The 50,833-nt window shown below is 60.4% G+C and carries 39 protein-coding genes and 1 tRNA gene (1 of these 40 running past the window's edge); 21 read left to right on the top strand and 19 right to left on the bottom strand.

Annotation, left to right across the window (positions count from 1 at the left end):
- The first annotated feature begins 757 nt into the window (after positions 1–757).
- From AC1RTQ_RS12470 to AC1RTQ_RS12445, 6 genes are all read left to right on the top strand, one after another.
- Positions 758–2,317: a class I SAM-dependent DNA methyltransferase gene (locus AC1RTQ_RS12470; protein ID WP_492876113.1), complete on the top strand. Its 1,560-nt coding sequence runs from the start codon at positions 758–760 to the stop codon at positions 2,315–2,317.
- Positions 2,307–3,635, top strand: a complete 1,329-nt coding sequence (locus tag AC1RTQ_RS12465) for a restriction endonuclease subunit S (RefSeq protein WP_492876111.1) — start codon at positions 2,307–2,309, stop codon at positions 3,633–3,635. Before AC1RTQ_RS12470 ends, AC1RTQ_RS12465 begins: the two co-directional genes overlap by 11 nt.
- A 286-nt stretch (positions 3,636–3,921) precedes the next feature.
- Positions 3,922–4,980, top strand: coding sequence for a Fic family protein (locus AC1RTQ_RS12460; RefSeq protein ID WP_492876109.1), 1,059 nt, complete (start codon positions 3,922–3,924; stop codon positions 4,978–4,980).
- A gap of 32 nt (positions 4,981–5,012) precedes the next feature.
- Complete coding sequence (locus AC1RTQ_RS12455) at positions 5,013–8,384, top strand: DUF8426 domain-containing protein (RefSeq protein ID WP_492876107.1); 3,372 nt, start codon at positions 5,013–5,015, stop codon at positions 8,382–8,384.
- Positions 8,381–9,682, top strand: a complete 1,302-nt coding sequence (locus AC1RTQ_RS12450; protein WP_492876105.1) for an McrC family protein — start codon at positions 8,381–8,383, stop codon at positions 9,680–9,682. Before AC1RTQ_RS12455 ends, AC1RTQ_RS12450 begins: the two co-directional genes overlap by 4 nt.
- 18 nt (positions 9,683–9,700) lie before the next feature.
- A complete protein-coding gene (locus tag AC1RTQ_RS12445; protein WP_492876103.1) occupies positions 9,701–12,913 on the top strand; it encodes a type I restriction endonuclease subunit R in 3,213 nt (1,070 codons plus the stop codon).
- Between the two features lie 1,298 nt (positions 12,914–14,211).
- On the opposite strand, the gene AC1RTQ_RS12440 is transcribed toward AC1RTQ_RS12445, so the two are convergent.
- The 5 genes from AC1RTQ_RS12440 to prfB all read right to left on the bottom strand — a co-directional run bounded on the left by AC1RTQ_RS12440 (position 14,212) and on the right by prfB (position 20,205).
- Positions 14,212–14,287 (bottom strand) — tRNA-Thr (locus tag AC1RTQ_RS12440).
- Positions 14,288–14,300: 13 nt separating this feature from the next.
- Positions 14,301–15,323 (bottom strand): class 1 fructose-bisphosphatase, encoded by a 1,023-nt coding sequence (locus AC1RTQ_RS12435; RefSeq protein ID WP_003061245.1) that lies wholly within the window; start codon positions 15,321–15,323, stop codon positions 14,301–14,303.
- Positions 15,324–15,384: 61 nt separating this feature from the next.
- The gene (locus AC1RTQ_RS12430; protein ID WP_492876100.1) at positions 15,385–16,368 is read right to left on the bottom strand and encodes a hypothetical protein; all 984 of its coding nucleotides are present in this window, start codon (positions 16,366–16,368) and stop codon (positions 15,385–15,387) included.
- Positions 16,369–16,379: 11 nt separating this feature from the next.
- Positions 16,380–19,082: an aminopeptidase N gene (gene pepN / locus AC1RTQ_RS12425; protein WP_492876098.1), complete on the bottom strand. Its 2,703-nt coding sequence runs from the start codon at positions 19,080–19,082 to the stop codon at positions 16,380–16,382.
- Between the two features lie 18 nt (positions 19,083–19,100).
- Positions 19,101–20,205 (bottom strand): peptide chain release factor 2 gene (prfB, locus tag AC1RTQ_RS12420; protein WP_100086375.1). Its coding sequence is split into 2 segments (ribosomal slippage): positions 19,101–20,123 and positions 20,125–20,205, totalling 1,104 coding nucleotides; the frame shifts between segments, so codons are not numbered across the junction.
- A gap of 297 nt (positions 20,206–20,502) precedes the next feature.
- On the opposite strand from prfB, the gene AC1RTQ_RS12415 reads away from it, so the two are divergent.
- Entirely contained in the window at positions 20,503–22,281 is a 1,779-nt protein-coding gene (locus AC1RTQ_RS12415; RefSeq protein ID WP_492876095.1) for a methyl-accepting chemotaxis protein, read from the top strand.
- Between the two features lie 268 nt (positions 22,282–22,549).
- On the opposite strand, the gene AC1RTQ_RS12410 is transcribed toward AC1RTQ_RS12415, so the two are convergent.
- From AC1RTQ_RS12410 to AC1RTQ_RS12380, 7 genes are all read right to left on the bottom strand, one after another.
- Positions 22,550–23,824: an acyl-CoA dehydrogenase family protein gene (locus AC1RTQ_RS12410; RefSeq protein WP_302090123.1), complete on the bottom strand. Its 1,275-nt coding sequence runs from the start codon at positions 23,822–23,824 to the stop codon at positions 22,550–22,552.
- A 52-nt stretch (positions 23,825–23,876) separates the two neighbouring features.
- The gene (locus tag AC1RTQ_RS12405) at positions 23,877–24,962 is read right to left on the bottom strand and encodes a phosphotransferase (RefSeq protein ID WP_492876092.1); all 1,086 of its coding nucleotides are present in this window, start codon (positions 24,960–24,962) and stop codon (positions 23,877–23,879) included.
- A 256-nt stretch (positions 24,963–25,218) separates the two neighbouring features.
- Positions 25,219–25,938, bottom strand: a complete 720-nt coding sequence (locus AC1RTQ_RS12400) for a Crp/Fnr family transcriptional regulator (RefSeq protein ID WP_034349335.1) — start codon at positions 25,936–25,938, stop codon at positions 25,219–25,221.
- Between the two features lie 345 nt (positions 25,939–26,283).
- On the bottom strand, positions 26,284–27,225 hold the full coding sequence (gene thiE / locus AC1RTQ_RS12395) for a thiamine phosphate synthase (RefSeq protein WP_492876090.1): 942 nt from the start codon (positions 27,223–27,225) through the stop codon (positions 26,284–26,286).
- A gap of 10 nt (positions 27,226–27,235) precedes the next feature.
- Entirely contained in the window at positions 27,236–28,039 is an 804-nt protein-coding gene (locus tag AC1RTQ_RS12390) for a thiazole synthase (RefSeq protein ID WP_492876089.1), read from the bottom strand.
- Between the two features lie 159 nt (positions 28,040–28,198).
- Entirely contained in the window at positions 28,199–28,396 is a 198-nt protein-coding gene (gene thiS, locus AC1RTQ_RS12385; protein WP_182283326.1) for a sulfur carrier protein ThiS, read from the bottom strand.
- 119 nt (positions 28,397–28,515) lie between these two features.
- Entirely contained in the window at positions 28,516–29,622 is a 1,107-nt protein-coding gene (locus tag AC1RTQ_RS12380; RefSeq protein ID WP_492876086.1) for an FAD-dependent oxidoreductase, read from the bottom strand.
- Between the two features lie 290 nt (positions 29,623–29,912).
- Here AC1RTQ_RS12380 and thiD point away from each other — a divergent pair, with 290 nt between their 5' ends.
- The gene (gene thiD / locus AC1RTQ_RS12375) at positions 29,913–30,785 is read left to right on the top strand and encodes a bifunctional hydroxymethylpyrimidine kinase/phosphomethylpyrimidine kinase (protein WP_034365936.1); all 873 of its coding nucleotides are present in this window, start codon (positions 29,913–29,915) and stop codon (positions 30,783–30,785) included.
- Between the two features lie 68 nt (positions 30,786–30,853).
- Here thiD and AC1RTQ_RS12370 read toward each other — a convergent pair whose 3' ends face one another.
- A complete protein-coding gene (locus AC1RTQ_RS12370) occupies positions 30,854–31,342 on the bottom strand; it encodes an SH3 domain-containing protein (RefSeq protein WP_304349262.1) in 489 nt (162 codons plus the stop codon).
- Between the two features lie 123 nt (positions 31,343–31,465).
- On the opposite strand from AC1RTQ_RS12370, the gene AC1RTQ_RS12365 reads away from it, so the two are divergent.
- Complete coding sequence (locus AC1RTQ_RS12365; RefSeq protein WP_492876081.1) at positions 31,466–32,233, top strand: ankyrin repeat domain-containing protein; 768 nt, start codon at positions 31,466–31,468, stop codon at positions 32,231–32,233.
- Positions 32,234–32,295: 62 nt separating this feature from the next.
- On the opposite strand, the gene AC1RTQ_RS12360 is transcribed toward AC1RTQ_RS12365, so the two are convergent.
- On the bottom strand, positions 32,296–33,588 hold the full coding sequence (locus AC1RTQ_RS12360) for a purine-cytosine permease family protein (protein ID WP_492876079.1): 1,293 nt from the start codon (positions 33,586–33,588) through the stop codon (positions 32,296–32,298).
- A 428-nt stretch (positions 33,589–34,016) separates the two neighbouring features.
- On the opposite strand from AC1RTQ_RS12360, the gene AC1RTQ_RS12355 reads away from it, so the two are divergent.
- The 3 genes from AC1RTQ_RS12355 to AC1RTQ_RS12345 are packed head-to-tail and all read left to right on the top strand — an operon-like array spanning position 34,017 to position 36,412.
- The gene (locus tag AC1RTQ_RS12355) at positions 34,017–34,913 is read left to right on the top strand and encodes a hypothetical protein (protein ID WP_492876077.1); all 897 of its coding nucleotides are present in this window, start codon (positions 34,017–34,019) and stop codon (positions 34,911–34,913) included.
- Between the two features lie 39 nt (positions 34,914–34,952).
- A complete protein-coding gene (locus AC1RTQ_RS12350; RefSeq protein WP_492876075.1) occupies positions 34,953–35,540 on the top strand; it encodes a sigma-70 family RNA polymerase sigma factor in 588 nt (195 codons plus the stop codon).
- A complete protein-coding gene (locus AC1RTQ_RS12345; protein WP_492876073.1) occupies positions 35,537–36,412 on the top strand; it encodes a hypothetical protein in 876 nt (291 codons plus the stop codon). Before AC1RTQ_RS12350 ends, AC1RTQ_RS12345 begins: the two co-directional genes overlap by 4 nt.
- Before the next feature lie 75 nt (positions 36,413–36,487).
- Here the strand turns inward: AC1RTQ_RS12345 and AC1RTQ_RS12340 are convergent, their stop codons facing one another.
- From AC1RTQ_RS12340 to AC1RTQ_RS12320, 5 genes are all read right to left on the bottom strand, one after another.
- On the bottom strand, positions 36,488–37,279 hold the full coding sequence (locus AC1RTQ_RS12340; RefSeq protein WP_409817003.1) for a peptidylprolyl isomerase: 792 nt from the start codon (positions 37,277–37,279) through the stop codon (positions 36,488–36,490).
- Between the two features lie 87 nt (positions 37,280–37,366).
- Entirely contained in the window at positions 37,367–37,633 is a 267-nt protein-coding gene (locus AC1RTQ_RS12335; RefSeq protein ID WP_302090134.1) for a BolA family protein, read from the bottom strand.
- On the bottom strand, positions 37,630–38,199 hold the full coding sequence (locus AC1RTQ_RS12330) for a septation protein A (RefSeq protein ID WP_302090135.1): 570 nt from the start codon (positions 38,197–38,199) through the stop codon (positions 37,630–37,632). The genes AC1RTQ_RS12335 and AC1RTQ_RS12330 overlap by 4 nt, the downstream gene beginning before the upstream one ends.
- Before the next feature lie 214 nt (positions 38,200–38,413).
- Positions 38,414–38,830, bottom strand: a complete 417-nt coding sequence (gene msrB / locus AC1RTQ_RS12325) for a peptide-methionine (R)-S-oxide reductase MsrB (protein ID WP_280008463.1) — start codon at positions 38,828–38,830, stop codon at positions 38,414–38,416.
- Positions 38,827–40,362, bottom strand: coding sequence for a protein adenylyltransferase SelO (locus tag AC1RTQ_RS12320; protein WP_492876070.1), 1,536 nt, complete (start codon positions 40,360–40,362; stop codon positions 38,827–38,829). Before AC1RTQ_RS12320 ends, msrB begins: the two co-directional genes overlap by 4 nt.
- Positions 40,363–40,566: 204 nt before the next feature.
- On the opposite strand from AC1RTQ_RS12320, the gene AC1RTQ_RS12315 reads away from it, so the two are divergent.
- The 9 genes from AC1RTQ_RS12315 to AC1RTQ_RS12275 form a co-directional block, all read left to right on the top strand.
- Positions 40,567–42,210, top strand: coding sequence for a 3-(methylthio)propionyl-CoA ligase (locus AC1RTQ_RS12315; protein WP_492876068.1), 1,644 nt, complete (start codon positions 40,567–40,569; stop codon positions 42,208–42,210).
- Between the two features lie 337 nt (positions 42,211–42,547).
- Positions 42,548–43,570, top strand: a complete 1,023-nt coding sequence (locus AC1RTQ_RS12310; protein ID WP_492876066.1) for a DUF4123 domain-containing protein — start codon at positions 42,548–42,550, stop codon at positions 43,568–43,570.
- A gap of 187 nt (positions 43,571–43,757) precedes the next feature.
- Positions 43,758–44,993, top strand: a complete 1,236-nt coding sequence (locus tag AC1RTQ_RS12305; RefSeq protein WP_304349255.1) for a branched-chain amino acid ABC transporter substrate-binding protein — start codon at positions 43,758–43,760, stop codon at positions 44,991–44,993.
- Positions 44,994–45,221: 228 nt separating this feature from the next.
- A complete protein-coding gene (locus AC1RTQ_RS12300) occupies positions 45,222–46,457 on the top strand; it encodes a branched-chain amino acid ABC transporter substrate-binding protein (protein ID WP_304349254.1) in 1,236 nt (411 codons plus the stop codon).
- A 112-nt stretch (positions 46,458–46,569) separates the two neighbouring features.
- Positions 46,570–47,523: a branched-chain amino acid ABC transporter permease gene (locus tag AC1RTQ_RS12295; protein ID WP_304349253.1), complete on the top strand. Its 954-nt coding sequence runs from the start codon at positions 46,570–46,572 to the stop codon at positions 47,521–47,523.
- Between the two features lie 3 nt (positions 47,524–47,526).
- A complete protein-coding gene (locus AC1RTQ_RS12290) occupies positions 47,527–48,867 on the top strand; it encodes a branched-chain amino acid ABC transporter permease (protein WP_492876062.1) in 1,341 nt (446 codons plus the stop codon).
- 3 nt (positions 48,868–48,870) lie between these two features.
- Positions 48,871–49,689, top strand: a complete 819-nt coding sequence (locus AC1RTQ_RS12285; protein ID WP_302090143.1) for an ABC transporter ATP-binding protein — start codon at positions 48,871–48,873, stop codon at positions 49,687–49,689.
- A 166-nt stretch (positions 49,690–49,855) separates the two neighbouring features.
- The gene (locus AC1RTQ_RS12280; RefSeq protein WP_302090144.1) at positions 49,856–50,551 is read left to right on the top strand and encodes an ABC transporter ATP-binding protein; all 696 of its coding nucleotides are present in this window, start codon (positions 49,856–49,858) and stop codon (positions 50,549–50,551) included.
- A gap of 244 nt (positions 50,552–50,795) precedes the next feature.
- Positions 50,796–50,833, top strand: the 5' portion of a protein-coding gene (locus AC1RTQ_RS12275; protein WP_492876058.1) for a 3-hydroxyacyl-CoA dehydrogenase NAD-binding domain-containing protein. 2,062 nt of this gene lie beyond the right edge of the window; 38 of the gene's 2,100 nt are visible here — the first part of the coding sequence; it begins with the start codon at positions 50,796–50,798; the stop codon falls past the right edge of the window.

Below are 50,833 nucleotides of genomic sequence, written 5' to 3'. Positions count from 1 at the left end.
GACGACGGCAGAATCACCCCGCCCATCAGGGCTAACTTAGCGACTGGACGGTGTCCGGAACTACGGGGGCAAGATCAGAGGCTTGTGACAGCGGTGTCCTAGTCCGTCTCGCGGAGCTATCGAACAATGTTCGTTCGCCTTATAGGAAGAGCTGTCATTTTCAGAGTAGCCCATGTCTTCATATGGAAGTGATGCGAATGATGAAGGCCCTGGAGCTTTTTCCAACTGCTAAGGCTTCCTTACGCAAAAAATGCGATGCTTAGTCCGGGAGGCGGACAGCAGTGGGCAACCATAGGGCCGTGAGACGAACGAGGGCGGCATTGTTCTAGCCCGCCTAACGGAGCTATGGAGCAGAATTTCGTATAGGTGCTAGACCGCCTGCCGGAGACCTTCTAGAGAAACCATCTGCTGGATTGTTGCATTGCATTGATGCCCAATTCACTGTGGTAGCAGGCTGAACAATTGCGGTAGTTGCAGCGGTGCAAGCGCGTCGCTAGTTTGCCATTCGGAGCTGCTGTTGACTTATCAGCACGCGTACCGGGCAACTGATGCGAGGTGTGTAGGGGCTATGAGGCAAAGTTGCAGCAGTCGTTTGAAGGCTGCAGGCCTTATCAGCAGAACAGGGGCTAACAGGATGGCTTAAAAGGCCAGAAACCTAAGCTGGGCGCGCATTTCAAGGCTATTGAGCCTTTGTTGCCTGCTAATAAATGATAAGGTCTGAAGAAGTTGAAAACGCTTCTGTTTGCTATTCACACACATGCTCGACGACATCAAAAAAACACTCTGGGCCGCAGCCGACAAGCTGCGCGCCAACATGGATGCGGCGGAATACAAGCACTTGGTGCTGGGCCTTATCTTTATCAAATACATCTCTGACAGCTTCACCGGCCACACCGCGTTGCTGGCCCAGCGTCTGCGTGACCCGCAAGATGAGCTGTTTTATGGCGATGCCGCCGATGAAGACATTGCCTCGGAGCTGGAAGACCGCGACTACTACACGGCAGACAACGTGTTCTGGGTGCCTGAAGGTGCCCGCTGGGAAGACCTGCGCGCTGCCGCCAAGCAGCCCGACATTGGCAAACGCATTGACGATGCCTTGGCGCTGATTGAAACCGAGAACCCCAAGCTCAAAGGCATTTTGGATAAGCGCTACGCCCGCGCCCAGTTGCCTGATGGCAAGCTGGGTGAGTTGGTCGATTTGGTGTCCACCATTGGCTTTGGCGACACGCCAGACCAAGCGCGTGACGTGCTGGGGCAGGTGTACGAATACTTCCTTGGCCAGTTCGCCAGTGCAGAAGGCAAAAAGGGCGGCCAGTTCTACACGCCTGCATCTATCGTGAAAACGCTGGTGGCTGTGTTGGCCCCGCACGAAGGCAAGGTGTACGACCCCTGTTGCGGCTCAGGTGGCATGTTTGTGCAGTCCGAGAAGTTCATTGCCAGCCACGGCGGCCGCATAGGCGATGTGTCCATCTATGGACAAGAATCCAACCCTACCACCTGGCGCTTGGCTGCCATGAACTTGGCGATTCGCGGCATTGACTTCAACCTGGGCAAAGAGCCGGGCGACACCTTTGTTCGCAACCAGCACCCCGACCTGCGTGCCGACTACATCCTAGCCAACCCGCCCTTCAATATCAGTGACTGGTGGCACGGCAGCTTAGAGGGCGACCCGCGCTGGCTCTATGGCACGCCGCCACAAGGCAATGCCAACTACGCTTGGCTACAACACATGCTGCACCACCTGCACCCCACAGGCCGCGCTGGCATTGTGCTGGCCAATGGCTCCATGTCATCCAGTCAAAACAGCGAAGGCGAGATTCGCGCTGCCATGGTGCAGGCCGATGTGGTGGAGGTCATGGTGGCGCTGCCCGGCCAGTTGTTCTTTAACACCCAAATTCCCGCCTGTCTGTGGTTCCTCACCAAGGCAAAGCCCGCGCAACGCAAGGGCGAGGTGCTGTTTATTGACGCCCGTAAGCTGGCCAGCATGATTAGCCGCGTGCAGGCTGAGTTGACCGACGAGGTGATAGAGCGCGTTGCCAGCACCGTGGCCGCATGGCGTGGTGAGGCGGAGGACGGCGCTGCCTATGAAGACATTGCTGGTTACTGCCGCAGCGTGCCGCTGGCCGAAATTGCCCAGCACGGCCATGTGCTCACCCCCGGCCGCTATGTGGGCGCGGAAGAGGTGAAAGACGACGACGAAGCCTTTGCCGAGAAAATGCAGCAGTTAACCCAGCAACTGGGTGAGCAAATGAAAAAGGGCGCGGAGCTGGATGCGGTGATTCGCCAGAAGCTGGGGGGGCTGGGGTATGAGTTCTGAGTGGACTACGTCCAGCCTGCTTGACCATTATGAGGTGCGGTCGGGGCTATCCAAGCCGGCAAAGGACTTCGGTTCAGGCTACCCTTTTTTGACATTCAAGGATGTCTTTTACAACTACTTCACCCCGGAGTCCTTGGGCGATTTTGTTCAGTCCACACAAAAGGAAAGAGAGGGATGCTCCGTCTTGCGTGGCGATGTCTTCCTAACAAGAACCAGCGAAACAATGCACGAACTCGGGATGAGTTGTGTCGCACTGCGGGACTACGAAAACGCCACATTCAATGGATTTTGTAAACGTCTCAGGCCCAAGCCTGAAAGCGAATTATTGCCGGAGTATGTAGGCTACTACCTGCGCAGTCCTAAATTCAGACAGGCAATGCTGGCTATGTCGACAATGTCTACAAGAGCCAGTCTCAATAATGAAATGATTGGAAGGTTGGAAATTTCCTTCCCTTCTCGAAAATCGCAGATCCAGATTTCTGAGGTCTTGAAGTCACTTGACGACCGCATCACCCTCCTGCGCGAAACTAATGCCACGCTGGAGGCCATGGCCCAAGCCTTGTTCAAGTCGTGGTTTGTGGACTTTGACCCCGTCCACGCCAAACAACAAGGCCGCGTGCCCGAAGGCATGGATGCCGCCACGGCTGCGCTGTTTCCGGATAGCTTTGAGAAATCGGAGTTGGGGATGGTACCGAAGGGGTGGGCTTGGAAAACGCTTGCGGAATGCACTTCCTATTTAAGCCGAGGAATATCACCAAAATACGTTGAGGAAGGTGGTATTCCAGTTCTTAACCAAAAATGTATTCGTGACTTTTCCCTTGATTTTTCAAAATCTAGAAGGCATGACCCTGCGTTGCGAAAAATAGAAGGCCGGGAATTGAAAAAAGGTGATGTACTAGTTAATTCAACAGGCGTTGGCACATTGGGCCGTGTTGCACAAGTACTGCTGCTAAATGAGCAAACTATTGTTGACTCTCACGTTACTGTTGTTCGTGCTGCACAAAACATTAATACCGAATACCTAGGTTGCTTTATGCAATGGAAGCAACCAATCATCGAAGATATGGGCGAGGGCTCCACTGGTCAGACCGAGTTGAGTCGCCAGAAGCTGGGCCAGTTGAGTATCTTGCAGCCTGATGACAAATCGTTGTTTGTATTCGAGGCGGTGGTTGCACCGATGAAAGAAAGAGTTTCTGTCAATGAGACATTAATCCATAGACTAGCGACCCTTCGCGACACCTTGCTCCCCCGCCTCATCTCCGGTCAACTGCGCCTGCCAGAAGCACAAGCTTTGGTTGAGGAAGCCACGGCTGCATGAAAGTGATAGCTGCTTGCGCTTGGCTTTCCTTGCTTTGTGGTACATATCCACCTGAAGCCAAGAAACCACGGGCGCAAGCAGCTATGAAATTTGATGAATTCGTCGTGCATGATTGACGCATACAGCCTGCGCAGCACACGGGCTCAGGTGTATAGCAAATGGCGCATAGCTATGCACGTTGTGGCGCTGCAGTGCCAATTTGTGCAGTAAATGCACTTTTCTATACACGTGGGCGGCGATGTGTATAAAAATTGGCGTTTTCTATACATGTGTCGTTCCCCTGCTTATGGAATCCCTTTCCGCATTGCGTGCCGAGCGCTTTGATACGGCCCCCATCCTCAAGAAGCTGGCCAGCGCTAGCCGTCAACTGGCGGAGCTGAAAGGCATTGCTGCGTCCATTCCCAATCAAGGCATTCTCATCAACACCTTGGGCTTGCAGGAAGCCAAGGACAGCTCGGAAATTGAGAACATCGTGACCACACACGATGAGCTGTTCAAAGACGATTTGTCGCCCGAGAGCCAGATGTCTGCCGCCAGCAAAGAGGTGCTGAGCTACCGGCAGGCGCTGTACACGGGCTTCAGGCTGGTCAAGGACACGGGCTTGCTGACGGCCAACCACCTGATTGAGATGCAGCGTGAGTTGGAGCGTAACCATGCGGGTTTTCGCAAGCTGCCGGGTACGGCCTTGAAGGATGGGGCAGGGCGCACGGTTTACACGCCGCCGCAAGAACCTGATGCCATCGTGGCGCTGATGCGTGACCTGGAGCAGGCCATCAACGACCCGGATGCGGTGGCGGTAGACCCGCTTATCAAGATGGCGCTGATTCACCACCAGTTTGAGAGCATCCACCCCTTCTATGACGGCAATGGCCGCACAGGGCGCATTTTGAATGTGCTGTATCTGGTCAAGGAAGGGCTGCTGGATATTCCTGTGCTGTACCTGAGTCGCCATATTGTGAAGACCAAGGCCGATTACTACCGCCTGCTGCAAGCCGTGCGCGACGATGGCGCTTGGGAGGACTGGGTGCTGTACATGCTGGAGGCGGTAGAGCAGACGGCCAAGCAGACGGTGAAGACGGTGATTGCCATTCGGGATGCCTTGCTGGATTACAAGCATCGCATTCGTGAGCAGCACAAATTCTACAGCCAAGACCTCATTAACAGTTTGTTCATGCACCCGTACACCAAGATTGAGTTCATGCAGAACGACTTACAGGTGTCGCGGCTGACGGCCACCAAGTATCTGGATTTGCTGGCAGAGACGGGCTTTTTGGAGAAGCAGAAGATTGGCCGCAGCAATTACTACATCAACCATGCGTTGACTGGAATTTTGACAACACCTTAATAGGTAAAAAGAAGAAGCTGAGGGAGACAGAGTTGGTCACTACAAATGAGAATTTCGCGAAATTAGAGCAGTTGCTTCAGTCGATGGGAGCTAAGGCGACTGCGATGCCGCAAGCGAATGCTGACTATCAGCGGTTTATCGAAAAGTTTCCTGCAGAGCTGCTCACAGCTTTGTCGCTGGACCAGTATTGCGTGGGCAAGCAAAGTCGAGATTCGTTTTGCTGGTGGTTGGAGCGTGGGTTGGAGGGTGTGCTAGGCCGCTATATGCCGGGTACATCGCGTGGACATATTCTGTATTTTCTAAAAGATGGCTCGCTCTACAAGCACCGTCATTTGCAGGAGCTGAGCGATGCGGATGCTTTGCAATACGTGCTGCGTGTTCATGCGGCGCTGGCGCTGGCCAACCCTGAAGAGGGTTTGAGCTGGGTTGATGACGATGCACAGATTTATCAGCGCGCAGGCGTACAGCCTCGCGTAACGATGGGTGATGGGCGCAAGCTGCGCATGCTGGCGGCCTTTCATCCAGATGCGGTTTTGCCTATTAGCTCATCAGACCATGTGGCGCATTTTTTGAAGGTGCTTGGTTGCCAGCCTGCTGATATTCCGGCTGCCAATCATCCCGTTGCGCGCATGCTGTTGCTGCGCCGCTATTACGAGCAGGCAGCCCAGACCTGCCAGGGGCTGACGCCGCAGGGGTTTGTGCATGGGCTGTATGCGGATGGCTTGGGTTTGGCTCCCTTACGTGATGTGGATGATGTGCTGCGGCACTTTGGTGCGTTGCCTGGTTTGGCTGAAGGTCTGCGGGAGCATGGGCAGCTGGATGCTTTCTGCCAACTGGCCATGGCCTTGCATGAGGCAGGCTTGGACTGGTGGTTGACGCAGGCGCAGCTGATTCATGCGGGCCGCACTGATGACCCCAAGGTCTGGCAGACCGTTGTGGCGCTGGAGCTGGAGTTGCGTGGCGATGGCTTGTGGGTGCGCTTGGACGATGCTGGTTGGCAAAAGCTGGATGCCGATATAGCAGCAAAGGCGATTGACGCAGCGCAGGTGGGTGACAGGATTCCCGCGCTGGTGGGGCGCTCGGCCTGCTGGCCCGACGACTACGATGGCTCTGATACTTCGTTGACCGTGCTGTTGACGGGAGGTGCGGTGCGCAATGGCTATATCAAAGTGCCCAAGCTGCAGGCATTGTTTCCTGCTACCTGCATTGCGCCGGATGAAAAAACACCAGCGGCGCAGCAGTTCTCACTGGCCTTGCCCAATGGAGAGACCATATCTACAGCGGTTCTGGCTAACCGTGGCCGGATTCAGGCGCGTTTTGGCGCTTTGTTTGCACAGTCTGGATTGAAGGAGGGCGATAGGGCATTTATCACCAAGGAAGGTGAGAACGCATACCGGCTGTCGTTCAGCGAAACCAGGCCCGCGTCCCCTTCGGTACAGCCTTCCGTTATTCCTTCGCCACAGTCAGAGCCAAAGAAAGAGTCCATGAATTCCGTGCCTCTCAATCAAATTTTGTTTGGCCCACCGGGCACAGGTAAAACGTACAGCACAGTGACTAAGGCCCTGGAAATTTTGGACCCGCAGTTGCTGGCGCAGGTGAACACTGACGCGGCGCTTGATTGGGCTGAAAAGCGGGCGCGACTCAAACAACGATTTGATGCTTTGCATGGAGCTGGTCGTATTCAGTTCACTACCTTTCACCAGAGCTTCAGCTATGAGGACTTTGTGGAAGGCATTCGCGCAGTGAGTGATGATGAGACCAAGCAGCTGAGCTACCCGGTGGTGGATGGCGTATTCAAGTCACTTTGCGAGGTGGCTGCAGTGACCACCATCCAGCCCGTGGCAACGCCTATTGAGCTGGGACAGCGACAAGTGTGGAAGATGTCCTTGGGCAACACACTAGGGGACGATGCCGGTATTTATGAGGAGTGCGTGCAGGGGGGCTATATCTTGCTTGGCTACGGTGGCGATATTGACTTCAGTGGTATCAAGAATAAGCAGGATGTACTGACTAAATATCAGCAAGTGGATGCTAGCGTTGCTGATGGTGACTACTCGGTCACGAGTGTGGCCACTTTTATCTTGAAGATGAAGGTAGGGGACTTGGTGGTCGTGAGCGATGGCAACTATAAATTCCGCGCCATTGGTGAAATAACCAGCGATTACGAGTATGCAGGCTTACATGAGGTACATGACGATGGCTATGCACAGCGCCGTCAGGTGCGTTGGTTGCGCCAATACAGCCCGTCTTTGCCTTGCAGTGAGCTGTTAGAGAAATCATTTAGCCAAATGACGCTGTATGCACTGAAAGCTCCTAATTTGGTGCGCGCTAAGCTGCAGCGACTGCTTGGTACTGAGCCTGCAGTAGCTGATGCTTTCCCGTTCTACGTTGGGCAGACTATTGGGACAGGCTACAAGGTGCTTCGCATCAGCGATGACTTGGTAGTGCTGAGTAAGCCTCGTGATACGGAAAAAGTGTTGGAGTTGCCTCGACGCCCGATTGAAGCGCTGATTGCTTATGTTCGCCAAGGCAAGCTGACGGTGGAAGACATTCGCCAAAAACGAGTGTTTGACATCGTGCCTGATGCACCCCTGGAAAAATTTTTGGTGAACGGCTATGAGAATGTGTTGGCGGCCATGGCTCAGTGGGCATTGCAGCCAGCGCCAGTGCCAGCAGCATCTCAATCCACGGATGCGCGAGTCTTGGTGATTGACGAAATCAACCGAGGTAATGTGTCACGCATTTTCGGGGAGCTGATTACTTTGCTAGAGCCTTCCAAGCGCGCAGGGGCTTCGGAGGCGCTGTCGGTGACTTTGCCTTATTCCAAGTCCAAGTTTTCCGTACCAAACAATGTGTACATCATCGGCACGATGAACACCACCGACCGTTCTTTGGCTGGGTTGGATGTGGCCTTGCGTCGGCGCTTTGTATTCGAAGAGTTGATGCCGGACCCCGAGGCTTTACAGGGCATTGAGGTGGAAGATTCTGAGGTGAGCGTAGACATTGCCGCGTTGCTGCAGGTGATGAATGAACGCATTGAGGCATTGCTGGACAGAGAGCATCAACTGGGGCACGCCTATTTCATGCCGTTGCGTGAGAGCAATACGCTTGAAAAGCTGGCGCAGATTTTCAAAAATCAAATTCTGCCGCTGCTGCAGGAATATTTCTTTGATGATTGGGAGCGTATTGCCTGGGTCTTGAACGACCATCGCAAGCCAGAGGTGCTGCGTTTTGTGCAAAAGCACGGCAAGAGCTTGGAAACCCTGTTTGGCGGCAACCACGACGTGCAGGCTGTCAGTAAACGCTGGCGCATCAACCCAGATGCATTTGGGTCTCTGGCAAGTTTTGCTGGAGTGATATCCGTGTCTGAGCAAGGTGCTGCACAGGTGGGTGATGCCAATTGAAGCCGAACCTTGTCACCGTCCGGGAATATGCCCGGCTGACGACGGGAGAATGCATACCGTCTTTGGATGCGCATAACGTTTCGCCTTCTGCTTTTACCTGGCTGTGCGAGTTGCAAGGTCGATTGAGCAAAGGCGGCGCGAGTCTGCTTGAGGTTCAGGGGCAGACTTGGCTGAGATTGGATAGCTTGGTCGGGGTGGTGCAAACACCTTGTGGTACCACATTGGAGGTGTTGCCTAAGACCTTCTCCGATACAGACGATGTGCAAAGCAGTCGCAAGTTGCTACGCAAGATGGTGGCGGCCTTACTTGATTTGCCGGGCAAGGATGCGTCTATAGCGGTATTGGAGCGCTTTGATGTGCCGTTGACCGAGTGGGTAATGGCGCAGTTTATGCAGAACTTGCAGCAGTTGGTGCAGCAGGGCTTGCGCTCTGACTATGTTCGGTTGGAGGAGGAATTGCCGTTTTTGCGTGGGCAGTTGAACACGACTGGGCAAATGCGCCAGCCACCAGGCAGGGCTCATCTTTTCCATGTGCGGCACGACGTGTTTTCGCCTGACCAAGCGGCTAACCGTTTGCTGCGTCTGGCTTTGGAGCGAGTGCGTAAGGCTACTGCTCAGCCGGTAACTTGGCGTCTGGCCAATGAGTTAAGCCACAGACTAAGTGAGATTCCACCGAGTCCGCAGCCGCAGCAAGATTGGCGAGCCTGGGGGACGGGGCGCTTAATGGCGCGCTATCAGGCCATCAAACCTTGGTGTGAGCTGGTGCTAGGCGAGAGTATGCCGTTGGCCCTGAGGGGCGATTCTCTGGGGGTGAGTTTGTTGTTCCCTATGGAAAAGCTCTTTGAGAGTTATGTCACGTGTGCCTTGCAGAAGCAGATGGCAGGAGGGTTCGCCCTCACGGCTCAGCCGCGTCAGCATTCATTGGCCAAGCATCAAAACGCCGACATGTTCCAGCTGGAGCCAGATTTGTTGGTACATAGCTCAACTGGACCGGTCACCGTGCTGGACTGCAAGTGGAAGCGGATTGACCAGTCGCAATCCGATAGCAAGAGCAAATACGGTATTCAGCAAAGCGATATGTACCAGATGCTGGCCTATGGTTGTACTTACATGCAAGGCAAGGGTGAGATGTATCTGGTGTATCCGCGTTGGAAGAACTTCCAAGTTGCTCTTCCAGAATTTACGTTGCCAGGAGCACTGCGATTGCATGTGGTGCCGTTTGACTTGGACAGAGATGAATTATTGCTGGCGCAGCCTGCAGACTTTCTTCAGTTAAATACGAGCGCCAGACAGAATTAATGATTGGGGGACGAGGCAATGACAGAAGACCAACTCGAACAAGAAACGCTGGGCTGGCTGCAAGAGGTGGGCTACACCATTCGCCATGGCTTGAGCATTGCACCCGATGGCGATACGCCGCTGCGAAGCAACTACCAGCAGGTGGTGCTGCAAGACAACCTGCGTGAGGCCCTGCAACGGCTGAACCCCCAGATGCCACAGGCTGCGCGTGAGGATGCCTTGGCGCAGGTGCTGGACTTGGGCGTACCTGCACTGCTGCCGTCAAACCGGGCGTTTCACAAACTGTTGGTCAATGGTGTGCCGGTGAGCTACCAGGTGGACGGTGAGACTCGTGGCGACTTTGCCAAGCTGGTGGATTGGGGCAATGCTGCCAACAACCAGTTCTGGGCGGTGAACCAGTTCAGCATCAAAGGGCAGCGCCACACGCGCAGACCGGATGTGGTGTTATTTGTGAATGGCATGCCTCTGGTGGTGATGGAGCTGAAGAACCCCGCAGACGTCAACGCAGACATCTGGATGGCCTACGACCAGCTAGAGACGTACAAAGAGCAAATCCCTGAGCTGTTCCGCACCAATGAGTTGCTGGTGATTGCCGATGGCACGGAGGCGCGCATGGGGTCACTGTCAGCCGACGCTGAGCGCTTCATGCAGTGGCGCACGATTGATGGGGTAGAGATTGACCCACTGGGCAAGTTCAGTGAGCTGGAGACCTTGGTGCGCGGTGTGCTGGCCCCAGAGATATTGCTGGACTACCTGCGCTATTGCGTGCTGTTTGAGGATGACGGCAAGCTCATCAAGAAGGTGGCGGGCTATCACCAGTACCACGCCATACGTGCAGCCATTGCCCGTGTGTTACAGGCGGCGAACAAGGATGCATCTACAGCGGTGCGCGGCAAGGGTGGGGTGGTCTGGCATACGCAGGGGTCTGGCAAGAGCATCACCATGACCTGCTTTGCGGCCCGCGTGCTGCAGGAGCCGCAGTTGCAGAACCCAACTATCGTGGTCATCACCGACCGCAATGACCTGGACGGGCAGTTGTTTGGCGTTTTCAGTCTGGCCCAAGACCTGCTGCGTGAGCAGCCGGTGCAAGCCCATACCCGGCAGGAGTTGCGGCAGGCGCTGAGCAACAGGCCATCGGGCGGAATTGTCTTTGCCACGATTCAGAAGTTCATGCCGGGCGAGGATGAGGACACCTTCCCCGTGCTGTCTGAGCGCAGCAATATCGTGGTGCTGGCCGATGAGGCACACCGTACGCAGTATGGATTCGCGGCCAAGCTCAAGGTGCGCAAGGCGAAGTACCCAACTGCTGGCAGCAGTGCCCCGCTGACGACAGATGGTAAGCCGGTGGCGCAACAGGCGCAGTTTGCCCCTGCAGACAACGAAGTGCTGACCTATCAGGCAGGCTATGCCCAGCACTTGCGCGATGCACTGCCACAGGCCACGTTTGTGGCGTTCACTGGTACGCCTGTAAGCGGTAGCGACAAGAACACCGAGGCGGTGTTTGGCGAGCATATCCACATTTATGACATGCAGCAGGCCAAGGAAGATGGGGCCACAGTGCCCATCTACTATGAAAGCCGCTTGGCCAAGCTCAAACTCAATGAGGAGCTGCTGCCGCTGTTGGATGACGAAGTGGACGAACTGACTGAGGACGAGGAAGAAGAGCAGCAAGCCCAAGCCAAAAGCAAATGGACGGCCTTGGAGCAGGTGGTAGGCACGCAGTCACGCATTGACAGCGTGGCGCAGGACTTGGTCGAGCACTTTGAGACGCGCGATGCGGCAAGCCCCGGTAAGGGTATGGTGGTCGCCATGAGCCGCGATATCTGCGTGCATCTGTACGACGCAATCATCAAGCTGCGTCCAGACTGGCACAGCGATGACCCAGAGAACGGTGCTATCAAGATAGTGATGACGGGCAGCGCCAGCGACAAAGCCCTGCTGCGCCCGCATATCTACGGCAACTCCATCAAGAAGCGATTGGAAAAACGCTTCAAAGACCCGGCAGACCCTCTCAAGCTGGTTATCGTGCGCGACATGTGGCTGACGGGCTTTGATGCTCCGTGTGTTCACACCATGTACGTGGACAAGCCCATGAAGGGCCACAACCTGATGCAGGCCATCGCCCGCGTGAACCGTGTGTTCAAGGGCAAGCAGGGCGGCTTGGTGGTGGACTATCTAGGCATTGGCAATGAGCTGAAAGCCGCGATGAAGGAGTACACGGCCAGCAAGGGGCGAGGCAAGCCCACTGTGGATGCCCATGAAGCATTGGCCGTGATGCTGGAGAAGCTGGACGTGCTCAAGGCGTTGCTGCATGGCTATGACTGGAGCAACTTCCGCACGGGTGGGCACAAGTCGCTGGCTGGCGCTGGTGACCATGTACTGGGACTTCCACCTTCAAAGCCTGGAGGTGAGCGCGATGGCAAGAAGCGCTTTGCTGATAATGCGCTGGCCTTGGGTCAAGCCTTCAGTCTGTGCTGTACCTTGGATGAAGCCAAGGCGCTGCGCGATGAAGTTGCCTTTATGCAAGCCGTCAAGGTACTGCTGACCAAGCGGGACGTCAGCAAGAAGAAGCTAGATGACGCAGCCAAGGATGCAGCGGTTCGCCAAATCATCAATCAAGCGGTGGTGAGCGAGCAGGTGGTGGATATCTTCTCTGCTGTCGGTCTGGACAAGCCCAACATTGGTCTTCTGGACGACGACTTCCTGGCTCAGGTGAAGAACCTGCCGGAGCGCAACTTGGCCGTTGAGTTGCTGGAACGTCTCTTAGAGGGGGAGATTAAATCGCGCTTTGCCACCAATGTGGTGCAGCAGAAGAAGTTCTCCGAGATGCTGGGCAATGTGGTCACGCGTTACCAGAATCGCAGCATTGAAGCGGCGCAGGTGATGGAAGAGCTGGTCGAGATGGCCAAGAAGTTCCGTGAAGCCGCCAAGCGTGGCGAATCGCTGGGGTTGAGTGAAGACGAAGTGAAGTTCTATGAGGCTCTGATTGAGAATGAGTCGGCGGCGCGTGAACTGAGCGACGAAATCCTCAAAAAAATTGCCCAAGAGCTGACGGACAGCTTGCGCAAGAATGTGACCGTGGACTGGGCCGAGCGTGAGAGCGTGCGCGCCCGTCTGCGCCTTATGGTCAAGCGTGTTCTGAAGAAATACAAGTACCCGCCAGATTTGGCTGATAACGCGGTGGAACTGGTGCTGGAGCAGGCGAAGGCACTGGGGGAAAGCTGGGTTTAAAGTGGCTTTGGACTGGACTTCTATTGCTCCAAAAAGCGACTTCAGTCTATAAGCAGTGAGCTGGTTTAGCTTCCCTTCAAACGCTTCATACGACGAGGACTGAATCGAAGTTCATTTTCGTCTTCTGATTTCATTGGTGAAAAATGAGCTGTCCAATAACGGAGGTGCGCTGCACCGGCTGCTCGTTCTCTGGGGTAATGACGCCCCGTCCGGTAGTGGTGAAGTACCAGTTACCTGATGGACGGACAGTCGATGGTGGTAGACGCTTTGTAATTTGCTTCGATTGTGATGCCATTACCGAAGCGGAGATGCTCCCTAGCTTGGGCGATATTGAGCTTGAAGAACGCAGTACGGCGCCGAATCTGTTCACCCGACTTCTTAGCTGGCTTCACTATACGCATAGGAAGCCAGCGGAGTCGCATGGCGATTTGCAAGCGACGCGCGATTTCTTGAAGCTGAGGCGTGGAGCTCCTCGTTGTTTAAGGTGCGGAGGTACGAATTGGCAAAAACGCGATTTCACTGCTGGCGTCATTCACTCATGCGGTGGGCGACTGCATGAGTTGCCGAGCGATGAGAATGCATTGCAGTTTCACTATGCTTCCACAACAATTTTGCTAGATGTGGAAGGGCTACCTATTTTGGGTGGCTACATCATGCGATAAAAACTGAGCCCAAGAGCAGTCCGTGGTCGTGAGGGATAAAGCTGCTTTGGGATGGGGTGAGCCCGCATTAAGTTGCTTTCACGCGATATTTGTACACTGGCGCGCGCTGACTTTCTTTGTGGACTACTGACTCAACCAGGCCAGAGCGCACCAAGTGCCGCAGTGCCCAATCCACCTTGCCTTTGGAGCGCCCTAGGGCCAAAGTCAATTCGCCGTGGAAGAACCACCGACTCGGCTGAAGCTGCAGGAACCGCAGCGTTACGTCCGTGCCTGACCCTTTGACGATGTGGCCAGGGGGATAAGGGTTAAATGGCCGTGCCTTCGGCTCAGGCTGTTCGTTTACAAGGTAATCGACCATCCGGTCAAGAGACATTCTTCCCCCACTTCTCCAAGGTCTTGGGCCACAGGTCCAGTGATTCAATGCTCGTGCGGGTCTGCTCTGCCCACATGCGGCCCTGTGCAACTATGCTTCGCGGGCGCTAGGCAGTACTGGTCGAATGGAAAATGATAGGGTGCTTCAAGATTACCCGGGCACGCAGGGTCTAGTTCTTGGTAAAAGTGCCTACAGATTGCCTACAAGTTCAAAAAAAGAAAAAGCCCGCTATCGTTTAGATAGCGGGCTTTTCTTTACTGACTTGGTGCCGGAGAGATGAATCGAACACCCGACCTTCTCATTACGAATGAGCTGCTCTACCGACTGAGCTACACCGGCGATAAGCTATAGATTATAGCGCTTTTTCATCGGCCTCGAGGTGGTAGCTGGTCACGCGTTCCACTTCGTTCTTGGAGCCGAGGACAACGCTCACGCGCTCGTGCAATTGCGTTGGCTGGATGTCCAGGATGCGCTGACGGCCGTTGGTGGCCATGCCGCCGGCTTGCTCGACAAGCCAGCTCATGGGATTGGCTTCGTACATCAGGCGCAGCTTGCCGGCCTTTTGTGGCTCGCGCTTGTCCCAGGGGTACATGAAGATGCCGCCGCGGCACAGAATGCGGTGGACGTCGGCCACCATGGCCGCGACCCAGCGCATGTTGAAATTCTTGCCGCGCGGGCCGTCTGCACCAGCCAGACATTCGTCCACGTAGCGCTTCACAGGGGCATCCCAGTGGCGCATGTTGGACATGTTGATGGCGAATTCCTTGGTGTCTTCGGGGATCTTGACGTTTTCCTCGATGAGCACGAACGAGCCTTGCTCGCGGTCCAGCGTGAACATGGAGACGCCGTCGCCCACGGTCAGCACCAGGGTGGTCTGGGGGCCGTAGATGCAGTAGCCGGCAGCCACTTGCTGGGTGCCAGGCTGCATGAAGTCGCTGTCGTGAACGCCAGGGTGGCCTTCAGGCTTCTTGAGCACGCTGAAGATGGTGCCGATGGACATGTTGATGTCGATGTTGGACGAGCCGTCCAGGGGGTCGAACATCAGCAGGTACTCGCCCTGGGGATAGCGGTTGGGCACCACATAGATGCCTTCCATTTCCTCCGATGCCATGGCCGCCAGGTGGCCGCCCCATTCATTGGCTTCGATCAGGGTTTCGTTGGCGATGATGTCCAGCTTTTTCTGCACTTCACCCTGCACGTTTTCGCTGCCGGCTGTGCCCATGACGTCGCCGAGCTCACCTTTGTTCACGGCAAAGCTGATGCGCTTGCAGGCGCGGGCCACCACTTCCAGCAGCAGGCGCAACTGGCCGGGGATGAGCCCGTCCACACGCTGCTGCTCGACCAGATAGCGGGTCAGGCTGATGTTTTTCTTCATGTTTCAACTCCTTGAAATTCGATGCAAATCTGAAATGGACAGAGAGCAGGGGTAGGCACGATCACTTGCCGGGACGCCCTGCATTGCGCTGTTCCAGTTCCGCCAGCAGCTCCCTGGCGCGGGTTTGCTGCTGGCTGTCTTTCTGGTTCAGCGCGTATTGTTCATAGCGGGCCAGCCATTGGCGGGCCTGCGGTTCCTGCCGTTGCTCATGGGCAAGGACCACGAGCTGGAAATAGCTGTCGTAGACAGTGGCATGGTCTTGCGCCGTCTGAGCAATCTGCAGACGCTCCTGAAGATAGGCGCCAGCCTGCTTCAGGTCGCCCAGCTCATAGCAATTTTGCGCAATATTGGTGAGCACACCGCGTATTTGCTGCAGCTTGCCCATGGCTTTGAGGCGCTCACGCGCGACAGGAAGCAGCCGCTCGTTGGCTTGCCTGGCCTCGCGAAATCGCCCCAGCTCATGCAGCAGATAGCCCTCGTCCTCATAGACGCCGAGAATCTGCATCTGGCTCGGAAAATCCAGAGCCCGTGCAGGCTTCACGCTCTCGTCCCAGCGCATTTCGGCGGGTAGCAAGGCAATCTGCGGCAGCGCATATCGAGCCTGAAAGGCTTTGACCCGCTTGAGTGCCGCTTCATGCTGCCCGGCCTCCGCCAGCCAGCGGATGCTTGAGTAGCGCAGGAAAAAATGAGCGTATGACAGCTCCGGGTCCTGAGTGCCGGACAAAGCCGCCAGTGCCGTCTGCGCTGCTTCGGCTGCCTCTTTGGGCATGCTGCGGCGGGCGTAGACGCTGGCCTGTGTGTAGTAGAGCCGGAAGATATCGCGTGCAGCGAACCCCGGCTTTTTCAACATCGGCTCCAGCGCCTGCAGATCGGCACTCATGGCTCGCCCGCTGAAGCTGCCGCCTTCGCTGAAGACAGTGGCATAGAGGGGCGCAAAACGGGCTTCGAATCCCGCATCGGGCTTTGCAGCTTGAGTGCTCAGCGACATGCTCGCCGCAGCGACGGCAAGGGCCTTCACGCCCCGAGCCGCGTGTCGGGCAAGCATGTGCAGCTCCATCAGTCCGCCAGGGCGCGGGTGATGACCTCGCGCACGTCGTTGGACAGATCGGGCTTGGCTGCCACGCGGGCGATGGCTTCGCGGGCCGCAGAGCGGTAGGGCTCGGCCAGCTTTTTCCAGCGATCCATCACCCGGGCCAGACGGGAGGCCACCTGAGGGTTGATGCCGTCGATCTCGATCACGCGATCGGCCCAGAACACATAGCCCGCCGCATCGGCGCGGTGGAAGGCGCCGGCATTGTTGCAGTAGCTGAAGATCAGGCTGCGTGCGCGGTTGGGATTCTTGATCTGGAAGTCGGCATGCTTCATCAGCGCCTTGACGGCAGGAAGCACATCGCCGCCGCGGTCGCTGGCAGAACCTTGCAGGGCAAACCATTTGTCCAGCACCAGCGCATCCTGCTTGAACAGCGCGTGAAAGCGCTGCAGCGCCTGCTCGGCCAGTGGGCTGGCACTGTAGACCAGGGCGGAGAGTGCGGCCATGCGGTCCGTCATATTGCCAGCGTCCTTGCAGCGCTGGTAGGCCTTGCCGGGCCAGACCGTGTCGCCAGTTTGAGCGGCATGCAGGCACAGCATGGATAGAGCGCGGCCAGCCAGCGCTCGGCGGCCGGCGCTGACATGGTCGGGGCGATAGGCACCGGTGTCGCGGTTGGCCTCCCAGATGCTCTCCCACTCTGGCTGCAGGGCACTCGCGAGCTGCAAGATCATGGCTTCGCGCACGGCATGCACGCGCTGCGGATCGACTTCGGCCAGTTGCTCGGCGATATAGCTCTCGGGCGGCAGCGTGAGCACCAGGTCCTTGAAAGCAGCATCCAGCTTGTCATCGCGCAGTACGCGGCGCATGGCTTCGATGAAGTCTGACGGCAGGATTTCGGCACTGGCTTCGCCGCTGGCAGCGATTGCCTTCAGGGCGTAACGCAGGCCCAGGCGCTGGCTGGCTTCCCATTGGTTGAACGGGTCGCTGTCGTGAGCCAGCAGGGTCAGCAGATCGGCATCGCTGAATTCATGCTCCAGTACCACGGGGGCGCTGAAGGTGCGCAGTAGCGAGGGCACGGGGGCTTCGCTCACATTGCTGAAGACAAAGCTTTGTTCGGCTTCGGTCAATACCAGCATGCGGCTGGTGACGGTCTGGGCCGTCTCTTCGCCTTGCAGTTGCAGGGCGATGGGCTGGCCGCTGGCGGTGAGCAGACCCATTTGCACGGGAATGACGAACGGCAGTTTTTCGGCCTGACCCACGGTGGGCGCGCAGCTTTGCGACAGCGTCAACGTATAGGTCTGGGCGTCGGCATCGTACTGGCCCACGGCCTTGAGCACAGGCGTGCCGGCCTGGCTGTACCAGCGGCGGAACTGCTGCAGATGCTGCGCCAGAGCAGAGCCCGGGTTGGCGTCGGCAATGGCCTGCGAGAAGTCATCGCAGGTCACGGCCTGACCGTCATGACGCTCGAAGTACAGCTTCATGCCCTTGGCAAAGCCTTCGCGGCCGACCAGGTTGTGCTGCATGCGTACGACTTCCGCGCCTTTTTCGTAGATCGTGACCGTGTAGAAGTTGTTGATCTCGATATAGCTGTCGGGGCGCACGGGGTGGGCCATGGGGCCGGCATCTTCGGGAAACTGCACGGTGCGCAGCACGCGCACATCGTCGATGCGCTTGACGGCACGGGCCGAAGCCGTGCCCGCCATGTCCATGCTGAACTCCTGATCGCGGAATACCGTCAGGCCTTCCTTGAGGCTGAGCTGGAACCAGTCGCGGCATGTGACGCGGTCACCCGTCCAGTTATGGAAGTATTCGTGTCCGACGACGGACTCGATATTGGCGTAATCGGTGTCGGTGGCCGTGGCCTGGCTGGCCAGAACATACTTGGTGTTGAAGATGTTCAGGCCCTTGTTCTCCATGGCGCCCATGTTGAAGTCGCTGGTGGCGACGATCATGAAGCGATCCAGATCCAGGCTCAGGCCGAAGCGGGCCTCGTCCCAGGCAACCGAGTGCATGAGGGAGTTCATGGCGTGCTCGGTCTTTTCCAGGTCGCCGGGGCGCACATAGACCTGCAGCAGGTGGTCGCGGCCGGCACGGCTCTTGATCTTCTGCTCGCGGGCCACCAGATTGCCGGCCACCAGCGCAAACAGATAGCTGGGCTTTTTGTGCGGATCGACCCACTTGGCAAAGTGGCGGCCGTCTTCCAGATCGCCGGACTCCACCAGATTGCCGTTGGACAGTAGCACCGGGTACTGGGCCTTGCTGGCGCGCAGTGTGACGGTGTACATGGCCATCACGTCGGGGCGGTCCAGGAAGTAGGTGATGCGGCGAAAACCTTCTGCCTCGCACTGCGTGAAGAATGTGTCCTCGCTCACATACAAGCCCATGAGCTTGGTGTTCTTGATGGGGGCGCAGGTGGTGAAGATCTCCAGCTCTACGGGCTCGTTGCCCTCGGGCAGGTTCTCCAGAACCAGCTGGTCGCCGTCCATCTTGAAGGAGGTACCTCCGCCGTTGACCATCACCCGCGCCAGATTCAGCTCGTCGCCGTCCAGGCGCAGCGCCTGTGCCGGCACCTCGGGGTTGCGGCGCACGCGCATCTTGCTGAGCACGCGCGTCTTGGCCGGGTCCAGATCAAAAGTCAGATCCACCGTGTCGATCCACCAGGCCGGAGCCTCGTAGTCGGCAAGGTAAATGGCGGCGGCCGGGGCTTGCCCGTCACGCAGTTGCAGCATATCGATTCCTTTCTAGGATCAGAGGCCTTGCTTGAGCGAGGCTTCGATAAACACATCCAGATCGCCGTCCAGCACCTTCTGGGTGGCCGAGACTTCGACGTTGGTGCGCAAGTCCTTGATGCGGCTGTTGTCCAGCACATAGGAGCGGATCTGGTGGCCCCAGCCCACATCGGTCTTGGTGTCCTCGAGCTTTTGCTGCTCTTCCATGCGCTTGCGCATCTCGAAGTCATACAGCCTGGAGCGCAGGCGCTGCCATGCCACGTCACGGTTGCTATGCTGCGAGCGACCGTCCTGGCACTGCACCACGATGCCCGTGGGGATGTGGGTCAGGCGCACGGCAGAGTCGGTCTTGTTGATGTGCTGACCGCCCGCGCCGGAGGCGCGATAGGTGTCGGTACGCACGTCGGACGGATTGATGTTGATCTCGATGGAGTCATCGATCTCGGGGTAGACGAACAGCGAGGAAAAGCTGGTGTGACGGCCGCCCGAGCTGTCGAAGGGCGACTTGCGCACCAGGCGGTGCACGCCGGTTTCGGTGCGCAGCAGGCCATAGGCATACTCGCCTTCGACCTTGATGGTCGCGCTCTTGATGCCGGCTACGTCGCCCGGAGTCTCTTCTTCGACCGTGGCCTTGAAGCCCTTGCGTTCGGCGTACTTCAGGTACTGGCGCAGCAGCATGCTGGCCCAGTCGCAGGCTTCGGTGCCGCCGGCGCCGGCCTGGATGTCGATGAAGCAGTTGAGCGGATCGGCTTCGCCGCCGAACATGCGGCGGAATTCGAGCTCCTCGATCAGCGGCTTGAGCTTGGCGGTTTCGGCTTCGATGGTTTCAAGGCCGGCATCATCGCCTTCTTCCTTGCTCATCTCGAACAGCTCGGAATTGTCGGCCAGCTCGGTGGTGAGCTTCTCCAGGGTCAGCACGACGGAGTCGAGCGACTTCTTTTCCTTGCCCAGCTCCTGTGCCTTCTTGGGGTCGTTCCAGACGGCAGGGTCTTCCAGCGAGGCGTTTACCGTGCGCAGACGTTCGTACTTGGCATCGTAGTCAAAGATACCTCCGGAGATCGGCCGTGCGCTCTGCCAGATCTTGGAGGGTGTTGCCGATAGAGTTGACGCGTTCTGCTTCCATGGTGAATCCGTTTGTTCTTGCTGATAAATAAGGGCTGATTTTCTCATGCCGGACGGCTGTAAGGATGCAATGGCCTTCGACAGGGTTTTTGAGTGCTTCATCGGGGTGTCTTTTTGAGCCCAGCTATGCCCCTGCTGCCTCCATCGGTTTTATTCATGGATGCCGTTACTCGAAGTAACAAATACTGCATAGAATTCGCAGGCGCGCGCAGTGTGTACGCGCTTATCAAGCAGTTTCCCCCACTCCCCATCTCGCAGGTGCCAGACCTTGCAGGTCGCCCAGGCACCCAATTCCCCCATGAACTTCTTTCGCAACCTCAAGCTGGCTAACAAGCTGCTGGTGTCTTTTGTGCTGATCCTGCTGATCAGTGCGGTATCGGGTCTGTACGGCCTGGTCCAGATGGAGCGTGTCAATGCCACGGCCACCGATCTGGCGCGCCAGTGGCTGCCGGCGGCCCGAAACCTGCAGGACATGCGTTACCAGCTGCAGCGCTATCGATCGCAGACCATGCAGCATGTGATGGCCCAGTCGTCCGAGGAAATGGCGGTCTATGACAAGAGCATGCCCAAGCTCTGGGACGAGCTGGTCCAGAACCAGCAGTCCTATGGCAAGTATGTGAGGACCGACAAGGAGCGGGCCCTGCTGGCCGAAATCGGCGAGGATCTCAAGGCCTATGCCGTGCAGACGGCCAAGGTGGTGGATCTGTCACACCAGCTGCTCAACGATGACGCCAGCGAGATTTTGCGCGGCGAGGCTCTCAAGATCAGTCGTGGCATCAACACGCGTCTGGAGGCGCTCAGCGAGATCAACCATCAGGCGACCGAGGAAACCAATCAGGCGGGCGACGACCTGTATGCCGCTGCCCGCTGGTGGGTGATGGCGCTGCTGCTGGGCTCCATCGTCATCGGCGTGGCGCTGGCGGTGCTGATCGGTCGTTCCATTTCGCGTCCGCTGGAGTCGGCCGTGCAGCTGGCGCAGTCCGTGGCCGCTGGCGATCTGAGCGCCAGCATCACGGTGCAAAGCCGCGATGAAGTGGGCCAGCTGCTGCAGGCGCTCAAGGAGATGAACACAAGCCTGCAACGCATCGTGGGCCAGGTGCGCCAGGGCACGGACTCGATTGCCTCGGCCAGCAGCCAGATTGCCAGCGGCAACCAGGATCTGTCCTCGCGCACCGAAGAGCAGGCCAGCTCGCTGGAGCAGACGGCAGCCTCCATGGAAGAGCTGACCGCCACCGTGCAGCAGAACGCCGGCAATGCCCAACAGGCCAATCAGATGGCCTCTGCAGCGTCTCAGGTGGCCGTGCGCGGTGGTGCCACGGTGGCCCAGGTGGTGCAGACCATGTCGGCCATCAACGAGTCCTCGCGCAAGATCGTGGACATCATCGGCGTGATCGACTCCATCGCCTTCCAGACCAATATTCTGGCGCTGAACGCAGCGGTGGAAGCGGCCCGTGCGGGCGACCAGGGCCGCGGCTTTGCCGTGGTGGCCTCCGAAGTGCGCACCCTGGCCCAGCGCTCGGCCGAGGCGGCCAAGCAGATCAAGCAGCTGATCGACGACTCCGTGAGCAAGGTGCAGGAAGGCAGCACCCAGGTCGACGAGGCCGGCAAGACCATGGATGAGATCGTGATGAGCGTGCGCCGTGTCACCGACATCATGGGCGAGATCTCGGTGGCCAGCCACCAGCAGACCTCGGGCATCGAGCAGGTCACGCAGGCCGTGACGCAGATGGATCAGATGACCCAGCAGAACGCGGCTTTGGTGGAGGAAGCCGCCGCTGCGACCGACGCGCTGCGCGGCCAGGCCGCTGCGCTGGCCGAGACGGTGAGCTTCTTCAAGCTCGGCGCCCAGTCCGGCCTGCAGGCCGCGCCGGCCCTGGCGCCAGCCACGTTCAAGTCCGCGCCTGCCAGGGCCGCCATCAAGGTCTCGACTCCGGTCAGGGCCCAGTCGACTGCGCTCAAGCGCCCCGCAATGTCGGCGGCAGGCAAGCATCCGGTCCTGAGCTCGGCGAAAAGCGCAGCAGCGCCCCTGCCGCAAAAGTCCGCGACGGCAGACGATGGCGAGTGGGAGAGTTTCTAAGCCTGGTGCGGGCGTGCGGTGCCGGGCTCGGTGTCGCTAGCTATACCGCTAGATATGCCGCTATTAATTAAGAAGCATGTACCACATGTATTCATTGAATTTCAATATGTTTTATATCTGAAATCGTTTGATATATTGCGATATAAGCTTCTTTATTGATAGCGTTTAACAAGTCTGCCTTCGAAGCAAAAACACCCCGCAGCCGTGGCTGACGGGGTGTTTTTGTGTCCGGGCCAGGAGCTGCGCAAGCCGCTCCTGCCGCCTCGCATCAGCCGCCGCGCGTGATGGGCACTTCGGCGTTCTTGCCGTAGCTGCCGTATTTGCCCAGCTCCCACTTGGCAATCGCGTTGCGGTGCACCTCGTCGGGGCCGTCAGCAAAGCGCAGCGTGCGTGCTGCGGCATAGGCATAGGCCAGCGGGAAGTCATCGCACATGCCGCCGCCGCCATGCACCTGCATGGCCCAGTCGATGACCTGGCAGGCCATGCTGGGGGCCACGACCTTGATCATGGCGATCTCGGTCCTGGCCACCTTGTTGCCGGCCACATCCATCAGCCATGCGGCCTTGAGCGTGAGCAGGCGCGCCATGTCGATCTTGCAGCGCGCTTCGGCAATGCGCTCCTGCGTCACGGTCTGCTGGGCCACGCTCTTGCCGAAGGCAACGCGGCTGCTGGCGCGCTTGCACATCAGCTCCAGCGCGCGCTCGGCCAGGCCGATCAGGCGCATGCAGTGGTGAATGCGGCCCGGGCCGAGGCGACCCTGGGCGATCTCGAAGCCGCGCCCTTCGCCCAGCAAGATATTGCCGACGGGAACGCGCACGTTCTCGAAATACATCTCCATATGGCCGTGGGGCGCATCGTCATAGCCCATCACGTTCAGAGGACGCGCGATGCGGATGCCCTTGGCATCGGCCGGGATGATGATCATGCTCTGCTGCGAATGCTTGGCCGCTTCTGGGTCGGTCTTGCCCATGGTGATGAAGACCTGGCAGCGAGGATCGCCGGCACCCGAGATCCACCACTTGTGGCCGTTGATCACGTATTCGTCGCCCTGGCGCTCGATACGGGTGCAGATGTTGGTGGCGTCGGAGGAGGCGACTTCGGGCTCGGTCATGGCGAAGGCCGAGCGGATCTTGCCTTCCAGCAGGGGCTTGAGCCAGCGCTCCTTGAGCTCGGCACTGCCGTAGCGGGCAATGGTCTCCATATTGCCGGTATCCGGAGCGGAGCAGTTGAAGACTTCGGAAGCCCATGGCACGCGGCCCATGATCTCGGCCAGCGGTGCATATTCCTGGTTGGTCAGGCCCGCGCCGTGGTAGCCCGAGGCTTCGGCGCTGTCCACGGGCAGAAACAGATTCCACAGGTCTGCAGCCTGGGCTTTGGGCTTGAGCTTTTCAATGGTTTGCAGCGGCGTCCAGCGCTTGCCAGCGGCCGTGTTGGCCTGCATCTCGTCGGCATATTCCTTTTCCGCCGGGTAGATGTAGTCGTCCATGAACTTGAGCAGGCGTTGCTGCAAGTCCTTGGTTTTGGGCGAGTAGTCGAAGTCCATGAGTGCTCCTTTTATTGTGGGAGGGTCAAGTTGCGTGGTGGTGGATAAAAAGTCAGGCGCGCTGGGCAAAGGACCAGGCCAGCTTCGCCATGGGGCGGGCGGTGTCACCCGAGGCCTTGGCCTGGGCGCTGGAGGCCGTGCCGGCCTCGACACGCTTGGCAATGCCTTGCAGGATGGCGGCGATGCGGAACATGTTGTAGGCCAGGTAGAAGTTCCAGTCGCGCTGCAGCGTGGCCACATCGGCAATGCCGGTGCGCTGGCAGTAGCGCTGCATGTAATCGTGCTCGGCGGGGATGCCCAGGCCCGCGATGTCCAGACCCGCGATGCCGCGGCCCAGCTCGGCCGGGATATGCCAGCTCATGCAGTGGTAGCTGAAATCGGCCAGCGGGTGGCCCAGCGTGGACAGCTCCCAGTCCAGCACGGCGATCACGCGCGGCTCGGTGGGGTGGAACATCAGGTTGTCCAGGCGGTAGTCGCCATGCACGATGGAGACACGGCCCTCGTCGCGCGCGCTGGCCGGCATATGGGCTGGAAGCCACTGCATCAGTTGGTCCATCTCGGGGATGGGCTGGGTGACCGAGGCCACGTACTGCTTGCTCCAGCGGCCGATCTGGCGCTCGAAGTAATTGCCGCTCTTGCCGTAGTCGGCCAGGCCGCGCTCGGCAAACTTCACGCTGTGCAGGGCTGCGATCACGCGGTTCATCTCGTCGTAGATCTGGCCGCGCTCGGCGGGCGTCATGCCGGGCAGGGACTGGTCCCAGAGCACGCGGCCTTCCATGAACTCCATGATGTAGAAGGCGCGACCCATTACCGACTCGTCCTCGCACAGCGCATACATATGCGGCACGGGTACATCGGTGCCGGCCAGGCCCTTCATGACGCGGTATTCGCGCTCGATCGCATGGGCCGAAGGCAGCAGCTTGGCCACGGGGCCGGGCTTGGCGCGCATCACATAGCTTTTGCCGGGCGTGATCAGCTTGTAGGTGGGGTTGGACTGGCCGCCCTTGAACATCTCCACCTGCAGCGGACCTTCAAAGCCCTGGACATGCCGGCTCATCCAGTCGGTCATGGCATCGATATCAAACGCATGCTGATCGGAAACCGCGCGGGTGCCGACGAAATGGTCAAAAGTGCTCATGCTGATTCAGTCCTTTGTTCGATTTGTGATGGCCAAGGCGCAGCCCGCCACGCCGCGCCAAGGGCGCAGCGAGCGAATGCGTGAAATGGGGAAGAGTTGCCGCAGAACGCGGCAAGAGAGAAACGAAGGTGAAAACTGGCGCGATTCCAGCCAGAGATGCCGAGCAAGAGCCGCCTCGCGGCGATGGCATCGTCCCCCTCCCGCAAGCGCAGCGAAGCCAGAGAGGGGGAAGCCGCAAAGCGGCTCAGGGGGTGAATCAGTGATCCGTGTCTGCAATGCGCAGCAGCGTCACCCGGTCGCGCACGATGAGGCCACCCGGCTCGATGCGAATGACCTCCTCGCGCTCCATGGACTTGAGCTCCTGGTTCACGCGCTGGCGCGAGGCGCCCAGCAGTTGCGCCAGCTCTTCCTGCGCCAGATGCAGGCCGATGCGGATCTCGTTGCTGTCCGACAGGCTCATCACGCCATAGCTGCGCGTCAGATGCAGCAGCTGCTTGGCCAGGCGCGCTCGCAGCGGCAAGGTGTTGAGGTCTTCCACCAGGCCGTAGAGCTGACGTACTCGGCGTGCGTTGAGGCGCAAGATCGCTTCGGAAAACTCCACATGCTCTGCCAGAATGCGCTTGAAGTCCGCCTTGGATACGCACAGCAGCGTGGTCTCGCCATGTGCATAGGCGTCGTGCGTGCGCTTGTCGCCATCCAGAATCGCGACATCCCCGAACCAGATGCCCGGCTCCACGTAGGTCAGCGTGATCTGCTTGCCCGTGATGGAGGTGGAGCTGACTCGCACCGCGCCACGTGCACAGGCGATCCACTCCTCGGGCGGTTCGCCGCGAGCGCAGATGAGCATGCCATCTTTGTATCGTTTGACGTAAGCGCATCGAAGAATGTCGTGCCTCAAAGAGGGCGAAAGGGATGAAAACCAGCGACCAGAGTTGATCGCCTCACGTTCTTCCATACTAAGAATTGGCTCGTCCATGTTCTGTCTTATGCGTGACTGGTAACCGCCCCATTGTCGCGTGTGGGACCGGCTGTGCCGCAACTGCGGGACTCAGGGTTGTCACCTGTGTGTCCGCTTTTACCGCGAAGAGGGTTTGCGCCGATCAAGAAAACCCAGTGTCCATGCGGGCTGCGCAGCGGCGCTCCATAAAAGATGCCCGCTGGCTGCGGGCATTCGAGCTTGTCATTTCCGGCATCGGGTGTGCTGGGCAGGCCTGGCGCGGGCGGCCAGTCTGCAGCCATTGAAACCACCATAAGAAACACCATAAAAAAAGCTGCAACGCCTATCCCCGAGGCATTGCAGCTATTGTTTCTTGGCGGTGGCCTAGGCCGGCACTTGCATGCGCTGCAGCAGATGCTGGGCGGCTGCCTCCGGATCGGGGGCATTGACCAGGGCGCGCACCACGGCCACCGAGCCCACGCCCGTGGCACGCACGGCGGGGAACAGATCCTCGGAAATGCCGCCAATCGCCACCAGCGGGTATTGCTGCATCAGCCGCACATAGGCCGCCAGACGTGCCAGTCCTTGCGGAGCTGTCGCCATCTTCTTGAGCGTGGTGGGAAAGACTGCGCCCAGGGCGATATAGCTGGGCTGGACAGCATGGGCGCGCACCATCTCTGCGTAGCCATGGGTGGAGACGCCCAAGCGTGTGCCCGAGCTGCGGATGGTCTGCAGATCGCGCTGGCCGATCACGTCCAGATCTTCCTGGCCCACATGGATGCCGTAGGCACCTGCGTCCAGCGCGGCCTGCCAGTGGTCGTTGATGAACAGGCGTGCCTGCGTGCCCTTGACGGCTTCAACAGCGGCCTTGACCTCTTGTGCCACGGCGGCCCTGTCGTCGGACTTGAAACGCAGCTGCACCGTGGGCACACCCGCGCGGGCCATGCGGCCCACCCATTCGGCCGTAGGCAGCACGCCATACAGGCCCAGCTCGCGCGGGCAATGGGCAAAGGCCAGGGCCGGGTCGGCCTTGCCGAGACCGAAGTCGCGTGGGTCGTCGGGCCAGTGGGTGGCATCGAAATGATTGTTGCGCTCGCTCTGGCACTGCCAGGCCTGGGCCACGGTCTGCGCATCCACGGCAATAAAGCCCAGCTCGCTGCAGGCCTCAAGCGCAGCCAGATAGGCCGGGTCATGACGCAGCGCGGGCGGCACGGGCTGGGGCGTCAGCTCGACCGAGTTGGCATCGTGGTGCAGCTGGGCGCCAAAGTTGGCGCTGTGCTGGTGGATGATGGCTTGCGCAAGGGCCTTGATTTCAGCGGAGTCCATGGGACGGCCTTTATTCCTGATGCCAGAAAGGGGTGCCCAGCACGGGCGTGCTGGGCTGGGCGGCGTTTTGCTCGGCCATGGCACCTGCGCGCCAGGCGGCGTGACCGGCATTGACGGCATCGGAGAAGGCGCCGGCCATGGCCACGGGATCTTCGGACAGGGCCACGGCGGTGTTCAGCAGCACGGCGTCATAACCCCATTCCATCACGGTGCAGGCATGCGATGGGCGGCCCAGGCCGGCATCGACGATCAGCGGCACCTTCAGGCGCTCGCGCAGCATCTGCATGGCATAGGGGTTGACGGGGCCACGGCCGGTGCCGATGGGCGCAGCCCAGGGCATGACGGCCTGGCAGCCCACGTCGACGAGTTTTTGGCACAGCACCAGGTCGTAGGTGGTGTAGGGCAGGACCTGGAAGCCGTCCTTGATGAGGATGGAGGCCGCTTCCACCAGATTGAGCGTATCGGGCTGCAGCGTGTAGTCGTCGCCGATCAGCTCCAGCTTGATCCAGGGGGTGTCGAAGACTTCACGCGCCATCTGGGCCGTGGTCACGGCCTCCTGGATGGTCATGCAGCCTGCCGTGTTGGGCAGCACGGGCACATTGAGCTTGCGCAGCAGCTCCCAGAAGCTGGCACCGGTCTCGGCGGCATTGCTGCCCTGGCGGCGCAGCGAGGCCGTGACCATGGCGGGCTTGGAGCGCTCCACGGCGGCTTCGAGAATCGCCGGCGAGGGGTAGCGCGAGGTGCCCAGCAGCAAGCGGCTTTCAAAACGCTGGCCGTAGAGAACCAGTGCGTCGTCGGTGGTTTTGGTATTCATGATTTATCTATATCTCTTGTCTTTGTATCGCAGTGCTCGTCAAGCCAAATGGACTTCAAACGAGCATGTGCCAAGTCAGTGACACCGAGCAAGAGCCGCCTCGCCGCGAGGGTGTCGTCCCCTGGGGGAAGGCGCGAAGCGACTCAGGGGGATTCATTGCTAGCCGCCTGTCACCGGAGAGATGACTTCCATCCTGTCGCCCTCATTGAGCGCATGGTCGGCGTACTGCGTCTTGGGCACAAATACCGTATTGACCGCCACGGCAAACGGGGGCCTGGCCTGCATCTGCGCCAGCGCATCGGCCACGGTGGCATGGGCTGGCAGCTCGGTGGCTTGCTGGTTGAGAGTGATCTTCATGGCATCGAAACGGAAAATAAAGCGGGTGCTAAGTTAAACCTCTGCACGGCAGTGCTTGCGTGCGCCGGGGGTGCAAGTGCTGTGCGCCAAAGTTCGGGCTCGCAGTTCGGGCTCGCAGTTCAGCCACGATGCACGGCGACATCGAATTCGCGCGCCAGCGGCGAGTCGTTGTGGTCCACCAGCTCCAGCACCACGTCCAGCATGGCGGGCGAGATCATGAAGCCGTGACGGTAGAGGCCGTTGACTTCCATGACGCGCGGGGTCAGCAGACGCACGGCGGGCAGATTATCGGGCAGGGTGGGGCGGCACTGGGTGGCGATCTCCACAATGCGGCCTTCGGCAAAGCCGGAGTGCACGGTATAGGCCGCGCTCAGCAGCTCCAGCGTGGAGCGCACGCTGGCTGGCGACATATCGTCGGACTCGATCTCGGTCGCGCCAATCACGAACAGATGATCTTCCTTGGGCGCTATATAGATGGGGTAGCGTGGATGGATCAGGCGTGTGGGGCGCTGCAGCGTGACTTCGGGCGCATGGATGCGCACCACCTCGCCGCGAATGCCGCGCAGCTGCTTCCACTGGGTACGGGCACCCAGACCCCGGCAGTCGAACACGAAGTCTGGCTGGCCGCTGTCGCCATGGGTTTCGCCGGGGCGGAAGTCGCTCACTTCGCGCGGGCTCTCCCAGTGCAGCCGCACGCCCAGGGCGCTGAGCTTGTCGAGCAGCGCCGTCAGCAGCTGGCGGTTGTCGAGCTGGCCTTCGCCGGGCAGATAGACGGCCTGGTTGAAGCGTCCCTGCAGCGCGGGCTCGCAGTCCTGCAGCGCCGCGCCGGTCTTCTCCTGCATGGCCGGCAGGCTGGGGTTGATGCGCCGGTTTTTCTCCAGCAGGCCGAAAAAGCGCGCCGCATCGCCCTGGTCCTGACGGTGCCAGAGGATCAACGTGCCGTTTTGCTGCAAAAACACATGCTGCTCAAGCTGGGCTATCAGCTCGGGCCAGCGCTTGAGCCCATGCTGGCCCATGCGCACCACGCCGGGCTCGGTAATGGCCGATTCGGCCAGCGGCGCCAGCATGGCGGCCGCCACGCGCGCCGCAGCGCCATCGCCTAGCGGGCCGTGCGCGTCATAGAGGTCGATGGCATGACCGCGCTGGGCCAGGGCCAGCGCCAGCAGACGGCCCATGAGGCCGCCGCCGAGAATGGCGATCTTTGAAGAAGCTTGTAGCAATGACATGTGCAAATCGTTTTCCATCCGGACACAGGAACAGGGCCATGTGCAGGACAAAACGCGGCATGCCTTGCGGCTTGTGAAACTCCCCACGCCAGCATGACCTGGATCGGGTGCAGGGGGCACAGGGCACGGATGGTGCTCTGGTGCGCAGCCGGTGGCTGGCGCTGCCCCAGGGTGTTTCTCAGTCCGCGCAGGCTGCTTGCCTGCGGGACACCCCTGTTTCGTCCGTTGGACATTACAGCACAACCGCAAACTGCACGCATTGACCATGCGCATGGGCGATAATTTTTGCCATGACAGTGATTGCTTCATCCTCCATCTCCGGCGCCGCAAAAAAGCGCTATGCGCGCGTGCTCTCCATTGCCGGCTCCGACAGCGGTGGAGGCGCCGGCATCCAGGCCGACCTCAAGACCTGCGCGGCACTGGGCTGCTACGGCATGACGGCGATCACGGCCATCACCGTGCAGAACACGCTGGGCGTGACGGGTATTCACGGCATTCCGCTCGATACCGTGCGCGGCCAGATCGATGCCGTTGTGCAGGACATAGGCGTCGATGCCGTCAAGATCGGCATGCTGGCAACCCCCGATGTGGTGAGCGTGGTGGCGGATGCGATCCGTCGCCACCGGATCAGGAACGTGGTGCTGGACCCCGTGATGGTGGCCACCAGTGGCGATCGCCTGATCGTTCCCGAGACGGCACAGGCGCTGGTCAGCGAGCTGTTTCCGCTGGCGACGGTGATTACCCCCAATCTGGATGAAGCAGCTTTGCTGCTGGGTCGCAGCATCGACGGCATTGGAGCGCTGGATGCGGCCGTCGCCGATCTGCTGGCCATGGGGGCGCCGGCGGTGTTGCTCAAGGGCGGGCATCTGAGCGGCGATCTGGTCATGGATGTGCTGGGTCGGCAAGGCCAGCAGGCCGGTGACTATCTGCGCCTGCAGTCGCAGCGCATCATCACCCATAACGGTCACGGCACGGGTTGCACGCTGTCGTCGGCGATTGCATCTTTCCTGGCCCAGGGGCTGGCGCTGGAGGCGGCAGTGACCGAGGCGCGGCGCTATATTCTGGGCGCCATCGAAGCGGGCGCCGAGGTCTATACCGGCCAGGGCCATGGTCCGCTCAATCATGGCTATGCGCCGCGCGCGCAGCTGATCGTCGAAGGCTGATTGCCGGCACTCACAAAAAAGGCCTGCTGCTGCAGGCCTTTGCTTTTGGGGTGTGCTTGTTGCTGGGCTTACCAGCCCCAGACCAGATTCTTGGCCACCCAGCCGCTTTGGCCATTGCTGCGCTGGACCTGGGCCCAGCTGCCTTGCTTTTTCAGCGTCTGCAGCACCTCATGCTGCTCCAGCTTGCCTACCCGGTTGTGTTTCTGGCCGGGGCCGGAGCGCAGATTGGCCGTGCGCGCCGTCACCACCATATGCGGGCTCTTGCTGGTCAGCGGGGCGTGGACCCAGCCCAGTGTGGACTCATAGTCCTTCACGCGCAGCCACTGGCCCTTGCGCTGGGTGACTTGCAGTGGGTAGCCCTTGCTGAGCTCCCAGAGGGTTGCGGAGCGGGTGTTGGGCTGTTCGCGCACATTCACGGTCTTGCCCTTGATGCTGACAAATTCCTGGGCTTGTGCAAGGGCCGGCAGCAGGCCGGCGGTGAGCGCACCCAGCGCGATCAGGCTTGAAGTGGCGGCGGTGCGGATCCAGCGGGCTGTGCGGCGTTGGTTGCAAGGCACGGGGCAGATTCTCCTTTTATCGATTGAAAACAGGCTGTAACCCTTATCGGACTTGCGTGGCTAGCTATAGTTCCTGTAGAAAGCTGACAGGGGCTGAACGCCCGACAGCCATCAAGGAATGCCATGAACCAGCCAGCCAGCGCCCATGGGAGCGCCTCGTTGACCACCCGATTGACGCTTGCGATGACGGCTCTGGCCGCAGCGACGCTGCTCACGGCCTGCCAGAGTAGGGCGTCGGCGAATGCTCCAGCTGTAGCACCTGCCGCCGCTGCGGATGCAAAAGCCGGGGAGCTACAGATGCTGGGCCGGCAATTGCTGGCCGCTGCCGCGCAGGGCGATGCCGTGGCGGTGCGCAATCTGCTGGCCGGCAACGCGCCTGTCGACGCGCAGGACGCCCAGGGCAATACCCCGTTGCTGCTGGCCACGGCAGCCAACCATATCGAGGTGGCGCGATCGCTGCTGATGCACGGTGCCAGCCCCAATATCCAGAACCAGATGCAAGACAGCGCCTATCTTCTGGCCGGTGCGCAGGGCCGGCTGGAGATTGTGCGCATGACGATTTCCTACGGCGCCGATCTCAAGAGCACCAACCGCTATGGCGGCACGGCCCTGATTCCGGCCTGCGAGCGAGGCCATCTGGAAACAACCCAGGCGCTGATCACGGCTGGTGTGGATGTGAACCATGTCAACCGGCTGGGCTGGACCTGCCTGATGGAGGCCGTGGTGCTCAGCGATGGCGGGCCGCGCCATCAGGCCATCATCCAGGCCTTGATCGATGCGAAAGCGGATCTGAACCTGCCCGACAAGGATGGGGTGACGGCCCTGGCCCATGCACGCCAGCGCGGGCAGCAGGCCGTGGTGCAACTGCTGCAGGCAGCGGGCGCCAGGTAAGAAGTAGAGAAAATGGCTGAAGCGCTCTGTTAGGGGGCGCTTTTTGCTATTGATTTTGTTTTTCAGGCGGCAACGGAGCGCGGCTGCAGCTGGCGTGTGGCGACGGCCACCACAAAAGTCAGCGCCAGCGTGGGCAGGGCCGAGCCCAGGGCTGTGCTGGCATAGGGCAGCAGGTGATAGAACGCAATGCCCAGCACCCAGATGGCCACGGCATCCCAGCGCACGGCGGGCGCTTTTTGCATCAGCTGCACGGCATCGGTGCCAAAGGCCAGGCGACCCAGCATCACGCCGAACAACGGCACAAAGCAGGAGCTGAGCAGCAGCAGAAACGGCTCCAGGCTGTGCATGGGCAGCACCATGGCCAGCGCTGTGCACAGCGACGCGATCAGCAGTCCCCAGCGGCGAATGCTCCAGCCCGGTTGCAGGCTGTGGGCCGACATGGCGCCCGAGTAGGCATCGCCATAGGCGTTGTCCACCTCGTCGATCAGAATCAGCGACAGGGCAATCAGCCCGCCCTGGGCCAGCAGCAGGGCCGTGACCAGGTCTTCGCTGGGCAGGGTCAGGGCCACCAGCACGCCCAGGCTGTAGCACCAGATATTGGCCAGGGCAAAGCCGCTCCAGGCACCCGTCAGCGCGGACTTGCCGCTTTTGCCGTGGCGCGCATAGTCGGCCACCAGCGGCAGCCAGCTGATGGGCATGGCTATCACCAGATCGACGGCGCCGAGCATGCTCATGCCGCCTGCACCTTCGCGGGCCAGCAAGGTCCCGAGGCCGGTGGCGCTGGCCATTTTCAGGAATTGCCAGCTCAGCCACAGCAGCGAGGCAATCACCAGCGGCAAGGCCACGCGCGAGATGATGCGGCGCACCAGGGTGGTCATGGAGCCGCTCATCAGCAGCAGGATCACGCCACCCCAGAGCAGCGTGGCCAGCCAGGGCCAGTAGGCGGCGCCCATGATGCCGCTTTGCTTGCCCAGCGCCACGGTGGCGTCGCGCATCACCACCAGCTCGAAACTGCCCCAGCCCAGCAGCTGGATGATGTTGAGCACGATAGGCAGTCGTGCGAAGCGGCGGCCGTAGACGCTGTGCATCAGCCCGGCGCTGGACAGGCCGCTGTCGCAGCCCAGCTTGCCCACCCAGCCCAGCAGGCCGGCGCCGATCAGGGAGCCGATGCCGATCGCGATCAGCGCATGCAGCGGGCTGAGCGCGGGCAGCAGATAGGCGCCCATCTGCATGACCAGCAGGCCCACGCCCAGACTGAACCACAGCGAGGCATGGTCGCGCCAGGCAAAGACGCGCTCCTGCGCCGTCACCGGGGCCAGGGCCCGATTGGCCGATGTGGAAGAAGATGAATTCATGAATGCTCCGCCAGAAAAACGAAGCAGGGGCCGCATGGTTGGCGCGGCAGGCCAGCAAAGACATGGCCAGTCGCGGTCTGACACCTTGGACAGCTTCCCTGCGCGAGGATGATCTCGGGCAAGCGGACCTCAAGACACCGCTTGCGCAATCAGGTTCAAAGGGACTCTCTCAGCCCTGACCGGTCATGGTCAGGACACCCCCAGCATGGCTGCCAGCCTTGGGCAGCAGCGAGCGCGATTGTGCCAGACATGCCAGGCCGGAGCAGGACTGCGGCGCGAAGCGGTGTTGCAAAGGGTGTTGGAAATGGTGTTGCAAATGCTTGCAAATCGGAGGGCCGGTCTTGACCCCGTTGGCTCTGCTGCTGCGTTTCAGCCTTCGACAAGTTTGTTTCACGCCGCTGTGGCTGTACTTTGAGGAGGCCTTGTCCATGTTGTCTGTCCGTATCGATCCCCCGGTTTCCGGTTTCTTGCTGTCGCGCGGCCGTCTGCTGCGCGCTTTTGTGCTCTGCGCTGCCGCGATGGTGGCCGCCGCGCCGGCTTCGGCCTGGACGCGTGGCAGCCACAAGCTGGCCCAGATCAGCATCGTCGAACGTGCCACGGGTCGGGTACTGCCCCAGTACAGTCACGAGGGGGAGTTGTGGGTGGTGGGTCGTCCTGGTGCCAACTATGCGGTGCGCATCCGCAATCTCGAGGGCCGCATCATCATGGGCGTCATCAGCGTTGACGGGGTCAATGCCATCAACGGCCGCACGGCGAGTTCCCGCGCCGAAGGCGGCTATGTGCTGGATGCGGGCGACAGCTATGACGTGAGGGGCTGGCGCAAAAGCAATGACAACGTGGCTGCGTTCTATTTCTCCGAAAGCGATATGTCCTATGCCGCCAGAACCGGCCGGCCGCAGGATGTGGGCGTGATCGGGGTTGCGCTGTACCGTGAAAAGCTCCCCGAGCCTGCCGCCTACCAGGGGCCGCTCTATGAGCCGCAAGCGCAGGCCAGTGCCTCGGCGGCTGAATCTGCGGCGGCGGATGTCGCCGTGCCGCAGGCCGCCAGCAAGAGCCGCAGCGCCGAGCGCCGTGCGCCACAGGCCTCGCCGGCCCCCTCGCTGGGCACGGGCCATGGCGCGGTGGAGCGCTCGCAAGTCACCCAGGTGGAGTTCGAAGCCGACTCCGACCAACCCCGGCAGATGGTGCGCATCCGTTACGACAGCTATGCCAATCTGGTCGCCAGAGGCGTGATTCGCGAGCCTCGTCCACGGCTGTCCCAGCCGCGCGTGCCCAATCCTTTTCCCGGGGACAACGGCTTTGTGCCGGATCCGCCCCGCAACTGAGTTGGTGGCGCTGTCGCCGGAATTTGCATAATCGCGGGCATGCTTGCACCGCCGCTTGCCCAACCCTCAACCGCCGATGAAGCCCTGATGCGCAGCTATGCCGCAGGGCAGACCACGGCTTTTGAGACGCTTTATGCCCGGCACAGCCTGCGCATGTGGCGCTATTTCTATCGCAACACGGGCGATGCGGCGCTGGCCGACGATCTGGCGCAAGACCTCTGGTTTGCCGTGGTGGACAGTGCTTGCCGCTATGAGGTGCGCAGCAGGTTCACGACCTGGCTGTTCACCATGGCGCATCACCGGCTGGTCGACCATTGGCGCAGGCAGCGGCCGGGCATCAGCCTGTCGGCAGACACGCAAGAGTCCATGCGGCTGGCCGAAAGCCTGTTTGCGGCCTCGGGCTTCGAGCCCGAGCAGCAGCTCGATCGCCAACTCATGGCCCAGGCCATTCTGGCAGCGTTGGCCCGGCTCCCGGCCGAGCAGCGCGAGTGCTTTTTGCTGCAGGTCGAGGCTGATCTGACACTGGCCGAAATTGCCAAGACCACCGGCGTTGCCGAGGAAACGGCTAAGAGCCGCTTGCGCTATGCGCGTGCCAAACTGCGCGCCGCGCTGGAGGAACTGGCATGAATATGCACCCCGACGCCCCGTCCGGCGACGACAAGCCCGATGCGCTGCGAGAGATCTACCACGATGCGGTGGCACAAGACCGTGGCCCCAGTGCACAAAGCAGTGCCGCTATTTTGGATCGCGCGCGCCAGCGCGCGGCAGGCGTACGGCAGGAGCCCTCGGTGCCGATGGACAAGCCTGCCGCCAATGACCGCTTCTGGCTGCGTCATGCGCTGGGCGGACTGGCGGCTGTCGGACTGGTGGGCTGGCTGATGCTGCAGCATGGTGCCTGGTGGAGCGGGCCGGACGCCGGATCCGGTTCCAGCTCCGACGTCGTGGCCGAGCCTGCCCAGCCTGCGGATATCGACCCGGCTGCACAGGCAGCTGTACAGGCGTCTGCAATGGCTTCTGCTCCGGCGGCTGCAGATGCCAGCGCAGCTCCTTCGGCTCCGCTGGCTGAGAAGTCCAGGCAGAGCCGGGCTCCAGCAAAGGCGCAGCAGGCGCCGCATACCCTGGATGTGCAGGCGTCGGCCCCCGCGCCGCAATCCGAGGCTGCGCCAGCCTCCAGCGCAGCAGCGGCAGCAAGCAGAGCACCGGCTGCCAAGGCGCTTTCCCGGAGCACGGATGCTGCGCAGCCTGTTGCACCGGCGGCCGATGCGATGACACCCCAAAACTCTCGCTTGTCCGCGCAATTGCCGCTGTGTCCCCTGCCGACCGAAGAAGAGGCCCGTCGGCAAGCCGCAACAGAGGGGGCGGATAAGGGGGCGGATAGTGGCTCGGGCACGGCACGCCAACCCCCGCATTGCCGTCCGCGAAAGCAAGAGCAATTGCCGCCAGTCAAGTCTGAGTCTGGTCAAGATGCTGCGCAAGATGTAGCAACACCGCAGCGATGAGACAAAAAAAGCCCGCTTGACGCGGGCTTGGGTGATGGTCTGGCCAGTCCTTTTCAGGCCTGGCGTAAGAGCATGTTACTGGATTTTTGCGCTTTTGCGCAGCTGATCCTGGAATTGCTGCAGCTTTTGCTGTTGCAGCTGCTGAGTGATCTGGGGCTTGACGTCCTCGAACTTGGGCATTTCAGCCTGGCGCTCGTCATCCATGCGGATGATGTGCCAGCCAAACTGGCTCTTGACGGGGGCGTCGGTCATTTCGCCCTTCTTGAGCTTGATCAGCGCTTCGGTGAACTCGGGCACGTAGTTGTTGGGGTTGGCCCAGTCCAGGTCGCCGCCGCGGGCACCCGATCCGGGGTCCTTGGATTCCTTCTTGGCGATGTCTTCGAACTTCTTGCCTGCCTTCACCTCGGCGATGATGGCCTTGGCGCGGTCTTCGGATTCCACGAGGATGTGGCTGGCCTTGTATTCCTTGCCACCATTGGCCTCAACGAACTTGTCGTATTCGGCCTTGGCTTCGGCATCGGTCACGGGGTTCTTCTTCTGGAAGTCTTCGAACAGCGCACGGATCAGCACGGTCTGGCGGGCCATGTCCATCTGTTGCTTGTAGGCCTCGGAAGCTGCCAGACCGCGGCGGTTGGCTTCCTGCATGAAGACTTCACGCGCGATGACCTCGTCCTTGATCATCTTGTCCATCTCGGGGGCCACGGGCTGGCCGCTGGCTTCGATCTGGGCCTTCAGGGCATTGACGCGGGCCATGGGAACGGCCTTGCCATTGACGATAGCCACATTCTGGGCCGAGGCGGACAGGGCGGCTGCGCCCAGAACAGCGGCGGCCACGATGCGGGCCAGTTGCTTTTGTTTCATGCTCATTCGAGTTGTGATTGAGAAAAGTAAGTGAAGTTCAGTCCATACGCAACAGGCTCCCATCAAGGAGCCTGCGGTCAGAACGGTGCGTTCTCAAAGTACTTCAATGGCGATGGCATGAACACCCTGGTCAATGAAGTCTTGCAGTGCATCATACACAAGGCGGTGGCGTGCCACGCGGGTTTTTCCATCAAAGGCCGGACCAGCGATGCGCACGCGAAAATGCGTGCCCACACCGCTGTCGTTGGCACCGGCATGACCGGCATGCTGATAGCTCTCGTCGATGACTTCGAGTCGGCTCGGGGCCAGACGCTGGCGCAGGGCTGCGTCCATGGCCTGGGCGCTGATGGTCACGCTCATGGCTGCTTGTCCTTGGTTTCGGCCGTGTTGGGCACACCGTCCTGGGGCAGGTAGCGGCTCATGTAGACGGCTTGTGCAATCACAAACACCACCATCAGTCCCATGCCGCCAAACAGCTTGAAGTTGACCCAGGCATCGGTGTCGAAGTTGTAGGCTACCCAGATGTTGAGTCCGCCCATGGCAGCGAAGAATGCGGTCCAGGCCCAGTTGAGCTTGAGCCATATGGCGTCGGGCAGTTGCAGTTGCGCGCCCATGACGGAGCGCAGCAGGTTCTTTTGAAACACCAACTGGCCGATCAGCAGCGCGCCGCCCATGAGCCAGTACAGCACCGTGGGCTTCCATTTGATGAAGTTGTCGTCATGGGCCAGCAAAGTGGCGCCGCCAAACAGTACGATGACGCCCAGGCTCATCCATTGCATGGGCTCGATCTTGCCGGTCTTCAAGCGCAGATAGGCGATCTGCGCCACAGTGGCGGCAATGGCCACGGCTGTGGCGGTGTAGATGCCCCAGACCTTGAAGGCCACGAAAAACAGGATGATGGGGAAGAAATCAATCAGCAGCTTCATGCGCGAAATGGTAGTCGTTCTGGAATTCAGACTGCGCAGCACCGACAAGGTTCCCGGCGCTGTGAGTAAAGCCGCATCATGCACCAAAGCCCAGGTCATTCCGTGAGCAAAGCCTTGTGCGCCGGACGGAATCAGCTATCAAAGCTGATGCGCAGCGTCAGCGCAGCAAGCCCGCTTGGAAGCGTAGCCCTTGCTGCCCAAGCGTTGCCAGCTCTTATTTTTGGGGCTCGTTCTGGAAATCCAGCGAGGCCGAGTTCATGCAGTAGCGCAGGCCGGTGTCGGTGGGGCCGTCAGGAAAGACATGGCCCAGATGGGCTCCGCAGTTGCTGCACACAGTCTCGGTGCGCACCATGCCGTGGCTGCGGTCCACGATATTGGTGATGGCGCCGGGCAGGGCCTGGTCAAAGCTGGGCCAGCCGCAGCCGGCGTCAAACTTGGTATGGGAGTCGAACAGCTTGTTGCCGCAGCAGATGCAGTGGTAGCTGCCATCGGCCCAGAACTGTTCGTATTTGCCGGTGAACGGCCTCTCGGTGGCCGCGTGGCGCGTGACCTGGAAGGCCGCGGCTTCGGCGCCCTTGTCCTGCAACAGGGCTTGCCATTCTTGGTCGGATTTCTGGACAGGGAAGCTCATGATGAACAGCTGATCTCAATCGAGGAAGCCCAGTCGGGCGGGAAGCCGGCCCAGTCAGCGTGGTCCGGGTGCGATTCATAAGGCGCTTGCAGCACGGCCAGCATTTGCTGCGCAGGCGCAAAGTCGCCTGACTGGGCGGCACGAATCACGGTCTCGCCCAGATGGTTGCGCAGCACAAAGCGCGGATTGGATTTTTGCATCAAATCGACGGCTTGCGCTTGATCCACTTGTGCCAGCTGAGCTGAATAGCCCAGTGACCAGGCATCAAAGCTGGCGCGATCCAAAATGATGTCACGCAGTGGCTCAAAGTCGATTTTCGTTTCCTGCCTCTGTGCAATAGCATCGGTCAGGCGGCTGAAGAAGATGGTGTAGTCCACCTTGCTGTCGGCCAGGATCTGCAGCAGCGGGTTGACCAGCAGCGCAAAGCGCCCTTCGGTGGCGGGCGTGCCGGCCTCGTTCTCGGGCAGGCCCAGCTTGGCCAGCATCTGGCGCGCATAGGCGGCGGGAAAGACGGTCTTGTACGACTCCAGCGCGGCAATCGTCAGCTCTTCGTCGCCGATCAGCGGCAGCAGGGCCTGGCCCAGGCAATAGAGATTCCAGTAGGCCACCTGGGGCTGGCGGTTGAAGGCATAGCGGCCCTGGCTGTCGCTGTGGTTGCAGATGTGGCCGGGGTCGAAGGCGTCGAGAAACTGGAAGGGGCCGTAATCGATGGTCAGGCCCAGGACGCTCATATTGTCGGTATTCATCACGCCATGGCAAAAGCCCACGCCTTGCCACTGGGCCAGCAATCGGGCCGTGCGCTCGCTCACGGCCTGCAGAAAGTTGGCATAGGGATTGCCGTTCAGTGCAGCGGCCGTGCGGCACTGGGGGTAGTGCTGGTCGATGACCAGATCGGCCAGGGCTTTTAGTTCGGCCTGCATGTCGCGTGCGGCGAAATGCTCGAAATGGCCGAAGCGGATGAAACTCTCGGCCACACGGGTCACGACGGCGGCGGTTTCCATGGTCTCGCGCGCCACGGGCAGGGGCGAGCCTGTCAGCGCCAGCGCGCGCGTGGTGGGAATGCCCAGAGCCGCCATGGCTTCGCTGCAGAGAAACTCCCGAATTGACGAGCGCAGCACGGCCCGGCCGTCACCCATGCGTGAATAGGGGGTGCGGCCTGCGCCCTTGAGCTGGACTTCAAAGCCCTGCTCCGTCTCGCCCAGCAAGATGGCACGGCCGTCGCCGAGTTGGCCGGCCCAGACGCCGAACTGGTGACCGCTATAGACAGTGGCCAGCGGCTTGCTGCCGCCGTTGCCATGGTCGGGGGCGGGATTGCCGCTGAGTATCTGCAGTGCTTGGGCACTGCGCAGCCATTCGGGGTTCAGACCCATCCAGCGGGCCGTGCTGACGCTGGTGGCAATCCAGTGCGGCTCGGGCACTGGCGTGGGTTGAAGATAGGTGAAAAAAGCAGGGCCCAGGGATTCGAAGCGGCCGGGCTTGCGCCATTGCGGGGCAGGGGATTCGCTCATGCAGGCATTGTGCTTGAGCGGCATCAGGGACAGGGCTTGCAGGGTTGTTGAGCCGGTTGAAGCGGGAGCGCAGCCTAGGTTTTTCCCTGAGTGCGCGCATATCGTTCAGAGGGAGGATGCCGGCAAAGGTCGCCAAGGTTACGCATTGGTGACAGTCCTCAGATGACGACCGGGAAGCCCGCGCTAGGATGCTTCCCGATCATCACAACGATATCCAGGAGAGTGCCAATGTTGGGTCTGATGCAAAGCCAGCCGCTGCTGATTTCTTCCCTGATCGAGTTTGCCGCACGCAACCATGCCGATGGAGAGATCGTCTCCCGCCGTGTGGAGGGCGATATCCACCGCTACACCTACAAGGATCTGGCGGCCCGCTCGCGCCAACTGGCCAACAAGCTCGACTCCCTGGGACTGGCCCAGGGCGATCGCGTGGCCAGCCTGGCCTGGAACGGCTATCGCCATATGGAGATGTATTTCGGCGTCAGCGGCTCGGGCCGGGTGCTGCACACCGTCAACCCGCGCCTGCACCCCGAGCAGATTGCCTGGATCGTCAACCACGCCGAAGACAAGGTGCTGTGCTTTGACCTGACTTTTTTGCCCATCATCCAGGCCGTGCATGCCAAATGTCCCGAGGTGCAGCAATGGGTGGTGCTCTGCGATGCAGACCGGCTGCCGGCTGATAGCGGCATTCCCGGCCTTGTCAGCTACGAGAGCTGGATTGCGGGTCAGTCCGATCAATACCGCTGGCCGCAGTTCGACGAGAACACCGCTTCCAGCATGTGCTATACCAGCGGCACCACGGGCAATCCCAAGGCCGTGCTCTACAGCCACCGCTCCAGCACCTTGCACGCCTATGCAGCCGCGCTGCCGGACGTGATGTGCCTGTCTGCCCGTGATTCTGTGCTGCCCGTGGTTCCCATGTTCCACGTCAATGCCTGGGGCCTGCCCTATTCGGCGGCGCTCACGGGCTGCAAGATGGTCTTCCCGGGCCCGGCGCTCGATGGCAAGTCAGTCTATGACCTCATCGAGTCGGAAGGCGTGACCTTTGCTGCCGGCGTGCCCACCGTCTGGCAGATGCTGCTTGGCTATATGAAGCCGGGCGGCCTGCGTTTTTCCAAGCTCAAGCGCACGGTGATCGGCGGCTCCGCCTGCCCGCCGGCCATGATCACGGCCTTCCAGGACGACTATGGTGTGGAGGTGCTGCACGCCTGGGGCATGACGGAGATGAGTCCGCTGGGCACGCTGTGCACGCTCAAGAACAAGCATCTGGATCTGCCCAAGGACGAGCAGATGAAGATCCTGCAAAAGCAGGGGCGCGCGATCTATGGTGTGGAGATGAAGATCGTCAACGACGCTGGCGACGAGCAGCCCTGGGATGGCAAGAGCTATGGCGACCTGCTGGTGCGCGGCCCCTGGATCGTCGACAGCTACTACAAAGGCAGCGGCAATCCCCTGGTGCGCGGGGCTGATGGCTACGGTTGGTTCCCGACGGGGGATGTGGCGACGATAGACCCCGACGGCTATATGCAGATTACCGATCGCAGCAAGGATGTGATCAAGTCCGGCGGCGAATGGATCAGCTCCATCGATATTGAAAACATCGCCATGGCCAACCCGGCCGTGGCCATGGCAGCCTGCATAGGCATGCCGCATCCCAAGTGGGACGAGCGCCCCATCGTGGCTGTGGTCAAGAAACCAGGCGCCGAAATCACGCGCGAGGAGCTGCTGAAGTTCTACGAGGGCAAGACGGCCAAGTGGCAAATTCCCGATGATGTGGTGTTTGTGGAGGCCATTCCGATCGGTGCCACGGGCAAGATGCTCAAGACCCGTCTGCGCGAGGAACTCAAGGACTACAAGCTGCCTTCGGCTGCCTGATCGCCTCCCGTCCGGCTGGAGCAAAGCCATCATCGTGAGATGATGGCTTTTTTGCCTGTGCCTCTTCTGGCGCGATTGATTGTTTGACATCCATGCCTTCAGCTCCTGGTTTTTGCGATTGCTCGCCATCCTCGCTATCGGATGGTGATCGCTCCCAAGACCTGCCGCGACGCCAGCTTCTCGCAGCCGCCTTGCTAGGCGGGCTGGGTGCATGGAGTCTTCCTGCAGCAGCCTGCGGGCCAGAGACTGTCGCCCCGGCTGCACCGCGCAATGTGTGTCTGGAGTGTCTGGCACGCCGGGCGCAGCAGCGCTCGGCCTTTGTGAACAAGGAGTTGCCATGAGCACGCCGCCTGCCTGGCAGGAAGCAAGGCCTGCGCGCAGGATCTGGCCCCAGCGCTGGTCGCAGCTGCATCCAGGCGGGCGCTCCACGGGCCTGCCCATGCAGCTGTATCTGCTGCTGGATGCGGCGCAGAACCGCGAGCTGCTGGCGCTGGCCCCGCAAAGCGGTGCCGAGGCCTTGTTTGCTTTTGCGCGCTCCAGCAAGGAGGGCCAGCTCAGCCCCTGGCTGGTGCACCTGGGCAGCAGTGCCCAGGCCTTGAAAAAGCCGCAGCAGGATTTTCTCGATGCCGTGCTCGATGTGGTGCAGGCCAGCCCCTGCGCCAGCCTGCTTGCCAGCGAGTGCGAGATGCCGGCGCTGCTGGCCCATCTGCGCCTGGGCATGGACCCTGTGCTGCCCGAGGGCAACAGCAGTTATCTGGCCCTATGGGACCCCGCCGTGCTCGCGGCCTTGCTGGGACAAAGTGATCCGGACACGCAAAGCGTCATCGATCCCGTGCTGCAGCCCGCACAGTGCCGGGCCTTGCTGGGGCCGGTCGTGCACTGGTGGTGCTGGAGCCGATCGGGCCGGTTGCATGAATATGCGGCGGCTGATTTTGCCGGGCCTGCGGTGCCCCTGCCGCTGCAACTCAGCACCGCTCAGGTCGATGCGCTGGTAAAGGGCAATGTGCCCGATCTGCTGATCTACTACCTCAATCTGAATCAGACCCATCTGCGCGACAAATTGCCGCCACTGGCCATGCACTGGTTTGTGCGTCAGCAACTGGTGTTCGCACGCCGCCAGGGGCTATCGGGCACACGTGACCTGCTCAACTATCTGTGCCTGGCGCTGATGGCGGGCGCACGCTTTGATCAGCTGCCCGGCGTGAAGGAGCTTTTGGCCCGGGTCAAGGACGGCAGGCTGAGCTTCGATCAGCTGATGCGCGAGATAGGCCCGCTTCTGGATGGCAGGGAGTTGCCCGAGCCTCAGGTGCTGAGCAGCCCCAGCGGCCTGCCGCTGACGGAAAGCCAGCTACCGCTCTAGACTTTTGAAGTCTAAAGTGTCTCTATCCCTTTATGGGCAGGAGAAGCCGGCTATGGTTTTTGAAGTTGTGGCCTGAGGTAAACCCTGCAGTCACCAATGTGATATGCGCTAGGGCAACCCCCAGGCCGCAGGCGCTGGCTTGCCCTTTAGGCTGGGCGTCGCTCATAACCACCAACGGAGACGCTCTATGAAGTTTGCAATCAAGGCTTTGACAGCATCGGTGATCCTGGCGTGCGCGGGGAGTGCGATGGCGCAGAAGGGTGAGACCGTCAAGGTCGCCTGGATTGACCCGCTCTCGGGCCTGATGGCAGCGCTGGGATCCAATCAGCTCAAAAGCCTGCAGTACGTGGCTGAGGAAATCAACAAGAGCAGTGCTTCGGGGGTGAAGTTCGAAATCATCGGCATCGACAACAAGCTCAGCCCGCAGGAGACTACGGCTGCGCTGCGCTCGGCCATGGATCAGGGTGTGCGCTATGTGTTCCAGGGCAATGGCTCGGGCCCGGCGCTGGCCATCATGGATGCGCTGGAAAAGCACAATGCGCGCAACAAGGGCAAGGAGGTCGTGTTCCTCAACTATGCGGCGGTAGATCCGGACCTGACCAACAGCAAGTGCAGCTACTGGCATTTCCGGCTCGATGCCGACACTTCCATGAAGATGGAGGCCTTGACCACTTATATGAAGGACGTGCCTGAGGTCAAGAAGGTCTATCTGATCAACCAGAACTACTCGCATGGTCAGCAGGTGTCCAAGTTCGCCAAGGAGATGCTCAAGCGCAAACGCCCCGATGTGGAAATCGTGGGTGATGACTTCTCGCCACTGGCTCAGGTACGTGACTTTGCGCCCTATGTGGCCAAGATAAAGCAGTCGGGCGCCGATACGGTGATCACCGGCAACTGGGGCTCGGACCTGGCGCTGCTGATCAAGGCCGCCAACGACGCGGGCCTGAACAACGTCAAGTTCTACACCTATTACGGCATTGCCACGGGCGCGCCCACGGCCATGGGCGCAGCGGCGGCAGGCAAGGTCTATATGGTGGGCTATGGCCACCTGAACATGCCCGGAGTCATGGACAAGATCGTCAAGGGCTTCAAGGCCAAGGTCAACGAGGACATGTACACCGGTACCGTGTACACGGGGCTGAACATGCTCGACCAGGCTTTTGCCAAGGCCAAGACCACCGACCCGGTCAAGGTCGCGGCGACCATGGAGGGCATGAAGTTCCAGAACTACAACGGCGAGGTCGAGATGCGCAAGAGCGATCACCAGTTGCAGCAGGGCCTGTACATCGCGCGCTGGGAGAAGGCCGGCGGCAAATACCCCATGGACTCCGAGAACACGGGCTATACCTTTGCACCTGTGAAGTACTTCGAGCCCTATGTGGCCAGCACCCCCACCAGTTGCCAGATGAAGCGCCCGTCCTGAGCGGGGAGGCGGGATCGATATTCGGGGCGCCCTGGTGGCGTCCTTTTTTGTTCCCGGATTTCATTCGTCTGTAAGTGCGAGCAGCTGTCGCGCAAGTGTCGCCAACTGCCGCGAATCGGCCCGGCAAGTCGCATGCGTGATAGTTCCTAAGGCTTTCCCCAGCGGGAAAAAGTCTACCGGCCGGTAGATTGGCGTCAGTTGCTAGCAAAAATGGTGAAGGAGACAAGTATGAAATGGGTTATACGCGCAGTGGCCGTCTCGGCCATGGCAGTGAGTGCAGGTGGAGCCTGGGCTCAGAAGGGCGAAACCGTCAAGATCGCCTGGATTGATCCCTTGTCGGGTCTGATGGCTGCCGTGGGAACGAATCAGCTCAAGACCTTTCAGCTGCTGGCGGAGGAGTTCAACAAGAAAAATGCCTCGGGGGTGAAGTTCGAGATCGTGGCGCTGGACAACAAGCTCAGCCCGCAGGAGACCACGGCCGCGCTGCGCTCGGCCATGGATCAGGGCGTGCGCTATGTGACCCAGGGCAATGGCTCGGGCCCGGCGCTGGCCATCATGGATGCGCTGGAAAAGCACAACAGCCGCAACAAGGGCAAGGAGCTGCTCTATCTCAACTACGCGGCCGTGGATCCCGACCTGACCAACAGCAAGTGCAGCTACTGGCATTTCCGGCTCGATGCCGATACCTCCATGAAGATGGAGGCGCTGACCACCTTCATGAAGGACGATGCCGAGGTCAAGAAGGTCTATCTGATCAACCAGAACTACGGGCATGGCCAGCAGGTGTCCAAGTTCGCCAAGGACCTGCTCAAGAGAAAGCGTCCGGATGTGCAGATCGTGGGCGATGACTTTTCTCCGCTGGCCCAGGTGCGCGACTTCGCGCCCTATGTGGCCAAGATCAAGCAGTCGGGAGCCGATACCGTGATCACCGGCAACTGGGGCGCGGATCTGTCGCTGCTGCTCAAGGCGGCCAACGACGCGGGGCTGAACAACGTCAAGTTCTATACCTATTACGCATTTGGCGCCGGCGCTCCCACGGCCATGGGCGCGGCCTCCGACGGCAAGGTCTATACCGTGACCTACGGGCACTACAACATGGGCGCGCCGATTCAGGCCAGCATGGATAGCTTCAAGAAGAAATTCAACGACGACCTGACGCAAAGCTCGATCTACCATGTCTTCGCCTTGCTGGATGCGGCCTTTGTCAAGACGGGCTCCACCGACCCGGTCAAGGTTGCGGCAGCGCTTGAGGGCATGAAGCTCAAGAGCTTCAACGGCGATGTTGAGATGCGCAAGAGCGACCACCAGTTGCAGCAGGGCCTGTATATCTCGAAGTGGCAGAAGGCGGGCGGCAAGTTCCCCTATGACGCCGAAAACACCGGCTACACCTTCGCCCCCGTGAAGTACTACGAGCCCTATGTGGCCAGCACGCCCACCAGCTGCCAGATGAAGCGTCCGTCCTGAATCAGGCTCGCATATCTCGCTTTCCCTCGTGCTGCAGCATCCGCACCGACAAGAACGCATAACAGGTGCAGTGCTGCAGCGGTCTTTTTGCTCATGAGAACAAGGCAAGTCGATGACGCCTGAATTTTTCACCATATCCATGCTCAACGGCGTGAGCTACGGGCTGTTGCTTTTCATGCTCAGCTCGGGCCTGACGCTGATCTTCAGCATGATGGGCGTGCTTAATTTCGCTCACACCAGTTTCTACATGCTGGGTGCGTACTTCGCATACACGCTCAGCGGCGTCATCGGGTTCTGGCCCGCGCTCGTCGTCAGCCCGCTGCTGGTGGGCGTGCTGGGGGCGCTGTTCGAGCGCTACAGCCTGCGCCGCGTGCACAAATATGGCCATGTGCCCGAGTTGCTGGTGACTTTTGGTCTGTCCTATCTGATTCTTGAGGTGGTGCAGCTGGTCTGGGGGCGCGGCACCGTGCCTTATGCGCTGCCATCGGCGCTGCAGGGGCCGCTGTTCACCTTGTATGGCACACAGTTCCCCAAGTCACGTTCCTTTGTGATGCTGGTGGCGCTGCTGATGCTGGTGGCTGTCTGGCTGCTGCTGACGCGCACACGCATCGGCCTGGTGATTCAGGCCGCGCTCAAGAACCCCGAAATGGTGGAGGCGCTGGGCCACAACGTGCCGCGCGTGTTCATGCTGGTGTTCGGCGGCGGCTGCGCGCTGGCCGGTCTGGCCGGAGTGATTGGCGGCAACACCTATGTGACCGAGCCCGCCATGGCGGCCTCCGTGGGCTCCATCATTTTCGTGGTGGTGGTGGTCGGCGGCATGGGTTCGCTGGCCGGTGCTTTCGTGGCCTCGCTGCTGATCGGCGTGTTGCAGACCTTCGCCGTGGCACTGGACTGGTCTCTGGCTGGCCTGTTCGCCTCCATGGGCCATCAGGTCAATGAGTCCACCTTCGGCTGGCCCGTGCTGCGGCTGACGCTGTCGCAGGTCGCACCGATTCTGCCTTACCTGTTCCTGGTGCTGATTCTGATCTTCCGCCCCAAGGGCTTGCTGGGTACCAGAGGGGATTGAGCCATGTCTTCGATTGCAAAAACATCCATGAATTCTTCTGCTGCCGACAAAGCTCGGAACCAGGAACATTACCGCTTCAAGCCCTTGAACATAGGGCGAATTCTGATCTGGGGCCTGTTTGCGCTGGCGCTGATCGTGGCACCGCTGATCTTCACCAGCTCGCTGGCCCTGACCATGCTCAGCCAGATCGGCTATCTGATCATCATCTGTCTGTCCTACAACATCCTGCTGGGGCAGGGCGGCATGCTGAGCTTCGGGCATGCGGTCTATACCGGCCTGGGTTCGTTCCTGGCCATTCATGCCATGAACAAGGCCGCTGCAGGCGAGATGGCCATTCCGCTGGTGCTGATTCCCATTGTGGGCGGCCTTGCGGGCATGTTCTTCGCCGCGCTCTTCGGCTATGTGACGACCAAGAAATCCGGCACCACCTTTGCCATGATCACCATGGGTCTGGGAGAGCTGGTGGCCTCCATGGCGCTGATGTTTCCCGAGTTCTTCGGCGGTGAGGGCGGCATCACCACGGACCGGGTCTACAGCAAGTTCTTCGGACTGGATTTCGGCTCGGGCCTGCAGGTGTATTACCTGATTGCCGTGTATTGCTTTGTCTGCACTGCTGCCATGTTTGCTTTTACCGGCACGCCGTTGGGGCGCATGCTGAACGCCGTGCGCGACAACCCCGAGCGTGTCGAGTTCGTGGGCTACAACACCCAGCGCGTGCGCTACTTCGCCTTCATCATTGCCGGCTTTTTCGCCGGCATCGGCGGTGGGTTGACGGCCATCAATTTCGAGATCATCACGGCCATGGACAGCGTCAGCGTGGTTCGCTCGGGAGGCTATCTGCTGTTCACCTTCCTGGGCGGAGCCACCTTCTTCTTCGGCCCCATCATCGGTGCCGTGCTGCTGGTGCTGGCATCGGTGCTGCTGTCCGAGCTGACCAAGGCCTGGCTGCTGTACCTGGGCCTGGTGTTCCTGCTCATGGTCATGTATGCCCCCGGCGGTGTGGCCAGCCTGATCATGATGAATCTGCGTGTCGCCAAGTTCGGCCATTTCAAGCGCCTGCTGATGCCCTATCTGGGCATTCTGGCGGCGGGCACTGTGACGGTGATCGGCGCTGCGTCGCTGATCGAGATGATCTATCACATGCAGCTCAATGCGGCTCTGGGCCCCAAGGTGCCATTCATGGGAGCCGAGCTGGACACCGGTGCTGCTGCCACCTGGACAGTGGCGATTGTGGTGTTCGTGGTGGGCCTGGGGCTGTTGGAGGGCGTGCGCCGACTGACGGCCCGTCGCTGGGGCCGCATACAGGAAGCGATTGAAGAAAGCATCAAGAAAGGGGAGGGCTGAACCATGTCCAGCATCGCCATCCATCAACCGGCTGCGCAAGCGGTGCAGCAGTCCTCTCATGCGCTGGAGCTGCGCGATCTGCGCAAGAGCTTCGGCAAGACCGAAATCATCCGCGGCGCCAATCTGGCGGTCAATGCCGGCGAACGCATCGCCATCATCGGCCCCAACGGTGCGGGCAAGAGCACGTTGTTCAATCTCATCAGCGGCCGTTTCGAGCCCAGCAGCGGCGAGGTGCTGCTGCACGGCCAGCGCATTGACGGCAAAAAGCCTTTCGAAATCAATCGCATGGGACTGTCGCGCAGCTTCCAGATCACGAACATCTTTCCCAAGCTTTCGGTGTTTGAAAATCTGCGCTGCAGCGTGCTCTGGAGCCTGGGCTATCGCTACAGCTTCTGGCGCTTTCTCTCCAACCTGCATGACGCCAACGAACGCGCCAATGAGCTGATGGAGATGATCGGGCTGCACCGCAAGCGCGACACGCTGGCGGTGAACCTGACCTATGCCGAGCAGCGCGCGCTGGAGATCGGCATCACCATCGGCGGCGGTGCCAGCGTCATCCTGCTGGACGAACCCACGGCCGGCATGAGCAACAGCGAAACCGCGCATTTCATACAGCTGATCAAGAAAGTCACCGAAGGCAAGACGCTGCTGACCGTGGAGCACGACATGGGCGTGGTCTTTGGGCTCGCGGACAAGATTGCCGTGGTGGTCTATGGCGAGGTCATCGCCTATGACACGCCTGAAGCCGTGCGGGCCAATGCGCGGGTGCAGGAGGCCTACCTGGGCTCCTCCGTAGCCGATCAGCAGGCAGGAGCGCATTGATGCCGCACCCCCTGAGCGGCTGTGCCGCTTCCCTCTCTCTCGCTTCGCGGGAGGGAGACGACAGCTTCGCGGCGCAGCGACCCCTGCTTGCTGTTGCTGTTGCTGACCTGGGCCAAGCATGTTCTGGGGCTCCAAGCCTATTGACAATCCGAGAGGACATCAGCAGATGTTGAAGATCAATGATTTGCATGCCTATTACGGCAAAAGCCATGTGCTGCATGGTGTGGACTTCGAGGTCCATGCGGGCGAGATCGTGGCCTTGCTGGGGCGCAACGGCTCGGGCCGCTCCACCACGGCCAAGGCCATCATGGGGCTGGTGCACTGGGAGGGGGCGCTGGACTGGAAAGGCAAGAACCTGAACGGCAAAAAAGCCTATGAGGTGGCCCATCTGGGTATCGGCTATGTGCCCGAAAGTCGTGACGTATTCCCCAATCTGACCGTGCATCAGAACCTGATGCTGGGCCAGAAAGGCAAGGGCAAAGGCAGCCGCTGGGGCTTTGACGACATGTATGCCATGTTTCCCCGCCTCAAGGAGCGCCAGCACACCGAGGCTGGCGTGATGTCGGGCGGCGAGCAGCAGATGCTCACGCTCTGCCGCACGCTGATGGGCGATCCGGATCTCATCATCATCGACGAACCCACGGAAGGGCTGGCGCCCAAGATCGTGGAGCTGGTGGGCGAGTACCTCAAGAAGATCAAGGATCGCGGCGTGTCCGTGCTGCTGATCGAGCAAAAGCTCACCATTGCCATGAATATCTCGGATCGGGCGCTGGTCATGGGCCACGGACATATCGTGTTTGACGGCACCCCCGAGACCCTCAGAGCGAACGAAAAGGTTCGCAAGGAGTGGCTGGAGGTGTGAGCTGACACACCTCTTGAGCGGCTTTACCGCTTCCCCCTCTCTCTCGCTTTGCGGGAGGGGGACGACATCCTTGCTGCGGGGCGGTGGGGCCGCCCAGGCCCTTGCTTGATGTCTCTGACATGAGGTGTGCTCATTCTGTGAGCTGTCTCGCTCAGGACAAGCATCAGTTGCGCAACGCAGCAAAACTCGGAAAATAAAAAACGCACGACCGTTCTTTTCTATTTATTGAACAGGGGACAACAGCATGACTGCTGAATACAAAGTAGACGGAGCCATCGCCGT

The sequence above is a fragment of the Comamonas sp. GW821-FHT11H03 genome (genome assembly GCF_058807955.1).
Note: the sequence above shows the minus strand (reverse complement) of the source record. Positions and strands in the feature narration are given on the sequence as shown.

Bases quoted from the DNA above. Each gene is read 5' to 3' on its own strand.
- AC1RTQ_RS12470 (WP_492876113.1), top strand. From the start codon at position 758: ATGCTCGACGACATCAAAAAAACACTCTGGGCCGCAGCCGACAAGCTG.
- AC1RTQ_RS12465 (WP_492876111.1), top strand. From the start codon at position 2,307: ATGAGTTCTGAGTGGACTACGTCCAGCCTGCTTGACCATTATGAGGTG.
- AC1RTQ_RS12460 (WP_492876109.1), top strand. From the start codon at position 3,922: ATGGAATCCCTTTCCGCATTGCGTGCCGAGCGCTTTGATACGGCCCCC.
- AC1RTQ_RS12445 (WP_492876103.1), top strand. From the start codon at position 9,701: ATGACAGAAGACCAACTCGAACAAGAAACGCTGGGCTGGCTGCAAGAG.
- AC1RTQ_RS12435 (WP_003061245.1), bottom strand. From the start codon at position 15,323: ATGAAGAAAAACATCAGCCTGACCCGCTATCTGGTCGAGCAGCAGCGT.
- AC1RTQ_RS12430 (WP_492876100.1), bottom strand. From the start codon at position 16,368: ATGCTTGCCCGACACGCGGCTCGGGGCGTGAAGGCCCTTGCCGTCGCT.
- pepN (WP_492876098.1), bottom strand. From the start codon at position 19,082: ATGCTGCAACTGCGTGACGGGCAAGCCCCGGCCGCCGCCATTTACCTT.
- AC1RTQ_RS12415 (WP_492876095.1), top strand. From the start codon at position 20,503: ATGAACTTCTTTCGCAACCTCAAGCTGGCTAACAAGCTGCTGGTGTCT.
- AC1RTQ_RS12410 (WP_302090123.1), bottom strand. From the start codon at position 23,824: ATGGACTTCGACTACTCGCCCAAAACCAAGGACTTGCAGCAACGCCTG.
- AC1RTQ_RS12405 (WP_492876092.1), bottom strand. From the start codon at position 24,962: ATGAGCACTTTTGACCATTTCGTCGGCACCCGCGCGGTTTCCGATCAG.
- AC1RTQ_RS12400 (WP_034349335.1), bottom strand. From the start codon at position 25,938: ATGGACGAGCCAATTCTTAGTATGGAAGAACGTGAGGCGATCAACTCT.
- thiE (WP_492876090.1), bottom strand. From the start codon at position 27,225: ATGGACTCCGCTGAAATCAAGGCCCTTGCGCAAGCCATCATCCACCAG.
- AC1RTQ_RS12390 (WP_492876089.1), bottom strand. From the start codon at position 28,039: ATGAATACCAAAACCACCGACGACGCACTGGTTCTCTACGGCCAGCGT.
- thiS (WP_182283326.1), bottom strand. From the start codon at position 28,396: ATGAAGATCACTCTCAACCAGCAAGCCACCGAGCTGCCAGCCCATGCC.
- AC1RTQ_RS12380 (WP_492876086.1), bottom strand. From the start codon at position 29,622: ATGTCATTGCTACAAGCTTCTTCAAAGATCGCCATTCTCGGCGGCGGC.
- thiD (WP_034365936.1), top strand. From the start codon at position 29,913: ATGACAGTGATTGCTTCATCCTCCATCTCCGGCGCCGCAAAAAAGCGC.
- AC1RTQ_RS12365 (WP_492876081.1), top strand. From the start codon at position 31,466: ATGAACCAGCCAGCCAGCGCCCATGGGAGCGCCTCGTTGACCACCCGA.
- AC1RTQ_RS12360 (WP_492876079.1), bottom strand. From the start codon at position 33,588: ATGAATTCATCTTCTTCCACATCGGCCAATCGGGCCCTGGCCCCGGTG.
- AC1RTQ_RS12355 (WP_492876077.1), top strand. From the start codon at position 34,017: ATGTTGTCTGTCCGTATCGATCCCCCGGTTTCCGGTTTCTTGCTGTCG.
- AC1RTQ_RS12350 (WP_492876075.1), top strand. From the start codon at position 34,953: ATGCTTGCACCGCCGCTTGCCCAACCCTCAACCGCCGATGAAGCCCTG.
- AC1RTQ_RS12345 (WP_492876073.1), top strand. From the start codon at position 35,537: ATGAATATGCACCCCGACGCCCCGTCCGGCGACGACAAGCCCGATGCG.
- AC1RTQ_RS12340 (WP_409817003.1), bottom strand. From the start codon at position 37,279: ATGAGCATGAAACAAAAGCAACTGGCCCGCATCGTGGCCGCCGCTGTT.
- AC1RTQ_RS12335 (WP_302090134.1), bottom strand. From the start codon at position 37,633: ATGAGCGTGACCATCAGCGCCCAGGCCATGGACGCAGCCCTGCGCCAG.
- AC1RTQ_RS12330 (WP_302090135.1), bottom strand. From the start codon at position 38,199: ATGAAGCTGCTGATTGATTTCTTCCCCATCATCCTGTTTTTCGTGGCC.
- msrB (WP_280008463.1), bottom strand. From the start codon at position 38,830: ATGAGCTTCCCTGTCCAGAAATCCGACCAAGAATGGCAAGCCCTGTTG.
- AC1RTQ_RS12320 (WP_492876070.1), bottom strand. From the start codon at position 40,362: ATGCCGCTCAAGCACAATGCCTGCATGAGCGAATCCCCTGCCCCGCAA.
- AC1RTQ_RS12315 (WP_492876068.1), top strand. From the start codon at position 40,567: ATGTTGGGTCTGATGCAAAGCCAGCCGCTGCTGATTTCTTCCCTGATC.
- AC1RTQ_RS12310 (WP_492876066.1), top strand. From the start codon at position 42,548: ATGAGCACGCCGCCTGCCTGGCAGGAAGCAAGGCCTGCGCGCAGGATC.
- AC1RTQ_RS12305 (WP_304349255.1), top strand. From the start codon at position 43,758: ATGAAGTTTGCAATCAAGGCTTTGACAGCATCGGTGATCCTGGCGTGC.
- AC1RTQ_RS12300 (WP_304349254.1), top strand. From the start codon at position 45,222: ATGAAATGGGTTATACGCGCAGTGGCCGTCTCGGCCATGGCAGTGAGT.
- AC1RTQ_RS12295 (WP_304349253.1), top strand. From the start codon at position 46,570: ATGACGCCTGAATTTTTCACCATATCCATGCTCAACGGCGTGAGCTAC.
- AC1RTQ_RS12290 (WP_492876062.1), top strand. From the start codon at position 47,527: ATGTCTTCGATTGCAAAAACATCCATGAATTCTTCTGCTGCCGACAAA.
- AC1RTQ_RS12285 (WP_302090143.1), top strand. From the start codon at position 48,871: ATGTCCAGCATCGCCATCCATCAACCGGCTGCGCAAGCGGTGCAGCAG.
- AC1RTQ_RS12280 (WP_302090144.1), top strand. From the start codon at position 49,856: ATGTTGAAGATCAATGATTTGCATGCCTATTACGGCAAAAGCCATGTG.